Here is a 54,989-nt window from a genome sequence, read left to right on the forward strand (position 1 = left end):
TCCCGAGGTGACGATCGACCTCCATTTCTCGGACGCCAAGATCGATATCGTCGGCGAAGGGATCGACATCGCGCTCAGGATCGCCGATCTGCCCGACAGCAGCCTTCGCGCACGCCGTCTGGCAGGCGTGACGATTCACACGGTCGCAGCACCGTCCTATCTCGAACGCCGCGGGAGGCCGCGCCACCCTGCCGAACTCAGCGATCATGCCTGTTTCGGCTATACCAACGTGCCGTCGCCCAATGTCTGGCATTATCGCGGCCGCGACGGCAGCGAAATATCGGTGCGCCCCGATGGCCCGCTCTGCACCAATGCCGGTGAAGCGATGCTTCCCGCGCTTCGCGCCGGGCTTGGGATCGCGCGCCTTCCCGACTTCATCGTCGATACGGAACTGGAACAAGGACGGCTCGAGGCGGTTCTCACCGAATGGTCCTCGCCGCCCGTCGCACTTCACCTGCTCACACCGCCAGGTTCGCTTCGCCCCGCACGCGTCGAGGCGGTGATCGACTTTCTCGTCCAGCATCTGCGCAAGCCGGACTGACGCAGTGAAGCGCCTCACCCCCGATCCCGACGATTCGCGCTATCTGCGCCGACTGGTGCTGACGATCGTCGTCGTTGCCGTCGTCGTGTCGCTTTATCTCGCGCTCGACCTGCTGATCCTCGCCTTCGGGTCGATGCTGGGGGCGATCACCATCCTCGCCATCGCCGATTTCTATTGCGACAAGTTCCACATGCCCAAACGCGCGGCGGTGCCCGCGGGCATCTTAACCGCGCTCGCGCTGCTGGCATTTCTTGTATGGCTCGTCGCCTGGCAATTCGGCGAACAGATCAACGCGCTCGTCACCGCGCTTCCCGGGCTGGTGCAAAAGCTTGAAACCGCGATGTCGCAGTCACCGGTCGGGGCAAAGATCGTCGACGCGGTCAAGGCAGCCTTTGCCGGGTCGCGGATCGCGCAGGATATCGGCGGGCTGGTGACGGGATCGGTCGAGCTGCTGCTCAACTTCATCCTGCTCGTCGTCGGCGCGATCTTTCTCGCCTCCGACCCTGAGGTCTACAAGCGCGGCTTCCTGTTGCTCGTTCCCGCATCGAAGCGCGACGCCTTTGCCGACGCGCTGGAAGATACGTCGGACACGCTGCGGCTCTGGCTGCGCGCGCAGCTGATCCAGATGACCACGATGGGCATCCTGGTCGGGGTCGGTCTGTGGATTTCAGGCGTGCCTTCCGCGGCCGCGCTCGGCCTGATCGCAGCGCTCAGCGAATTCATTCCCTATGTCGGGCCCACCGCCGCGATGCTGCCCGCGCTCGGCCTTGCCGCGACGGAAAGCAACCATGCGCTGGTCGGCGCGCTGGTCACCTATGTCGTCGTGAGGCTGATCCAGAGCAATTTCATCACGCCCTATGTAACGTCGCGCGTGGTCGATATTCCGCCGGCGATGACGCTGTTCACGATCATCGCGATCGGGATGATCTTCGGCCTGTTCGGGCTGTTCTTTTCGGCTGCGCTGCTGGTGGTCTTCTTTACCCTCGTTCGCCGTATTTACCTGCGGGAAACCTTGGGCGAAGACGTTTAGGTAACACCTGATTCGCTCGCGACTCGCGGATTTCCGCTGGTTAGGGAGAAATTAACCTTTTGCCTTCAGACCTGTTTAGGTTAATGAAACCGGGCAGGGGCGTTCCAGCAACCACAGGGGCGTCCGCAACGGGACAGGGGAAACCGATGCGCGTTTTGCTGATCGAAGACGAACCGAGCACCGCCAAGGCGATCGAGCTGATGCTCACGACCGAGGGATTTAACGTCTACACGACCGATCTTGGCGAAGAGGGCCTCGATCTTGGCAAGCTGTACGACTACGACATCATCCTGCTCGACCTGAACCTTCCCGACATGCACGGCTATGACGTGCTGAAGAAGCTGCGCGTCGCCAAGGTGCAGACGCCGGTTCTGATCCTGTCGGGCATTTCGGAAATGGATTCGAAGGTGCGCAGCTTCGGCTTCGGCGCCGACGACTATGTGACCAAGCCTTTCCATCGCGACGAGCTGGTAGCGCGTATCCACGCCGTCGTCCGCCGGTCGAAGGGGCACAGCCAGTCGGTTATCAAGACGGGCAAGCTGGCGGTCAATCTCGATGCCAAGACGGTCGAGGTCGATGGCGCCCGCGTCCATCTGACCGGCAAGGAATATGCGATGCTGGAGCTGCTCTCGCTCCGCAAGGGCACGACGCTGACCAAGGAAATGTTCCTCAACCACCTCTATGGCGGGATGGACGAACCCGAACTCAAGATCATCGACGTCTTCATCTGCAAGCTGCGCAAGAAGCTGTCGATGGCGACCGACGGCGACAATTATATCGAGACCGTCTGGGGTCGCGGCTATGTGCTGCGCGATCCGGACGAGGCCGAACAGACCGAAACCAAAGTCGCCTGATCCGAGCGCGACCGAACAGAACTTTGGGGGCGAGGGCCGCACCGTCGGGGGAGACGGTGCGGCCCTTTTCGTCTGTACTTTCGACAAAGCGGGCCGGAGGCGTTACCAACGGCGACATTCCTATCGGGAGATACCGGATATGCGCGAAGCCCTCGCGTCGATCGGAAATCAGTTGCGCAGCCTGCTGAACTTTACCGGCCGCGACAATCGCGCTGCCTTCTGGCCCTATGCCGGTCTCGTCGTCTCGATTCTCTTTGTGGCTTGGAGCCTGTTCATGGGCCATGCGCTCGTGAACGGCATGGGGAGCGCACAACAGCTCGGCAGCGCGCAAGCGGCGGCAGGTGGACTTTCCGGACAGACGGCGCCGAATTTCGGTGCGATGATACAGGCGATGGAGGTTCTGGTGCTGGCAGCGGTCGCGCTGTTGGCTGCGGCCGTGACGAGGCGACTGCACGACAGCGGGCGGTCCGGGCTATGGGGTCTGGCTCCCCTCCCCTTTCTGCTGTTCGGGTTGCTTGCGATGAGCAAGATTTTCCACGGCTTTCAGAATGGCGGAGAGCCGGGAACCACGGCGCTGGTCGCGATCTTCGTCAACAATATCGTCTATCTCGCGATGCTGGGACTTCTTATATTCTTCCTCGCAAAGCCGGGCACGCGCGGCGACAACCGCTACGGCCCCACGCTGCCGAAACCCTAGCGCGACAGCGCCGCCGCTATTTGCGTTTCCAGACCGGCAGCCCGCCAACCCATGTCTGGAGCACCTTCGTTTCCCGCAGTTCGCTCGGCGAGGCGAGCGTCGGATCGCGATCGACGATCAGGAAATCGGCCTGCTCGCCCGGCGCGAGCGTACCGAACTTGTCTTCCGCGAACCCCGCATAGGCTCCGCCCTGCGTAAAGGCGCGCCACGCCTGTTCGCGCGTGATCGCCTCTTCGGGATGCCAGCCGCCAAAAGGTTCTCCATTGGCATCCTGCCGGGTAAACGCGACCGCCCATCCGACAAACGGATTGGGCTCCTCGACCGGATAATCCGAACCGAAGGCAAGCGGCACGCCCATGTCGAGCATCGATTTCCATGCATAGGCGCCCTTCAACCGCGCCTCACCCAGCCGCACTTCGGCCATGTGCATGTCCGATGTCGCGTGCGTCGGCTGCATCGAAGCGACGATGCCGTGCTTGGCGAACCGCGGCAGATCGACCGGATCGACGATCTGCGCATGTTCGATCCGCCAGCGCCGATCACCCTTGTACGTGTCGGAAAGCTCGGCGATCGCGTCGAGCACCTGCTGGTTCGCCCGGTCGCCGATGGCATGCACCGCAAGCTGGAATCCGTCCATCGCCCCGCGGCTCATCAGGTTGAGAAGCTGATCGTCGGCGAGAAGCTGATTGCCGGTCTGCTTCGGCGCATCGGCATAGGGTTGTTTCAGCCACGCCCCGCGCGAACCCAGCGCGCCGTCGGCATAGAGCTTGATCCCCACGACCTTCAGCTTGTCGTCGTAAAGCCACGGCGTCGGCCCCGGCCCCGCGATGATCTGCGCGGTATCGACGCCCAGCGCATAGCTCATGATCCGCATGCGCAGGCGATTGGTGTCGCCCGCCCTGCGAAACGTCATCCAATCCTCCAGCGACGTGCCCATGTCCGCAGTCGCGGTGATGCCGTCGCTGAGCAGCTTTTCCTGCGCGCGGACAAAGGCGAGGTCGCGGTCGCGCGGCGTCGGCTTGGGCACGACCTTCTCGATCAGCGCGGTTGCCGCATCGACGAAGATCCCGGTGGGTTTTCCGTTCGCATCACGCTCGATCCGGCCGCCCTTCGGCGTCTCGGTCTTCGCGGTGACACCCGCCGCCTTCATCGCCGCCGAATTCGCCCAGCCGGCATGGCCGTCGGCCCGCATCAGCCAGACCGGCTTGTCGGGTGCGATGGTATCGAGATCGGCTGCGGTCGGAAAGCGGCCCAGCCCCCATTTTTCCTGATTCCAGCCGCCCCCCAGAATCCAGGGCCGCCCCTCGTTCTTGGCGGTGAACGCCGCGATCTTGCGCTGCGCTTCCTCAAGCGAACTGGTATCGGACAGGTCGAGCGACAGTTCGCGAAAGCCCAGTTCCATCACATGGCCATGTGCGTCGATCATGCCGGGGATCAGCACCTTGCCGTGCATATCCTCCCGCCAGTCGGGGCGTTCGGGCCGCTTGTCCTTGCGCCCAAGCAACTTCTTCACGGTGCCATCATCATTGATGACGATGCCGGTGAAGTGGATGACCCTGCCATCCTTGTCGAGCGCGACGCCGGTAACATCGTCGACCAGCCCATCGGCCCTGGCGGGCATGGCAAGCAGCATCGCCGCTGCGGACAGCGCGGATGCGAATACGCGGAACTTCACTTGGGGCATCTCCTTGCGGTCGGGGCGAACCTCGGCGCGGCCGATAGGACGAACGCGATCATGAAAGCGCGCATAGGACGTGTTCGGGGCCAAGGCCAGATCATCCAAGACCGTTGCCGTTTTTCGGCACAGGGCTTAGGGCGCTGCGCATGGCTACCTCTCCCGCGTCCGCCCCGGCATCGCCGCCCGTCACCATCGACGACATCCGCGCAGCGCATGCGCGGATCGGCGACCAGATCGTTCGCACGCCGACGCTGCTCAGCAAAACACTTTCCGAGCTCACCGGCGCCAAGGTTTATCTGAAGTTCGAAAACCTGCAATTCACCGCTGCCTACAAGGAACGCGGCGCGCTCAACACGCTGCTACTTCTCGACGACGAAGCGCGGTCAAAGGGTGTGATCGCGGCATCGGCGGGCAATCACGCGCAGGGCCTTGCCTATCACGCCACCCGTCTCGGCGTGCCTTCGACCATCGTCATGCCGAAGAACACGCCGACGGTAAAAGTCACCCAGACCGAAGGCCACGGCGCGACCGTCATCCTCGAAGGCGAGACCTTCGACGAGGCCTATGCCCATGCCCGCAAGCTGGAGGCGGAGCGCGGCTATACCTTCGTTCATCCTTTCGACGACCCGCGCATCATCGCGGGACAGGGCACGGCAGCGCTCGAGATGCTGGCCGATGTGCCCGACATCGATACGCTGGTGATCCCGATCGGCGGCGGCGGCCTGATCTCCGGATCGGCGACCGTCGCCAAGGCGCAGGATCATCCGATCGAGGTGGTGGGCGTAGAGGCCGAGCTCTACCCCTCGATGTACAACCGGCTGAATCACGAGCAGCGCCCATGTGCCGGCGATACGCTGGCAGAGGGTATTGCGGTGAAGGAGCCGGGGTCGATCACCTCCGGCATCGTCGAGCAACTGGTCGACGAAATTCTGCTCGTGAGCGAACGCAAGCTCGAAGAATCGGTCAGCCTGCTGCTCCAGATCGAAAAGACCGTGGTCGAAGGCGCCGGCGCCGCCGGCCTTGCCGCGCTGCTCGAATATCCCGGCCGGTTCGAAGGCAAGACCGTCGGCACGATATTGTGCGGCGGCAATATCGACACGCGCCTGCTGGCCAATGTCCTGCTGCGCGACCTCGCCCGCTCGGGCCGCCTCGCGCGGCTGCGCATCCGCCTCCAGGATCGGCCGGGCGCGCTATTCAACGTCGCCAAGGTGTTCCACGAACAGGGCGTCAACATCATCGAGGTCTATCACCAGCGCGTTTTCACCTCGCTGCCGGCAAAGGGCCTTATCACCGATATCGAGTGCGAAACGCGCGACCGCGCGCATCTCGACCGGCTGATGACCGCGCTGCGCGACGCCAATTACGAGGTCAGCCAGGTCGAACTGGCCTGACGAACCGAATCAAAAACGCGGTGAATCGAATCGCGCCCGCGTTCTCGAACCGATTCCGATGCGATAGTATAGGACTTGCGCCGGATTCCGCGTCAGTGCGGAAAAGGATTCATCCACAGTTTCTTGAATGTGTTAACCTTCTTTCATGGTGAATCGCCTTTTCATCATGACTCGGGGTCTGCATAACCTGTGGTCAGCAAGCAGCAGGCATCTTCGCGAAGGGAGCGAACAGAGGTGAGCGCACCATTTCGATTTCCACGGTTTTTCGTGACCAGTCCCTCGCCCTGCCCCTATCTGCCGGGCCGTCAGGAACGGAAGGTATTCACCGAACTCAACGGTCCCCATGCGGGCGAGCTGAACGACGCGCTCGGCCGGATCGGCTTTCGCCGCAGCCAGTCGGTGGCCTATCGCCCCAGCTGCGCCGGCTGTTCGGCCTGTGTATCGGTTCGCGTCGTCGCCGACGAATTTCAGCCCAATGCGACGCAGCGCAAGCTGCTGCGCAAGCATCGCGATCTCGATATCACGGCATGCCGCCCCTGGGCGACCGACGAGCAGTTCCAGCTTCTCCGCCGCTATCTCGACGTGCGCCACCCCGGCGGCGGCATGGCGACGATGGACGAGGCGGACTATGCCGATATGGTCGAACACAGCCCCGTCACGTCCTACGTCATCGAATATCGTGAACCCGCACCCGAAGGCCGCAAGGGCAAGCTTGTCGGCGCCTGCATCACCGATCAGCAGGCGGACGGCCTGTCGATGATCTACAGCTTCTTCGAGCCCGAAGACGCGAACCGCCCCGGCCTCGGCAACTTCATCATCATGGAGCACATCCTGCGCTCTCAGCGCGCGCGCCTGCCCTATGTCTATCTGGGCTATTGGGTGAAGGGATCGGAACGCATGGCCTATAAGACGCGCTACAAGCCGATCGAGGTTCTCGGTCCCAATGGCTGGTCGCTGCTCGACGACGAAGAGAATTTCGAGCCGCAACCCGCACGGGTGCGCGAAACCGTCTGAGCGGATCAGGCGTTACGCGACGCCGCTTCCACCTGCACTTCGACGTCGAGTTCCTCGTCGCCCGATCCGCTGCGTGAACCGGCAATCGGCGCGGTATCCGCCGAATCGAGCCCGACGGCAACGCGGACATAGCGTTCATCGGACGATATGCCCGATGCCGGGTCGAACCCGATCCATCCGACATTTTCGACGAAAGCCTCGGCCCAGCCATGCGGGGCACAACGCGAAGCCCCGTCCCCGCCCGAGCGATACCCGGAAACGTAGCGCGCCGGTACGCCCGCCGACCGCGCCGCCGCGACGAAAATCTGCGCCATCTCGCGCGCAGTCGCCTTCTCGCTGCCGAACGCCTCGACCGCGCTGGTGTGATTGTCTACCTTTGGCTCTTCCAAGGTCAGCCGTTCACCGATCGCAAGGTTGAGCCGGTGCAGTTGCTCGATACGGTCGCCATCCGCCGAAAGATATTCGGCGGCGAAATCGCGGAGCGCATCGTCGGCGCGCGTGCGCTGCGTCGTGCGCAGGAAAAGCTCGGGCGGAAACGGTTCGGCCGCGCCTTCGACGATCCCGCCCGAATCGTCGGTCAGCACCTCGCCGACGACATGGATCTCGATCGCCTCGATCGGTCCGTCGGCATAGAGCATCGTCACTTCGTTGCCGAAGCCGTCTTCGTGCTTTTTCAGGCGAGCGTCGCAATCGACATCGAACCGCCAGTCGATCACCGTCTGATGGTCGGTATCGCACGGCCGCATCCGCAATAGCTGCAACAGCCGCGCCTGCGGTTCGCTGAATGCGTATCGCGTGACATGGTCGACGTGAAGCCGCATCACACGAACCTGAACTGACGGGCGATCGCCTGGTCGAGCATCGCGTTTTCCCGAATGAAAGCCTGAAGATATTCGTGCAGGCCGCTCACCACCACCTCCCGGCTGCGCGTCTTGCTGATCCGTGCAAGCCGCGCGCGCGCCATGCGGTCGGCCTCCCCCTGCAAGCCGGTACGCTTGCCGAGTTGCGAAAGCAGATCGACGCTCTCCTCCACGCATGCCGCAAGCGAACGCGGCAGCTCCGGCCGCGACATCAGCAGATCGATGACCAGGTCGGGCTTCAGCCCTTCCGAATATAGCCAGCGATAGGCGGTCACGGCGGATACCGTCTGAAGGATCGTGGTCCACTGGTCGCGATCGACGACGCCGCCAACCCGCTCGCCCTCGGGCAGGAGCAGATGGTATTTCACGTCGATCAGCCGCGCGGTATTGTCCGCACGTTCGATCGCGCCGCCAAGCCGGGTCAGCCAGACCGCCTCGTTGCGCATCATCCGGAAGATCGCACCTTCGAACCCGCGCAGCTCGGCCTTCACCGATTCGACGAGGTTGAGCGTGGAGCTGGACCCGCCCGGGCTGGCGCGGTTGCTGAACAGCAGCCATGCGCGGTTGATCGCCGTCCACGCCTCTCGCGTCAGCGCGGTTCGCACGACCCGCGCATTGTTCCGCGCCGCTTCCAGACAGCGCAGCACCGACCCCGGATGATCCTTGTCGAACATCAGGAAGTGCGCGACATTCTGCTGCGTCAGGTTGTCGCCCGTGCTGGCGAAAGCTTCCTCATTATAGGTAACCGAAAGCGCGCTCTGCCACGCGGCCTCGCCCGCCGGGCGCGCCGACAGGGCATCGAGCCTGATCGTCGCTTCGACCAGCCGCGCGGTAAAATCGGCACGCTCGACATAACGGCCCAGCCAATAGAGCGACGACGCAGTGCGGGAGAGCATCAGCACGGCGCGCTCACCCCTGGCTCTGCGACTGGCTTTCGCCCGCCGAGTTCTGCGATTGCGATTGCTGCGCGTCGGGCATCAGCACGAAACTGTCCTTGGTTCCGCCGCCCTGGCTCGAATTGACGACCAGCGATCCTTCGCGCAGCGCGACGCGGGTCAGACCGCCGGGAACAACCTGCGGCTTTCCGCTGCCGCCGGTCAGGACGAAGGGACGGAAATCGACATGGCGGGGCGCAAGCCCCTTTTCGGTGAGCGTCGGGATGGTCGACAGCGCAAGCGTCGGCTGCGCGATATAGCGGTTCGGTTCCGCCTCGACCGCCTTGCGGAACTCTGCGATCTCGTCCTTTGTCGAGGCCGGGCCGACCAGCATGCCGTATCCGCCCGAGCCATCGACCAGCTTCACGACCAGCTCACCCATATTATCGAGCACATATTTGCGCGCTTCGGGTTCGCGGCAGCGATAGGTTTCGACATTGGGCAGCTTTGCGTCGTGCCCGGTATAGAAGCGCACGATCTCGGGCATATAGCTATAGATCGCCTTGTCGTCGGCGATCCCATTGCCCGGCGCGTTGATGAGCGTGACATTGCCAGCGCGGTACGCGGCCATGATGCCGGGCACGCCCAGCATCGAATCGGGTCGGAACACGAGCGGATCGAGGAAATCGTCATCGACACGGCGATAGATCACGTCGACGCGCTCAAGCCCGGCAATCGTCCGCATCCACACGATATCATCATCGACGATCAGGTCGGCGGGTTCGACCAGTTCTACGCCCATCGAATCCGCAAGGAAGCTGTGCTCGTAATAGGCGGAATTGAAATGACCGGGGGTCAGCACGACGCAGAGCGGCTTCGACTCCCTGCCGGGTGGCGCGACAGAGCGCATCGTTTCATGCAGCATGTCGGGATAGCTATCGACCGCGGCAACGCGAAATTCACGGAACAGTTCTGGGCAAAGCCGCAGCATCGCCTCTCGATTTTCGAGCATGTACGACACGCCCGACGGCGTGCGGGCATTGTCCTCCAGCACGAAAAACTCGTCGGGACCGGTGCGGACCAAGTCGATACCGCAGATATGCGCGGAGATGCCGTGCGGAGGCCGGATACCCGCGACCTCGGTCCTGAACTGGTCGTTCTGGAAAATCAGTTCCGGCGGGAGGATGCCCGCCTTCAGTATCTCGCGCTGGCCATAGATATCGCGGATGAACGCGTTGATCGCCTGAACGCGCTGGATCAGCCCTTCGGACAGTCGCGCCCATTCGTCGGCAAGAAAAATGCGTGGCACCAGATCGAACGGAATGATGCGCTCGGATGCTTCCTGCTCGCCATAAACGGCAAAGGTGATGCCCAGTTGGCGAAAGGTGCTCTCGGCGGCCTGAAGCCGGCGTTCCAGTTCTCCGGATGGTGTTTCGCGCAGCCAGTCCGACAGCGCGGCGAATTCGGCGCGAGGGTCGTCGATGCCGCCATGGCCCCAGATTTCGTCGAACGCGCGTTTTTGTCCCATTCAGCTTTTCAAGCCCCGAACTGAAGAACGGTTCCATGCTGCATGGTTTTTGTGCGCCGCACAAGGTCACGCTAACCCGCCGATTTTCACGCTTTTGCGAAACCAGCTTGACCTCTCCGCAAATTAGTTCACTATTTGTTCGCATCGACTCGAAGGAGTGGGCCATGGCTGGCGACCTGACATTTTATACCAATCCCATGTCGCGCGGACGCATCGTCCGGTGGATGCTGGAAGAAACGGGCATCTCCTACGACACGGAGGTGCTCGACTATAGTTCGACGATGAAGGCCGGGCCCTATCTGTCGGTCAATCCGATGGGCAAGGTCCCGGCGATCCGGCATCGAGGCAAGGTCGTGACCGAATGCGCCGCGATCTGTGCCTATCTCGCCGATGCGTTCCCCGAAGCCGGGCTGGCCCCGCCGACCGAGGACCGCGCCGATTATTATCGCTGGCTGTTCTTCGCCGCCGGTCCGGTCGAACAGGCCGTCACCAACAAGGCAATGGGCTTTGCTCCATCCGCCGAGCAGGGGCGAATGGCGGGATATGGCAATTACGAACTCGCGATCGACACGCTGGAGACAGCGATCGCGGACAAGGAATATGTGGCCGGCGACCGGTTTACCGCCGCCGACGTCTATGTCGGTTCGCAGATCGGCTGGGGGCTGCAATTCGGCACCATTCCGAAGCGCGACAGTTTCCAATCCTATTGGAACCGGCTCGAAGCGCGCGACGCATGGCAGCGCGCCAACGAAATCGACAATGCGCTGATGCCGCCGGAACAAGGGTCCGCAGCATGATTCGACCGCCGGAATCGTTACCTTAACCAGAGATCGTCCCTCGCCGGGACAGCCGGAAATCAGGTCGCGCCGGCCACCGCCTCTCGCGCTATGATCGCGAAATGGTGTGGCAGCGCCTCTCGACTCGCAGGGTTCGCAATATCGCCGGGCTGGGCATCGTTTCGCTGCTCGGCGCCGGTTTCACTGCGCATGCCACGCTGGCCTCGCTCGATCAGATACGCCCTCCAGCGCCCGCCGCCGCAGCCCCCAAGGGATATGAAGCGGACGACCATTTTCCCGGCGCACTCTATTTCGAACTCGCCGAAGAAGACGGTGCCCCAGCCCCCGGCGTAACGGGCACGACAAGGCTTCCCGACCGCGCCGCGCCGACCGACTACCAAGCGCTCGATGCCGGCACGATCACGGCTGCACAACCGTTCGTGATGCGCGGGTCCGCAACCGACCGCGCTCGCGCCGCGCAGTGCCTGACCACGGCGATCTACTACGAAGCCGCGACCGAACCCGACAACGGCCAGCGGGCAGTGGCACAGGTCATCCTTAATCGGGTGCGCCACCCGGCCTTCCCCGACACGGTCTGCGGCGTCGTGTATCAGGGCTCCGACAAACGCGGATGCCAGTTCAGCTTCGCTTGCGACGGGTCGCTCGCCCGCACGCCGGAGCGCAAATACTGGCTGCGCGCCAAGATGGTCGCCGAAGCCGCGCTGGCGGGATCGGTCTTCCCGCCGGTCGGGCTGGCGACACATTATCATACCTATGCGGTCACGCCGGCGTGGAACCGCTCGCTCGTGATGACCGGTGTTTTCGGCGCGCATTTCTTCCATCGGTGGAAAGGCTGGTGGGGAACCGCCGCCGCCTTCAACCAGGTCTATGCGGGCGGCGAACCGCTACCCGGTCCGCACAAGCACATATCGAATATGACGGATATTCAACTGGCTGCCGCCGAAACCACCCCTGCCGCCAGAGCGCCGGTAGGAACGGCTTCCACGCAAGGCGTTGCGACCAAGGCCGAAGCGGGCGCCGTCGCGCCGCAATATGCCGAGAGCGGGCAAGCGACGAGTGCGCTTCCCCAGTCGCAGGTTCTCGACAAATGGAAAGACAGCGGCAAGCCGCTGCGCTGAAAAGGCAGAAGGGGCCGCAACGCGACCCCTTCGCGGTTTTCGATCATCGGTTCAGCGACGGCGATACGACGCATAGCGGCGATGCTGCCGGTCGTGACGCTGGCGCGCGACCTGCCGCGACAGCGCGTCATAGCGACGTTCGAGTATCCGGCGTTCGCCGCGCGTCAGGCGGTGGCCACTCGAACGGTACCGCGCTTCCAGCCGCACCAGACGGCGATACTGGATGCGCAGCGAACGCGCTTCGCGGCGATCGAGCGAGCCGCTGCGCACGCCGACATCGATGCGCCGTTCGATATTCGCCTGCCGCTGGTTCACCGATTGCCAGGGCGCAGCACTCGCCGTAGCGGGAAGCGCGGCAGTGGCGATGCCGAGGCCGGCGATCATCAGGGTTAGCTTGTTCATGGCGACACTCCTTCCAAACAGGACCGGTCGATCGGTCGAGTGCCAATCTGGCGAGAAGCTGTCGCCTGAATGTGTCGGAAGCCGCGAAAAAGCGTCGCCAATTGTCGCAAGCGCCGCGGCTTCGTTCAGCTTTGTGCCGCGCTCGCCCCCGCCTTCGCCCGCTGCACGGCGATCCACCGGTCGATATGCGCTTCCAGCACGTCGAGCGGCAACGATCCTTCCTCCAGAACCGCGTCGTTGAAATCGCGCAGCCGGAAATCGTCGCCCAGAGCCTTTTCCGCCTTTTGGCGCAGCGCCCTGATGCGCAGTTCGCCCATCTTGTAGGCCAGCGCCTGGCCGGGCCAGCTGATATAGCGGTTCACCTCGGCATCGATATTGGCGTCCGATAGCGCGGTGTGCTCTTTCATGAACGCAACCGCTTGCGCCTTCGACCAGCCCATCGAGTGGATGCCGGTATCGACGACCAGCCGACATGCCCGCCACATATCGTAGCTGAACCGCCCCATCTTCTTTGCCGGCGTATCGTACATGCCGATCTCGTTGCCGAGCGTTTCGGCATAGAGCGCCCAGCCCTCGGTAAAGGCGGTGAAGTGCGCGAGATAGCGGCGCATCGGCGGCAGATCCAGTTCCTGCTGGAGCGCGATCTGCTGGTGATGGCCGGGCACCGCCTCGTGCATCGTCAGCGACGGCATCTCCCAGAACGGGCGCTGGTCGAGCTTCGACGTGTTGACATAATAGGTGCCGGCGACCCCGTTCGCTGGGCTGCCCGGGCTGTAATAGGCGGTCGTGGTGCCCTCAGCGGTCTCGGCCGGGATCGGCTTGATGCCATAGGGCAGCCGCGGCAGTCGGCCGAAGAGTTCGGGCATGTGCCCGTCCACCGTCTTCGCGATCAGCGCAGACCGCGCGAGCAATTCTTCGGGCGTCTTCGCATAATATTGCGGGTCGGTACGCAGATGCTCGATAAAGGCGGCGCGGCTGTCATAGCCGGCTTCTTCCGCGACGGCGTCCATAGCCTTGTCGATCCGCGCCACTTCGTCGAGGCCGATCTGATGGATCTGCGCCGGCGTATAGTCGGTCGTGGTTTCGACCCGCGCGCGATAGGCATAATAGTCCTGACCGTCCGGCTGCGACGACACCCCGGCGGTTTTCGCGCAATGCGGCATATAGTCATCGGCGAAATAGTCCGCAGCCTTGCGGAATTCGGGGTCGAGCGTCTGCTCGATCACCGTTTTCGCGCGCGTCTTCAGCGCCTGCCAGCGCGCGGCCGGGATTGCCGCGGGACGGGCTTTGGTGAAAGGCTTGTAAAAGCGCGATTGGGTCGGGTCCTTGGTAATCAGACCGCTGATCGTTCCGGTAAAGCCCTTCATCGCGACGCAGGGTTGCGCATAGCCTGCCGCCACCGATTGCCGCGTGATCTTCATCAATTCGGCATTCTGCGCCGGGAATTTGGATAGCCGCGTCAGATAGTTGGAATAGTCCGCGGCGCTTTCGAACCGGCTGTTGGTCGCGAGCCATGCCAATCCCTGCCAGGGCGAGGAGTAGCTGGTGAACAGCACCATGCGCTGCCCGAAACGGTTGCCCTCGATATCGTCCGACAGGATGCGGCGCAGCACCGCCTTGTCGATCCTTTCCTCTTCGGACAGCCCTGTATCGGGAATGGCCTTCAGGCGCTGGAGGAAGCGCTTTTCATCCGCGACCTCGGCATCGCGCGCTGCCAGCGACACGTCGCCTAGCTGGTCGTCATACCGATGGTCGCCAACCGAGCTGGCGAATGTCGGATGATGCTTCAGATACCATTGCCAATGGTCCTTCAGCAGCGCCTGGATATCGTCGGACGGCCCTGCAAATGCGGGTGCCGACACCATCAGCACCGCCCCCATCGTCAACAGCTTCAGCGCTTTACGCATTGGTCCTCCAGCCCGGTTATCGGCGCACCCTCGCGCGTCGCACCCGTGCTGGCAAGCCTCAGCCGCCGCCGGGGCCGTTTGCCTGCATCGGCGCGCGCGACGGCATCTGCTGCTGGTCACCGCGCGGGCGCTGGGTCCAGTCGATGCGATAGAGATCGAAGCGCCGGTCGGTCAGATTGCGTACCGTACCTTCCGCCCGCGCCCAGGTAAGGTCGGCAAGGTTGACGTCGGCGATCGTCAGCGTCTCGATATTCTCGCTCGCCTCTGCCGCAACCCCGTCGCGCGCGAACGGAAAATCGCACGGCGTCAGAATGCACGACTGGGCATATTGAACGTCCATATTCTCGACGCCGGGCAGATTGCCGACATTGCCCGACATGACGACGAAGCACTGGTTTTCGATCGCCCTTGCCTGCGCGCAGTAGCGGACCCGCATATAGCCCTGGCGGTTGTCGGTGCAGAACGGCACGAAGATGATCCGCGCGCCTTCGTCGACCAGCCTGCGGGCGAGTTCGGGAAATTCGCTGTCGTAGCAGATGAGGACGCCGACCGGTCCGACATCGGTCTGGATCACGTCGACGCCGTCGCCGCCCTTGATCTTCCACCAATAGCTTTCATTGGGAGTCGGGTGAATCTTCTCCTGCGCATGGACCGATCCGTCACGCAGGCAGACATAGGCGACGTTCTGGATGTCGCCGTCCTCGGTGCGCGTCGGGTGCGACCCGCCGACGATGTTGATATTGTAGCGAAGCGCCATGCGGCTGAGTTCGTCGACCAGCGGCTTGCGGTGGTCGGTCAGCCGGTCGATCGCCTCCGCCGGCGACAATTCGCGCTTCTCAAACGACAGTAGCGAAAGCGTGAACAGTTCGGGGAAAACGACGAAGTCGGATTCGTAGCCGGCGGCCACATCGACGAAATATTCGACGTTGCGGACGAATTCGTCGAAATCCTTGACCGCACGCGCCTGAAGCTGACACGTCGCCAGCCGCACACCCTCGACGTCGCGCGGGACACGGTGCTTGGGCGGCTCGGCAGGATCGACATAGGGATTGCGCCAGACCATGTGCGCGGCAAAGGCCATCGAGGCCTTGTCTTCGGGCAGGTAGTTTTCGAGGATGCCGATCGGTTCGAACCCGTTGGCGAGCTGGAAACCGATCACCGGATCGCGCAGCTTGCCCTCGCGCACCTGCTCCAGATAGTCCTCCGGCCCATCGACCTTGTTCCGCGCACGGCGATAATTGGGCATCCGCCCGCCAAATACGATTCCCTTCAGCTCCAGCCGCTCGCACAGCGCGCGGCGCGCTTCGTACAGCCGCTTGCCGATGCGCAGCCCGCGCTGCTTGGTCGCGACCGCGAGTTCGAAACCGTACAGCCAGTCGCCCGTCGGATCGTGGCGGCTGCCAAAGCCGTTGCCGCTGATCCCTTCCCAGTCGTGCGGCGCGAGCGCGACATGCTCGTCGATCCGCGACGATGCGCAATAGCCGACGACCTCGCCCTCATAGAGTGCGACGAACTGGCCTTCGGGAAAGTTGTTGATCTGACCCCGGATCATGCCCGGCGTATAATTTTCAACGCCGGTATAGACGCGTCCGATGAGCTTCAGGATGCCGGGAATGTCGCCGGGTTTTGCTTCGCGTACTTCCAGTTTGGCGGGCGATCGTCTCGACATGCGGCTCCTCTCGTTGCGGTGGCGATGCGATACAAGCGTTCCTGCCGTAAATTCGATCCGAGCGGAAGCTATGCGGCGAGCAGACGTTCCGCCTGCGCGCGCGCTTCATCGGTGATTTCGGCGCCCGACAGCATCCGTGCGATCTCCTCGCGCCGCGCCGCCTCGTCGAGCGGCGTCACGCCGGTACGCGTGACGGTGCCGTCATGACTCTTGGCGATCAGCAGATGCTGGTTGCCGCGCGCCGCGACCTGCGGGCTGTGGGTTACGACCAGCACCTGCGCATCGCCCGCCAGCCGCGCTAGCCGTTCGCCGATCGCACTCGCCACGGCACCGCCGACGCCGCGATCGATCTCGTCGAAGATCAGCGTGCGCGCGCCGCCCTCTTCGGCGAGCGCGACCTTGAGCGCGAGGATGAAGCGCGAAAGTTCACCGCCGCTCGCGATCTTTATCAGCGGGCCGAACGGCGCACCCGGATTGGTCGAAATCTCGAAAGCGACCTTGTCGATCCCGGTGGCGGACCACTGATCCTCGGCCAGCGCTTCGACCTGCGTGCGGAAGCGCGCCGCATCGAGCTTGAGCGGTTTCAGCTCGGCGGCCACCGCGGCGTCGAGCCGTTCGGCCGCGCGCAGTCGCGCCTGGTGCAGCGCATGGGCTGCCTCGCGATACGCATCGACCGCAGCGGCAGCGTCGCGTTCCAGCGCAGCGATACCCTCGCCACCGCCTTCGATCCGCGCCAGTCGCGCCGACAACGATGCCGCCAGTTCGGAAAGGTCGTCGGGCTGAACCTGATGCTTGCGCGCCAGCCCGCGCAGATCGAAAAGCCGCGTTTCTGCCGCATCGAGCGATGCGGGGTCGAAAGCCAGCGCATCGGCCGCCTCGTCGACCTTTTCCTGTGCCGTCGCCCCCTCGATGATCGCGCGGTCTATCGCCGCCAGCGCCTCGCCCAGCGCTTCATGATCGCCCGACACGCGGTCGAGGATGCGCGCCGCCTGTCGCAGCCGCGCCAATCCGCCATCCGATCCCTCGAGCAGATCGGCGATCGCCTGAAGGTCGTCGGCGATCTTTTCACCGCGCTGCATCGTTGCGCGCGCCTCGGCAAGCTCGGCTTCTTCACCCGGTTGCGGGGCGAGCGCGTCGAGTTCGCCGACCGCATGCTCCAGCCATTCGCGATCGCGCTCGGCCGCATCCTGTTCGGCGCGGGCTTCGGCCAGCCGCGCTTCGGCGGCACGCCATTCGCGATAGGCATCGGCAACGCCCGTCGTGTCGATCTTGCCATAGCTATCGAGCAGCGCACGGTGCCCGCGCGAGTTGAGCAGCCCGCGTTCGTCATGCTGGCCGTGGATTTCGACCAGATCCTGCGCAAGTTCACGCAGCAGTCCGGCAGACACCGGCTGGTCGTTGACGAAGGCGCGGCTTCCGCCATCGCCGTTGACGATCCGGCGCACCATCAGGGGCTCGCCGGGTTCGACGGTGACGCCGCTATCGCCGAGTTGCGCGACGAGCGCGCCGTCCTGCACCGGCGGCGCGAAGGTCGCGGTCACGACCGCACGCCCCGCGCCCTGTCGCACCAGCCCGGTATCGCCGCGTGCGCCAAGCGTCAGACCCAGCGCATCGAGCAGGATCGACTTTCCCGCGCCCGTCTCGCCGGTCAGCACGCCGAGCCCGCCCCGAAAATCGAGGTCGAGCGCTTCGATCAGCACGACATCGCGGATGGAAAGTGCCGTCAGCATCGCGGTGGCCGCCCCCCGCGCCGGCGTCAGGCGCCCGGTGCAGCCGGCTTAGCGGATGCCGCCGAAGTCTCGCTGCCCGATGCCACCGCCGGAGCCTTTTCACGCATCAGCTTGTAGGCGCGCTGATACCAAGGGCTGCCGGGATAGTTGGCGCCCAGCACCGCCGCCGCCTTGCGCGCCTCTTCGGGCACGCCGAGCGCCAGATAGCTCTCGGTCAGCCGCATCAACGCCTCCGGCACCTGAGAGGTGGTCTGATATTCGTCGACGACCTTGCGGAAACGCAGCGTCGCCGCCAGCCAGTCGCCCTGCTGTTCATAGAAACGACCGACCGCCATTTCCTTGCCGGCGAGGTGATCGCGGACGAGATCGACCTTCAGCCGCGCATCGGCGGCATACCGCGTATTGGGGTAACGCCGCTGCAACTCGCCAAGCGCGGCCAGCGCCTGCTCGCTCGTCTTCTGATCGCGCGAGACGTCGTTGATCTGCTCGTAATAGGACAGCGCAACGAGGTAATAGGCATAGGGCGCATCGGGGCTGCCCGGATGCGCTGCGATGAAACGCTGCGCCGACGAGATCGACTTCGTATAATCGCGGTCCATGTAATAGCTGAACGCGCTCATCAGCTGCGCACGGCGTGCCCAGATCGAAAAGGGATGCTGGCGCTCCACCTCGTCGAACAGGGCAGCGGCAAGCTTGTACTGACCCTGGTCGAGCCGTTCCTTGGCGGCCGAGTACAGCGTACCGACATCGCGCGCGACATAGGGCAGGTCGGTCGGGCCGCCACTCTTGGCGCAGCCGGAAACGGTAACGGCGCCGGCGAGAATCATGCCGAGCGCGATCGAGCGGGACAGGGTCTTACGCATGCAGGGGCTATTAGCCGAGGGTGACGGCGGCAAACAATGTTTTTCGTGCCGGTTGCGCCGATCGCACGACAAACCGGGTGCTTTCTGCTACGCGGACGGCCCGGAATCGAAAGGATGTATCAGTGTCTGCAACGCTGTTGGCGACGCACCGCGTCGAAAAGCCGTGGGGCCGCCATCATCTGTGGGGAAGCTTTCCCGATCCGCAGGCGGACGGCGAACCCGTCGGCGAAATCTGGTTCCAGGCGCCGGGCGACACGACGCCCGACCTGCTCATAAAATATCTGTTCACAAGCGAGAAGCTCTCGGTTCAGGTCCATCCCGATGACGAACAGGCCCATGCCCGCGGATTGCCGCGCGGCAAGGACGAATGCTGGCTGATACTCGACGCCGAACCGCATTCGACGATCGCGCTCGGCACGAAGCAACCTCTCGACAAGGACACATTGCGCGCCGCCGCACTCGATGGAAGTATCGAGGAGCTGCTCGACTGGAAGCCGGTCAAGGCGGGCGATTTCCTCTATTCGGGGTCGGGCACGATCCACGCGATCGGCGGCGGGATCACGCTGATCGAGGTCCAGCAGAATTCGGAGACCACCTATCGGCTGTACGACTATGGCCGACCGCGCGAGCTGCATCTCGACGACGGTGTCCAGGTCGCCGATCCGCGCCCCTATACGCCCGTCCCCTCGCCCGGGAAAATCTCCGAAGGGCGCGAACTGCTGGTCGAAGGTCCGAAATTCGTGCTCGAGCGGCTCGAAGGCGGCGAACGCGCCATCGCGCTGCCGGAAGACCTGACGGCGTGGCTGATCCCGGTCACCGGAAAAGGGGTGGTCGATGGCGTCGCGTTTCGCGCGGGCGAATGCCTGACGCTGACCGGGACCGTACACCTCCATGCCGATGCGGGCAGCGATCTGCTGCTCGCCTATCAAGGATCATCGCGCCTTTAGGCGAGCGACGCGATCTTAGAAAATACCGCCGCCGAGGGACAGGCGGAAAGCGCCGACCGCGATCACCAGCACGTTGAGGTTGCGACCGGCGGTTCCGCTCGACAGCGACCCGATACCGGCGCCCACTACCGCGACCGGAATAACCAGCCAGTTGAGCCAGCCGAGCAACGGCACGAACGCGACCAGCGCACCGACAAGCGTTACGAGGCCGATCAGGACGGATACCAGATTGAACATACCGTCAATATAGCCGCACAAAGCGTATTATCAACCTAATACGCTCCGCGTGATCGCATGATGGTTAATGTGAAATTTGCTTCTTAACCCTCTTTTACCATGGTCCTTTTATGCCGGTTCGCGGACAATGGCCCGCAAATGGGAGCATCGATCATGGTTGCGAAACGTCGCCTGGCGCTGGCCGCCTTCGTTCTGCCGCTGGCGCTTGCCGCGTGCAGCGGTTCGGATTCGAACAAGGATCTCGACAACCTCGACAATCAGCTTGTCGACAGCGCCAACGGCGCCGATCCCGCGGTTACGGGCGCGCTGAACGATCAGATCATGGTCGATCCCTCGCTTGCCGGGCAGCGCAACGGCGATGCCGCCCGCCCGCCGAGCCGCCCCTATTCGGGCGGTGTGCCGCAGGGCAGCGGCACGACCAAGCTCGATACCGCGAAGCTGATGCACACGCCGAAGCCGGTTGCTGCCGAAAAATGCAGCCAGTGCGAAGCCGCGAGCAAGTCGCTGACCGTGGGCGAACTCGCCCGGCGGCAAAAGCAGGGCAACCTTGGCGGCTGTGCCAAGAGCCTCAACTATTCTGCCGGCTGGGCCAACCGGTTGCCCAAGGACGTGCCACTGCTGCCCAATGCCCGTGTGACGGAAGCGGCGGGATCGACAGCGGGCAAATGCCGGCTTCGCGTGGTCAGCTTCTGGTCCGACCTGCCGATGCAGACCGTGCTGGACTGGTATTATACCAAGGTTGCGAACAGCGGCTTCACCGCCGAGCATCAGGTCGATGGCAAGGAACATATCCTGGGCGGTACGCGCGTCAGCGACGATGGCGCCTATGTGCTGTTCATGACCCCGCGCAAGGGCGGCGGCACCAGTGTCGACCTGGTGACCAACAACGGCACCTGACGCGGGCGAAGGTTCCCTTGCGCGCCGTCCTGCGCTAAGCGCGCGCGGATGTTCAATCTGCTTCTCGTCATGCTTGGCGGCGCGATCGGCGCCGGCGGCCGCCATCTGGTCGGCAAGGCAACGCTGCTGTGGTTCGGCCCCGGCTATCCCTGGGGCACGCTGTCGGCCAATATCATCGGCGGTTTCGTCATGGGGCTGCTCGCCGGAACGCTGGCACGTACATCGCTTGGCGGTGAAAATATCCGGCTGTTCATCGGCGTCGGGATGCTCGGCGGGTTCACCACCTTTTCCTCCTTTTCGCTCGATGCGATCAACATGCTCGAACGCGGCGACTGGATAACTGGCATCGGATATGTCCTCGTCTCGGTAATCGGATCGCTGCTGGCGCTGACGCTGGGGCTCGGCTTCGTGCGGGCGGTGGCATGACGAAGGTCGCGTCAGACGAGGTTCGCCAGTTCACCGTCGCGGCGGAGGATGACGGCATCCGGCTCGACCGCTGGTTCAAGCGGCACGTGCCCGACGCCTCGTTCAACATCGTTTCGCGCTGGGCGCGCACCGGCCAGCTTCGCCTCGACGGCGCGCGCGCCAAGCCGGGGGACCATATCAGCACCGGCCAGGTGATCCGCGTACCTCCGGCCGAGCCGCCCAAGGCGCCGAAAAAGAAACGCGAACGCGCGCCGCTGACGCCCGCGCAGGAAGAGTTCGCGCGCGAGCTCGTCATTCACCGCGACGATCAGGCGCTGGTGCTCAACAAGCCGCCCGGCCTCGCGACGCAGGGCGGCACCAAGACGACCGAGCATGTCGACGGGCTGCTCGACGCGCTGACGTTCGGGCTCGAAGGGCGTCCCAAGCTCGTCCACCGCCTCGACAAGGACACGTCGGGCGTCCTGCTCGTCGCGCGCACGGCGCGCGCGGCGGCTTATTTTTCGAAGCATTTCTCGGGCCGCAGCGCCAAGAAAATCTATTGGGCGCTGGTCGTCGGCATGCCCGAGATCGACGACGGCATCATCGACCTGCCGCTTTCCAAGCAACCCGGCACGGGCGGCGAAAAGATGCATGTCGACGAAGAAGATGGGCAGCCCGCGCGCACCCGCTACCGCGTCATCGAACGTGCGGGCAACAAGGCGGCGTGGGTCGAGCTGCAGCCCTTTACCGGCCGCACGCACCAGCTCCGCGTTCACCTTGCCGCCATCGGCCACCCGATCGTCGGCGACGGCAAATATGGCGGGCAGGAAGCGTTCCTGACGGGTGGTGTCAGCCGCAAGATGCACCTTCACGCACGGCGCCTGCGAATCGGTCATCCCGATGGCGGCAAGATCGACGTGACCGCGGCACTGCCCGCGCATTTCGCCGAAAGCATGGGTATGCTCGGCTTCGACGAGGCGGTCGGCGACGCCCTGCCGATCGACGACAGCCCTCCCCCGGCCACACGCGCCGAAAAGAAGCAGAAGGCCAAGGCGCACGCCAAGGCGGTACGCAAGGAACGCCGCGGCGAACGGCGCGGCCGCAGGGGCGGCTGATGAAAGCTGCGTGCACGATCGCGACCGCGTTTGCGACAAGGGCATCATGACCGCCAACCGCCTTGCGATATTCGACTGCGACGGAACGCTCGTCGACAGTCAGGCGAATATCTGTATCGCCATGGAAGAAGCCTTTGCCGCACACCGGCTCGATCCGCCCGAACGCGAGGCGATCCGCCGAATTGTCGGGCTAAGCCTCGTTGAAGCGGCAGCGCAGTTGCTTTCCGAGGCCGAGAAAGACTTTCATCGCGTCCTGGCCGAGACGTATCGCGAGCAGTTCATCAGGATGCGCGCCACCGGTACGATGCTCGCCGAGCCGCTGTACGACGGTATCGCCGACACGCTCGTCGCGCTCGACGAGGCGGGATGGCTGCTCGGCGTCGCAACGGGCAAGTCCGATCGCGGGCTGTCGATCATTCTTGGACATCACGGGCTCGATCATCACTTCGTCACCTTGCAGACCGCCGACCGGCACCCGTCAAAGCCGCATCCGGCGATGCTCGAAGCCGCGATCGCCGAAGCGGGCGCCTCGCCCGAAACGACGGTCATGATCGGCGACACGACGTTCGACATGATGATGGCGGGGAGCGCGGATGCCTATCCGCTCGGCGTCGCATGGGGCTATCACAGCGCGGAAGAGCTGTCGGAGGCAGGGGCGCGCCATGTCGCGGCACATGCCAGCGGCATCGCACCGCATCTGGAAAGGCTATGACCGAAGAACATAAACAGGCGCGCAACCGCTATTTCGCGATGACGGCAACGCGGATCGCAGGATCGGTCGGCGCGGTATTCGGTGTCGTGCTGCTCGCGCGGGCGCAGGATACGGTCACCCGCGTGCTGGGCGTCGCGATCGTGCTCGCAGCGCTCTACATGATCGCGACCGTGCCGCGCGCGCTGGCGCGCAAATGGCGCACGCCGCCCGCCGAATGAAACGCTTCTGGAAAGAGGTCGCCGTCAGGCCGGAAGCGGGCGGGCATGGAATCGCGCTCGACGGCCGCCCGGTGCGGACGCCCGGCAGAACTCCGCTCGCCGTACCCTCGCCCGCGCTTGCGGACGCGATCGCCGAGGAATGGCGCGCCGTGGACGAAAGCATCGATCCGCGCGCGATGCCGCTGACCGGACTGGCAAACGCCGCTATCGACCGGGTTGCGCCAGATCCGGCGGGCTTTGCAGCGGGTCTGGCGCAATATGGCGAGAGCGACCTGCTCTATTACCGCGCAGACGGACCGACCGAGCTGGTCGCGCGCCAGGCCGCCGCATGGGACCCGGTGCTCGACTGGGCGCGTCAGCGCTACGATATTCATTTCGAACTGGCGACGGGCGTCATCCATGTTGCCCAGCCCGAGGCCACCACGCGGCGGCTGGCCGAAGCGGTCGCCTCCTGCGACGCCTTCTCGCTCGCGCCGCTATCGCCGATCGTGTCGATCACCGGATCGCTGATATTGCCGCTGGCGCTAACCGAAGGCGCCGCCACGCCCGATCAGGTCTGGACGGCGGCGCATATCGACGAGGACTGGCAGGCCGAACAATGGGGCGAGGACGCGCTCGCCAAGGCCGCCACCAACGCTCGCCGCGCCGAGTTCGACGCAGCGGCCCGCTTTCTGCAACTGGTTACTTAATCAGGCCGCGGATAAAGCCGATCAGCCCGGTCTGACGCGACCGCTTGAGCCGCTCGGCGGCAAGTATCGTTTTCACCGAGCGGAAGCACTCTTCGACATCGTCGTTGACCAGCACATAGTCATAGGCGTCCCAATGGCTGACCTCGCGCTCGGCACGCGCCATGCGACCCTCGATGATTTCCGGGCTGTCCGTCGCGCGGCGTTCGAGCCGTTGACGGAGTTCGGCCATCGACGGCGGAAGGATGAACACACGCACGACATCGCCGCCGGCAAGCTGGTAAAGCTGCTGCGCGCCCTGCCAGTCGATATCGAACAGGATGTCCTCACCCTCGCTCAGCGTGTGGAAGACATCAGCCTTGGGCGTGCCGTAGCGGTGGTCGAAGACATGCGCCCATTCGAGAAATTCGTGGTTCGACGCCATTTCGCGAAAACGATCGACATCGACGAAATGATAATCCCGGCCATCGACTTCGCCCGGCCGCGGAGCGCGGGTCGTGTACGACACCGACATGGACAGTTTGGGCTCGTCGGCAAGCAGCTTTCTGGCGATCGTCGATTTGCCCGCGCCCGATGGCGAGGAAAGGACGAACAGCACGCCGCGGCGCCTGAAACCGTGCGGATCGGACTCGATGGGATTGGCCATGCCCGCTAGTGGCGCGGGCGGCACCGTTCCGTCAAGCGTCGGAAGTCAGTCTTCTGCGCCCGTAATGCGATCGCCGAGCTCGCCCAGCCCTTTCAGGACCAGCCAGCCGGTCGCATAGGTAATCGCGATCGGCACGGCGACCTTCAGCACATTGGCGGTTACCGCACCGATGATCGCACCGTCGGCTGCGCTGTCGTCGCCGCTCATGCTGTCGATCGCGCCGCCGACCAAGGCACCAAGAGTCGTTGCACCCACCATGTTTCTCCTTCGCTTGCCGCGACACAGCGCGCGAAGGAGAATGTGGTTCCGCCATCACAATGTTTGCGACCGGAAAGACAGACAGTTACCGGCCGACCATCGTCTCCGGCTTTACCACGCGGTCGAAGGTTTCCTCGTCGACCAATCCGAGCTGCAGCCCCGATTCCTTGAGCGTCAGCCCCTTTTCATGCGCGTTCTTCGCGATCTTGGCGGCATTGTCGTACCCGATTTCGGGCGCGAGTGCCGTCACCAGCATCAGCGACCGGTCGACCAGTTCCTTGATGCGGTCCTCATTGGCCTTCATGTCGTCGACGCAGCGCTCGGCAAAGCTTTCCATGCCCGTCGCCATCAGGTCGATCGAGCGCATGATGTTGGCGCCAATCAGCGGCTTGAACACGTTGAGCTCCATCTGGCCCTGCATGCCGCCGACGGTGACCGCCTGATTGTTGCCGATCACCTGCGCCGAGACCATCGTCAGCATCTCGCACTGCGTCGGGTTGACCTTGCCGGGCATGATCGAGCTACCGGGCTCGTTCGCCGGCAGTTCGAGCTCGCCGAGACCCGAACGTGGCCCCGAACCGAGCAGGCGAATGTCGTTCGCGATCTTGGTGAGCGCGACCGCAAGCGTGTTGAGCGCGCCCGACAGGAACACGAGCCCGTCCTTGGCGGCCAGCAGTTCGAACTTGTTGGGGCCGGTCACGAAGTCGAGCCCGGTAATCCCGGCAATCTCGGCAGCCACGTCCTCGGCATAATTATCCGGCGTGTTGAGGCCGGTGCCGACCGCCGTTCCGCCCAGCGCGATCTTCAGGATATTGCCCTTGATGGCGCCTTCGAAGCGCATCCGGCAGCTATGGAGCTGCGCGGCATAGCCCGAAAATTCCTGGCCCAGCGTCAGCGGCGTCGCATCCTGCAAATGGGTGCGGCCGATCTTGACGATACCGTCCCAGTCCTTCGCCTTTTTCTCCAGCGCGCCGGTCAGCCGCTCGAGCGCGGGATAGAGCTTGTTCGTCGCCGCACGCGCCGCCGCGACGTGGAGCGCGGTCGGAAAGCTGTCGTTGGACGACTGGCTCATATTAACGTGATCGTTGGGATGGACCGGAGACTTGCCACCCTTCTTGCCGGTCAGCATCTCGTTGGCGCGGCCCGCAATCACTTCGTTGACGTTCATGTTCGTCTGCGTGCCCGAACCCGTCTGCCAGATGACGAGCGGGAACTGGTCGTCGAGCTTGCCGTCGATGACTTCCTGCGCGGCCTTGTCGATGGCATCGGCAATTTCACCGTCGAGCCCATGCTTGCGATTCACCCGCGCCGCCGCCTGTTTGACGATCGCCTGAGCGTGGACGATGTCGATCGGCATCCGTTCCTGCGAACCGAACGGGAAATTCTGGATCGAACGCTGTGTCTGCGCGCCCCAATAGGCGTCGGCGGGAACTTCGATCGGTCCGATCGAATCGGTTTCGGTACGGGTATCGGTCACGGTGCCTCCATTCGCGCGCCCCGGGCGGGGCAATGCTGTCTTGCGGCACCAGATAGCAAAGACGCCGCCCGCAACAAGGGCGATGCTATTTCTTGAAGCCCCAGCGCCAGTGCCAGCCGCCATCGGTCTTCCGCGCGGCAATGACCATGAAACCGATCGTCAGCGGCACGCCGACGGCCAGTTTGGCGGCGATACCCGGCAGCAGCCGCACACAGGCGAACAGCAGCGCGACATAGATGATGGTGGCGAGCCAGCCTTGCCATGTCACCGGCACCGCGCCCATCCCGAAGCGCTTCGGCGCAAACCAGTACCCGTCGCGCACGCGGTACGATTTCTCGATCCTGTCCTTGATCGTCATGACAGCAACACCCCCAGTCCGGCGACGAGCGTCATCACAGAAACGGCGATCAGCCAGGGAAGATGCTTACGCGGGGCAATCAGGGCCATGAACATCATGCTTCTCCTTCCGGCGCTTTCGCCTCGTCCTTGGGCGGGCGTCCACGCTTGCGTTTAACCGGCGGCTCCAGCTTTACCCCGCGGCGCGAAAGCGCCTCGCGCAGCAGGCATTCGACCTGCGCGTTGACGCTGCGCAGGTCGCCCGCCGCCGACCGCTCGATCGCCGCGTAAAGCGCGGGATCGAGACGAAGGGGAAACGCCTTTTTCGGGGGTGCCGCCAAAATTGCTTCCTATTGGTAGAGCGATCCCGAATTGACCACCGGCTGCGTATCGCGTTCGGAACACAGCACGACCATCAGGTTCGAAACCATCGCCGCACGGCGTTCGTCATCGAGTTCGACGACATTCTTCTCCGAAAGCTGCGCGAGCGCCATTTCGACCATGCCGACCGCGCCCTCGACAAGCTTCGACCGCGCCGCGACGACTGCCGAGGCCTGCTGCCGACGCAGCATCGCCTGGGCAATCTCCTGCGCATAGGCAAGGTGCGTCAATCGGCATTCGTCGATATGGATTCCCGCCACCGCCACACGGTCCTGCAATTCGGCGCGCAGCTCGTCGCTGATCTGCATGGGATCGCTGCGAAGCGTTTTTTCCTCCGGGTCGAAATCGTCATAGGGGTAGCGCGACCCGATCACGCGCACCGCGCTTTCGATCTGGATGTTCACGAACTGCTTGTAATCATCGACATCGAACAGCGCTTGCGCCGTATCCGACACGCGCCATACCACGTTCGACGCGATCTCGATCGGATTGCCGCGCAGGTCGTTCACCTTCAGCCGCTCCGACGTGATATTGTGGACGCGTACCGAAATCTTTGTCTTCACCATCCATGGCCAGGTCCAGCGCAGCCCGGTGGTGCGGTCGGTACCGCGATAATCGCCGAACAGCAGGATCGCCGCCGCCTGATTGGGCTGCAACAGATAGAATCCGATCGCGATGAAGACGAAGCCGATACTGCCCACGGCAAGGCACGCAACGCCCAGAAACGGGGCGCTGGCAACCTGCGTCGCACCGAAAATTCCAAGAGCAAGGAACACCAGCAAGAGCGCCAGCATGCCGTAACCGTTCATCGTCGCCGCCGACCGTTCGCTGGTCGCGCGAAGAGCATGCGGGTGCGCAATCGAATCAACCATCACCACCTCCTTAAATATGATATCACTTTTATATCATAGTCGGAGGGTGCGCAATCGAAATCGGAAATCCGAAAACGAAATGCGCCGCCGGAGGCCTGACAAGCACTCCGGCGGCGCAGTGGTCGGTTATTCGGAAAGATCAGCCGAGCACAACAGTCACGGCACGGCGATTCTGCGCCCATGCCTCCGGGTTCGATCCCAGCGCGATCGGACGTTCCTTGCCATAGCTGATCGTGTTGACGCGCGATGCGGCGACACCGCGGGCGATCAGATAGTTGGCGGCCGCATTCGCGCGGCGTTCGCCCAGTGCGAGGTTATATTCGCGCGTGCCACGCTCGTCGCAATGCCCTTCGACCGTGATGCGGACATTGGGATATTTCTGCAGCCACTGCGCCTGGCTGTCGAGGATCGAGCGCGCCTGCGGGTCGATGTCGTATTTGTCGGTGTCGAAGTGAACGGTGTCGCTGACGACCGACTGTTTGAAATCTTCGGCCGATCCGGGCTGAACGCCGGTATTCTGACCGTAATTGTCGGCCGGCGCGGTCGTCGTCGGCGCGGTCTCGGCGGGGGCCGGCGGCAGGACTTCAGGCCGTTTCTTCGCGCACCCGGCGGTGGCGGCAAGGGCAGCGGCAACAATCAACTTGCTCGTCAATCTGGCCATGGTCTTCTCCTGTCTTGTCGTCGTTACGGCTCCGCCACCAGCGGCGGAGGTTGGGGGAAAAACGCGTGATACGGTGCTAACAATGCTTCACGGGCGCAAAGGTCCCCAATTGGGGTCAGACCCGCCGAGCGGCGTCGGAATACGGCGTTCGTTCACACCGGTAAGATCGACCGACCAGATTTCGGCAGGCCCCGACCCGCGCGTGTTGCGGAAGAATACGAGCACGCGACCATTTGGCGCCCAGCTCGGCCCTTCGTCGCCCCAGCTTTCGGTAAGGATTTTCTCGCCGCCGCCGCTCGGACTCATGATGCCGATGCGGAAATCGCCGGTGATCTTGGTAAAGGCGATCAGGTCGCCGCGCGGACTCCAGACCGGCGTCGCGTACCGACCGTTGCCGAAGCTGATGCGATGCTGGTTCGACCCGTCAGCGTTCATCACATAGATCTGCTGCGAACCCGAACGGTCGCTTTCGAACACGATCTGCGAACCGTCGGGCGAATAGCTGCCGCCGGTGTCGATGCCGGGAGAGGTGGTCAGCCGCTGCGGAGACCCGCCGCTCGCCGGGATGCGGTAGATGTCGGTGTTGCCCCCTTGCGCCATCGAAAAGATCACATATCGCCCGTCGGGTGAGAAATGCGGCGCGAAAGCAAGGCTGGCGCCCGACACGAGGCGTTGCGAACGGCCCGAGGAAAGGTCGTAGGTATAGATTGTCGGCCGATCGTTCTCGTAGCTCATATAAACGATCTTCTGCTGGTTCGGCGCAAAGCGCGGCGTCAGCACGATCGTCTGGCCGTTGGTCAGGAAGCGGTGGTTGGCACCGTCCTGATCCATGATCGCCAGCCGCTTGATGCGGTGATCCTTCGGCCCCGTTTCGGAGACATAGACGATGCGGCTGTCGAAATACGGCCCCTCGCCCGTCAGGCGCGAATAGACGGTGTCGGCGCATTTATGCGCGGCGCGGCGCCAGTCGCGCGGTCCGACGACGAAGCCCTGGCGCGTCAGTTCTGTCCGCGCGAAGACGTCATAAAGATAACAGCCGACGGTCAGCGTCCCGTCGCCATTGGCGCGCACGAACCCCTGAACCAGCGCCTGCGCGCCGGTCCCGCCCCAATAGCCGAAATCGGGCGAAGTAACCTGGGGAAACGACACCGGCTGGAGCATGCTCGACGACAGCGGGCGGAACAGCCCCGAATTCTTCAGGTCGTTGCGAACGACTTCGGCCAACTGGCGACCGAGTTCGGTGGTCGAGCCGGCCGCGGTCTGCGCAGGTGCAGCCGCCGGCATGTCGGGAATGGCGATCGGCATCGGCGCCGAAATACCGCCGGTCACATCGACCTCGACCTGCGCCGAGGCGGGCGCCGCCGACAGCAATGCGGCAACGGGCGCCAGCGCCATTGCGATCCTGGTGAGTAGCTTCGGCATCTCGTCCTCCGGCTTCGCCCTTATCCGGGCAACTTGTAGTTCAGGATGATATCTTCCCAGCCGCCTTCATAATATTCATCGGGCAGGCGGTAGGGAGCGCAAGCGATAAATGCGCTCATCGCCAGTTCGGCCACGCGCCTGGCATAGCGCTGGTTCTCGCCATTGACACCTGACTGTCCACGCAATTGCGGCCGCGCCGCAAGCGATCCGTCGCGGTTCATCTGGATTCTAAGCTTCGTCGTGATCGCGTTGGCGCCGGGTCCGGGAATGGGTACGCGGTTCGCACAGGGCTGGACCTGACGGCGGATGGCATCGGACAGGTTGGCGACAACCGCATCGCCGATTGTTTCGGCGCGCGGTGTCTCGGCCTTGCCCTTCCCGCTGTCGGTGATGCCCTTCAGGAAATCATCGCCGAGCCGCGATCCGCGCGGCTTCTTGCTCTCCGACCTGGCGTCGGAGCCCTGCGATTTGGCGGGAGCCTTCGTTTCGCTGCGCTTTCCGGTTTCGTGCTTGGCCGGCGCCTTGGTCTTTTCGGGCTTTTTCGGTGCGGCTTTCTCGGGTGCGGGCTTGTTCGTCTCGGCCGGTTTCGAAGCGGTTTCGGGCTGCGGCTTGGGCGGCGTCGGCGTCAGGTCGGCGCTGGCGTCGAGCGAGGGCGGTGGAGCATCGGTAGGCGCACCGATGTCGGGCGCGAGCGAGGGCGCCGGTGCTTCCAGCACATTCGGCGAGGTCGAATGCAGCGACACTTCATCGACCAGCGACACGTCGATCGGTTTGGATTGCAGGCTGATCGGATTGGGCGTGGCAAGGAAGCCGACCGACAACAGGCCGAACAGCACGACATGCCCGGCAGCGGCGACGCCAAGTCCGATCTTTTCAGCGCGCGTCATGCCCGGCGTTCCGTCACTTGCGTCCCTGGCTGCTCGACACCATCGCCACGCGGTTCAACCCGGCGCGGTTGAGTTCGCCCATCACCCCCATGACACGCCCGTAATCGAGCGAGCGGTCGGCGCGCAGATAGACCTGCGGCGGCTCGCCCCCCTCGGCGGCGGCGGCGCGCTTTTCGAGCATTTGCGGCAGTGCGCCCTCATCGACCTGCTCGTCATCGACATAGATGCTGCCATTGGCGTCGAGCGAAATCTGGAGCGGCTTCTGGCTCTGGTCGAGCGGCTTGGCACGGCTGTCGGGCAGGTTGACCGGCACGCCAGAGGTCAGGAGCGGCGCGGTCACCATGAAGATAATGAGCAGCACCAGCATGACATCGACGAGCGGCGTCACGTTGATTTCTGCCATCGGCGCGCGCCTGCCCTTGCCACGGCCCGAAGGGAGGTTCATCGCCACAGGCTCAGGCCCCGCCTTCCAGCTGACGGCTGAGCGTGGTGTGGAAACCGTCGGCAAAGCGGTTCAGGCGCGCCTCGGTGCGATTGATGGCGTGGCTGAAGCGGTTATAGGCGATGACCGCGGGGATCGCCGCGAACAGGCCGATGGCGGTCGCGAACAGCGCTTCGGCAATGCCCGGCGCAACGACCGCGAGCGAGGAGTTCTGTTCGCCGGCAATCGCGGTAAAGCTGCGCATGATGCCCCATACCGTCCCGAACAGGCCGACGAACGGCGCGACCGATCCTACCGTTGCCAGAATATTCAGCCGGTCCGACAGCCGGTCGATTTCCGACGCGACGGCAGCGCCCATGCTGGTTGCCAGCCGCTCTCGCGTGCCTTCGCGGTCGACGGTGCGGTTCTTGGTCGAGCGCCGCCATTCGGCCACGCCTGCGGAGAACACGCGCGCGACCGCGATGTCGCTGTCTCCGCGCATCCGGTGGAACGCATCCATATCGTCGGCACGTTCATATTCACGTTCGAAACGGCGGGTCGCCTTGCGCATGTTCGCCAGGCGATAGGAAAAGCTGATGATGATCGCCCAAGTCCAGATACTGGCGAGCAGCAGCCCGAGCATCACGAACTTCACCACCCAGTCGGCCTGAAGAAACAGCGCCACGGGTGACATGGTGGCTGCGTCCATATTGACGGCGAGATCCATCGAAATTCAGTTCCCTTTCCATATCAACGGTTCATACGCCCTCACCCATTCCGCCGGCTGGCGGCGCGGCCGCCCGGTCGGTGCGACGAAGGCCGCCTCGACATCGGCTTCGACGAGTATCGCATGCGAGCGCATGACTGTCTGATGAATATCAACTGCCGCCGCGCGAACCCTGCACAGCCGTGAAACAACCACCAAAGCGTCGTCGAGTTTCGCCGGCGCAACGAATTTCATGTCCATTCGCCGGACGGCATAAGCTCCCTCGCCCGCCTCGAACGCGGCGCGCTGATCGACCCCGGCAAGGCGCAGCATGTCCGAGCGCGCCCGTTCCATGTAGCGAAGATAGTTGGCGTGATAGACGATGCCCGACAGGTCGGTATCCTCGAAATAGATGCGCACCGGAAAGCGATGCTCCACTCCGTCGAAACGGCCCTCGGCTGGCTGGTCGGCGTCTGACATCCGACAAGGCGTTAGCGAAGGTCGCCCGGCGAAGAAAGACGGTTCACCGTGCGAAGCGAACCGTTTGACCACGCAACGGGCCTACGCTCGGCCCACGATTGGTGAAAACCGGTTTTTTTCTGGACCCGCGTCGCGCACGCGATAGTCTGAACGCCACATGACTGATTCCGCCCTGCGCATCGCCAACGTGTCGAAATCCTTCGACAAACCCGTCATCCGCAATCTCGATGTCGATATCGCATCGGGCCAGCTCTATGCCCTGCTCGGCCCCAACGGCGCTGGCAAGACAACGACGCTGCGCATGGTCGTCGGGCTGACGCCGATGGATAGCGGACATATCTCCATTTACGGCATCGACACGCGCCGCGATCCGCTGGGCGCGAAGGCGATCACCGCCTGGCTGCCCGACGAGCCGATGCTGTACGACAAGCTGACGCCGTCGGAATATCTCGCCTTCGTCGCCGGGCTGTGGAAAATTCCGCCGGCAGAGGCCGCGCAAGAGGCCGAGCGCCTGTTGCGCTGGCTGGAGCTGTGGGAAGTTAGGGACACGCGCTGCGAGGGCTTTTCGCGCGGTATGAAGCAGAAGGTCGCGCTCGCCGGCGCGCTGATTCACAAGCCGCGCCTGCTGATCCTCGACGAACCGCTGACCGGTCTTGATGCCGCGATGGCACGGTCGGTCAAGGATGCGCTGCGTGCGCAGGTCGATGCCGGCGCGACGGTGATCGTCACCACGCATATTCTGGAGGTCGCCGAGCGGCTTGCCGATCGCATCGGCATCATCGCCGACGGCAAGCTGCATGCCGAGGGCACGCTCGCCGAGCTGCGCGCAATGGCGGGTTCGGACGACATGACGCTGGAAGACGCATTCATCCGCCTGACCAGTCCGATGCCGGCATGATGGGCTGGGCAATGCGCCGCTTTCCCCCCGGATCTTTCGGGTGGTTGCTGTTCCACGAAATTCGCATGGGCATTCGCCAGCGCGCACGGAATTCGCGGACGCGCGTGATCGGCTATATCCTGCTCGCCGCCTTTGTCGTGTTCGGCGTGATGATCGGATACGGCCTTCGCAACACCCCCATTCCGGTGTCGTCGGCGATGGTCGTCGGCGCGCTGACGGCCGTCATCCTGTCGCTGAGTTTCATGACGACGCAGGCGATGCTCGGCGCGCAGCGCACGCTCTACGAAAGCGGCGACCTCGACCTGTTGCTATCCGCCCCGGTTCCGACGCGCTCGGTGCTGCTTGCCAAGCTGTGCGGCATCGCCGGTACGATCGTCCTGTCCTTCGCGGCGCTGACGCTGCCCTTCGCGATCCCGATCGCACTGTTCAACCATCCCGGCATGTTCGGCGTAGTCGCGGTACTCGTTTCATGCGCTCTGCTCGCGGCATGCGTCGGGCTGGGGCTGACGCTGGTCCTTGCGCGGATCGCAGGGCCGCGCGCCGCACGAACAGTGGGCCAGATCACCGCCGGCCTGCTGGGCGGTGCGGTGTTTCTCGTTTCGCAAATTCTGAACACCAGCGACCACCGCGAATCGCGCGTCGCGGTGATCTTCCACCGCCTCGCGAACAGCGGCGTCACGCAAAGCTGGTGGGGCGGCCTTCCGGGGCGCGCGGCGTTCGGCGACCCGGTCGCGATCCTCGTGATGCTGGGCAGCGCCGTCGCGATATTCGTCGTCACCGGCATCCTGTTCCAGCGCTGGTTCGTCAGCGGCGTGCAGGATGCGGGGCAGCATCTGTCGCGCAGCAAGGCATCGAAGCGCGGCATAGAGCGACATTTTCGCCCGTCGCTGTTCGGCACGGTCTTCCGCAAGGAGATGCAGTTGCTCGTTCGCGATCCGCAAATCGCGTTCCAGGTCGTGCTACGGCTCGTCTATCTTGGGCCGTTGCTGTTCATCGGCCTGCGGTCGAGCCAGCATATTCCCATCGGGCCGTCCCTCGCCTTCATCAGCGTCGCGATCGCCGGTCAGCTCGTCGGCAGCTTCACCTGGCTCGCCGTGCAGGCAGAAGATACGCCCGACCTCATTACGGTGGCGCCGGTCGAAAAATCGGCAATCGACCGGACCAAGCTGCTGTCCGCCATGGCGCTTGCGGCCCCGATCGCGGTGATCCTGCCAATCGCCATCGTGACCCAATCCGTGCTCGGCGCGCTCGTGACGATCCTGTTCACCGCGCTGGGTGGCGGCGCGGCCGGGTTCATCGAACTGAAGCTCGGCAAACCCACCGAGCGCAAACGCCTCAACCGACGTCAGCATGGGTCGATCGTCACGCGGCTCGTGACGCTGCTGGTAACCGGCATTCTGGGCCTGATTACCGGCGGGATCGTCTATTTTCTGCCCTAGCTAGTCGAACAGCCCGTCCTGCGTATCGCGCGGTGGCGCGATACCGAGATGCTTCCATGCCGGGCCGTTGAGGCAGCGACCGCGCGCGGTGCGCGCGACGAGGCCGACCTGGATCAGATACGGCTCGATCACTTCCTCGATCGTGTCGCGCGGCTCGGACAGACCGGCCGCAAGCGTCTCCACCCCGACGGGGCCGCCGCGATAGATGTCGGCGATCATCGTCAGATAGCGCCGGTCCATCGCGTCGAGGCCGAGCGCATCGACCTCCAGCCGGTTGAGCGCGGCATCGGCGACCTTCGCGCCGACCGTCTCTTCGCCGGCGACATTGGCGAAGTCGCGCACGCGGCGCAGCAGCCGCCCGGCGATGCGCGGCGTCCCGCGCGAACGCTTGGCGATCTCCGCCGCGCCGTCGGGTGCGACGTGAAGGTCAAGCAGCTTGGCAGCGCGCGTCACCACTTTCTGCAATTCGTCGACCGAATAGAAGTTGAGCCGCACCGGAATGCCGAAACGGTCACGCAGCGGCGTCGTCAGCAGGCCCTGCCGCGTCGTCGCGCCGACCAGCGTGAACCGGGGCAGGTCGATGCGCACCGAGCGCGCCGACGGCCCCTCGCCGATCATCAGGTCGAGCGCGCGGTCCTCCATCGCCGGATAGAGCACTTCCTCGACCGCGGGCGCGAGCCGGTGGATCTCGTCGACGAAGAGGACGTCGCCTTCCTCTAGATTGGTGAGGAGCGCGGCGAGGTCGCCCGACTTGGCGATGACCGGGCCCGAGGTCGCCCGGAATCCGACACCGAGTTCGCGCGCGATGATCTGCGCGAGCGTCGTCTTGCCCAATCCCGGCGGGCCGAAGAACAGGACGTGGTCGAGCGCCTCGCCCCGCCCCTTCGCGGCATCGATGAACACGCGGAGATTTTCACGCGCGCCCTTCTGCCCGACAAATTCGTCGAGCGTCTTGGGGCGGAGCGCCGCATCGACATCCTCGGGCTTGCGCTGGCTGGTCAGGATGCGGTCGGCGTCGGTCATGAAATGTTCCGTAGCCGGGCAAGCGCCGCGCTGTCGAGAGCACTCAGCGCCGGATGCTCACCTTCTCGAACACGACCTGCGGATCGACGAGCCAGATATGCACCATATGCTTGCCCGCGCGGGCGAGGTCGAACCGCGTTTCAGCGAAGCGCGCATTGTCGGCGACCGCGCGTCCCCAGCTTGCCTCGTCCTCGCCATCGAGAAGGTTGACGATGCGCGGCGCGCCTCCGTCGATCGACACCGCATAGCGGTGCTCGCCCCGCCCGCGCACGTCGAGGCCGGGCGCGGTCCTGACGCGGACCGTCACCGGACCTGCGCTGTCGACGCTGAAATCATGGCTGATCGACGGCGTGTCGCCGCCGGGATGCTCGATCGCATTGCCCGTCACCGGCGATGCGATCACCGCCGCACCTTCCCAATCGAATTTCGGGATGGTCCGCCAGGTGAAGCCATGTCCCGAGCGCATGTCACCGCTCACCGGCAGGAACGAAGCGACAACGTCGCTGCCCGATTTCGGATTCGCCGCCGCTTTGGAATCTTCGGGCGTCCACAGATCGGGCATGATGTCCTGGCTGGGGTCGTTCCAGCTCGTATAGCCGATATGCGTCTGCGCCATCATGCCGGTCCATTTCCCGTCGGCGATCCGGTCTTCATAGACATGGCGAATCGCCTTGTCTTCGGCGAACGCCTTGCGCGCCTCTTCGGCATAGCGCTTCGCCGCGGCCGCATCGCCGTCGCGCGCCGCCCGATGGTTTCGCGCGACCGCGTAGTAAAGCCGGTGGAGATTTGCCATCGCCGCGATCCGGTGCAGGACCAGCTCGTAATAGGCGTCGTGCATATCAGCAGGCAGCGCCGCCTCTGCCTTGCGCGCACGCGCTTCCAGATCGTTCCAGTCCTTCACCACGCTCGCCCATTCGGACAGGCCATAGGTCGATGCATCGATCAGTTCGGGCTTGCGGCGCGATGCGAGCGCACCGTAGCGCGCGATCAGGGCGCCGATCTGCTGCGCATGGTCCGGTCCGAACTGCTGCGCCGCCCAGCGATCGGGATAGCGCTCCATCGCGCCCGGCGTCATCGCATCGGGATTCCATGCCATGTCGAGGAAGAAGCTGATCGGATATTCCATCGGCTTCAGGTCGCCGACATTGACGATCCACAGCCGGTCGGCGCCGTAGGCATGCGCCATTTCCATCTGCTGCCACACGCGCGTGATCGCGTTGGTATCGATCCATTTGTAATTGCGCGGGCCGCCGACATAATCGAAGTGATAATAGACACCGTAGCCGCCGGGCCGCGTCTTGCCCGGTTCGGGCAGACGGCGGATATTGCCCCAATTATCGTCGGAAAACAGCAGCGTGACGTCGTCGGGGACGCGCATCCCCTGGTCGTAATAATCCTGCACTTCCTTGTAGAGCGCCCAAACCTGCGGCGTGTCGGCGGCAGGCTTTCCGGTCGTATCGGCGATGATTGCGCGCTGGTCGCCAACGATGCGTTCGAGCAGCTTGGTCGCGGTGCCCTGCGTCATCGGCTTGTCGCCGTCGCCGCGCATCCCGACGGTGACGAGCGTTTCGTTGCCGTCGCGCCGTTCCATTCCCTTGCGCCAGAATTCGTTCAGACGCCTGGCGTTTGTCGTATAATCCCACGGACCCGATCCATAGCGCGCCCATTCGATCTGCGAGCGGCCCATCGGTTCGTGATGCGAGGTGCCGAGCACCACGCCATATTCGTTGGCGAGCGGCGCCGACAGCGGATCGTCGTCCCATAGCGACTTGCCCCACATCGCCGGCCACAGAAAATTGCCCTTCAGGCGCAGGATCAGCGGGTAGAGCTTTTGATAGAATTTGTGGTTGAAGCCGCCGAAATGCGACCGCACCCAGGTGCCGAGCGCCGGTTCTTCATCGTTCAAAAAGATGCCGCGATATTTCACCGTCGGATGATCGGCAACGCGGCCGGGCGTCAGCCACAGCGCGTCGTGGTGCCTGGGCGGAACATCGGCCCACCAGTTCCACGGGCTGACGCCGATCTTGGCCGAAATATCGTACACGCCGTAGATCGTACCGCGCCGGTCCGATCCGGCGATCACCAGCGCGCGGTCGATGCCGGGCGCGGGGCTGTCGACGACCTGTTCGACATAGCCCTCCCACTGGCCCTTCAGCCCCGACAGGTCGAGCTTGCCCGAACGCGCCAGCCGGTCGAGCCACGCGCTCCTGCCGATCGTGCCGACCATCACCGCGCTCGCCGCCTTGTTGGGCAGATAGGTCGCGGAAACCGGCTGTGCCCCACCGACCGAGGCGATGTCGCCGCGCAGGTCGGATACGGCGTGCAGGACGCCGCGATCCTCACCGGCCGACACCATCACGGTAACGGGCGCATCCCCGCCAACCAGTTGGAGCGCACCCGTGCTCTCGTCCTCACACGCGCTGACCGGTGTATCGCAGGCCCGCGCCACCACCGGCGCCAGCAACAGCAACGCAGCGGCAACCGGCCGCCAAAGCCACGATCTACCCATCGAACCCGCTCTCCAAAACCTCGCTTATCCAACCATGGTAGCGATACCAGTGGGCTCGGGGCAAGCTCAGAAGGGGTTGAGTGTATATCCTTCCTGCTGGAGCAAAGCGTCGGCGGTCATCGCGGACAGCGCCATCTTCACGCCGGGCAAGAGATCGGCCTTGGTGATTTCCATCGCGGTCGCGCTCTGCCCGCAAATGAAGATTCGCACGCCGTGCGCGATCAATTGCGCGACCGCATCGGCGCTCGCATTCGTCTTTCCATCGTGATGCGCGGCGTAGAATTTTGCGTTGGTCAGATCCATTCCCGCCGGGCCGTGCAGCACGACGGCGATATGGATATTTTCTTCCGGCACGCCGGCTTCGACCTGCAGGTTGATGAACCGCGCCGCACTTTCGAGCGTGCGGTTGAGCTTGCCGGGATCGGTGGCCTGGTGGCTGTCGAACAAGACCTTGAATACCGTGTCCTTCGGCACCGGCATGTCGGGATCGACGGTCGCGATCTTGCCGAAATCCTTGAATACCGGTCCGGGGTGGAATGCCGACATCTGCGCCGCCGCTGGCGTCGCCACTGTAACCAGAGCGGCGCACGCCAGAAGCGCCATCCTGCGAATAGGCCGTTTCACCGTCATTTTCGTTTCTCCCGTCAAATCGCCGCCCATAACCGATGCCGTCACTTCGCCGCCTTGCGGAGCGCGAGCCGGACGAGCGCATCGAGCGAGGCTCCGGCGCCGATTTCGTCTTCGGCCGCGCGGACCGCCGCTTGCGCTTCGGCCGGTTTGAAGCCGAGGTTGAGCATCGCCGACACGGCATCGGCCGACGCACCGGCAACAGGCACAGCGCCGCCCGCCGCGTCGCCGAAGCTTGCCGCGCCGACCTTGTCCTTCAGCTCGTTGACGATGCGCTGGGCAAGTTTGGGTCCGACCCCGTTGGCGCGCGCGACCATCGCCTTGTCGCCCCCGGCGACCGCGCGGTGGAGTTCATCGGGCGCGAGCACCGACAGGATCGCGAGCGCAACGCGTGCGCCGACGCCCTGCACGCTGGTGAGCAGGCGAAACCAGTCGCGCTCTTCGGCGGTGGCAAAACCCATCAGGCGCATCGAATCCTCGGACACCAGCATTTCGGTGTGCACGGTGACGAACTCGCCCACCGCACCGAGCGCATCGAGCGTGCGCGCCGAGGCGCCGACCAGATACCCGACACCGGAGACGTCGATGACGGCATGGTCGATGCCGGTCGATTCGAGCCGCCCCTTCAGATGCGCGATCACGGACGCACCCTCGCGAAAGTTAGCGAAGTTAGCGGCACGTCCCCCCTTATTTCCCCTTCCCCGATGGAGAGCGGATGGCGAGGCGTGCGCAAGCGAATGGAAGCGGAACGGATCATCACACCCGGCACATAAGCGGAACGGGGGAGCGTAGGAAAGGCAAAAGCGGAGCCAAGCTCGCTCGGCTCGCCAGGCTCAGCCGCCGCTTGCCAGATGCACGACTGCGTGAAATTATCGGCATGCCGACGCGAAAGGAACGACATGATGACCGTTCAGGCAACGAAGCACGTACCCCGCTGGCCGGTCTGGCGCATCGCATCATGGTCAGCGGTCGCCATGATATTGCTGCTGCCGCTGGTCGCGATGCAGTTCACCCGCGAGGTCGATTGGACACCGCTGGACTTCGTGGCGGCTGCGGTCCTGCTCGGTGGCGGCGTGCTGGCGCTGGAACGCGTGATGAGAATCGTGCGAAGGCCGCGAATGCGCGCAATCGCGGCACTGGCGATCCTCGGCACGGTGGCACTGCTCTGGGCGCAGGGCGCGGTCGGTATCGTCTAGCCCTTCCGACCTAATCAGGAGATCCGAGCGCGCAGTCCGGCGTTCGCCAGATGATGCGCGTGGCAGATCGCCACCGCCAGCGCGTCGGCCGCGTCGGCGCCGACGATCTTCGCGCCCGGCAACAGGTGCTGGATCATGGCATGGACCTGACGCTTGTCAGCGCCGCCGACGCCCACCACCGACTTCTTGACCAGCCGCGCGGCATATTCGCCGACGTCGATCCCGCCACGCGCCGCCGCCGCCAGCACGACCCCGCGGGCCTGACCGAGTTTGAGCGTCGATTGCGGGTTCGAATTGACGAACACTTCCTCGACCGCCGCAGCATCGGGCGCGTGGTCGACGACCAGTGCCGCGACCATCGCGTCGAGATGCGCAAGCCGGCGCGGCAGCGGCGCCTTGGTATCGGTCTTCAGATGCCCGTTGCCGAGATGCGACAGCCGGTTGCCCTCGGCGCGGATCAGCCCCCAGCCGGTCGTGCCGAGCCCGGGGTCGAGACCGAGGATGATCAGCCGAGCTTCTCCATGACCTCGTCGGAGACGTCGTAATTGCCCCAGACGGTCTGGACGTCGTCGTCGTCGTCGAGCGCGTCGATCAGCTTGAACAGCGTCTGGGCGTCGCCTTCATCGACCTCGACCATGACGTGCGGGCGCCAGGCGAGCTTGACGCTCTCGGCCTCTCCGAGCGACTTTTCGAGCTGCGCCGCGACCTCGTGGAGCTGGTCCTGCTCGGTCCAGATCTCGTGTCCGTCCTCGCTCGACGCGATGTCGTCGGCACCGGCCTCGAGCGCGGCCTCGAGCACCTTTTCCTCGCCGCCGACGCTCGCCGGGTAGGTGATGAGGCCGAGCCGGTCGAAGCCGTGGCTGACCGAACCGGCGGTGCCCATGTTGCCGCCATTCTTGGTGATCGCGGTGCGGACATTGGTCGCGGTGCGGTTGCGGTTGTCGGTCAGCGCTTCGACGATCAGCGACACGCCGCCGGGGCCGAAGCCTTCGTAGCGGATTTCCTCATAGGCGTCGGTATCGCCGCCTGTCGCCTTGTCGATCGCGCGCTGGATATTGTCCTTGGGCATCGACTGCGCCTTGGCCGCGTTGACGGCGGCGCGCAGGCGCGGGTTCATGTCCGGATCGGGCATGCCCATCTTTGCCGCGACGGTGATTTCGCGGCTGAGCTTGGAAAACATCGCCGAGCGCTTCTTATCCTGCGCGCCCTTGCGGTGCATGATGTTCTTGAATTTGGAATGGCCTGCCATGACGCCTTCGTGAATCAACCAACTGTGAAGCGGTGCTCTAGACCCATCATATCGCTCTGCTCAAGCGCTGCATGCAGCTATGCGACTATCGCGCTATTCACAGGCGCACCAGACAGGCAAGCCGGGAAGCAGTGTTGCGACGCGGTCAACGGGTATGACAGCCAGCGACGAAAGCGACCAAAAAATGACAAGCGGCCAGCGCCAGCGGGTTCGCCAGTTCAACAATAGTCCGGAGAGGAAGAATCGCAGAATAAAAACGACGAGAGGCCCGCCCACGAAAGCGACAAGCTCATACCAAGGGTGTGGGCCGTATACAGGGTGTCCCTGTGCTGCGAGATAAAGCGGCCAACCGGCCAAACTTCCCCATAGTGGATTTATTAGCCCGGTGAACGGATAAAACCCAAGGATCGTCGGGCCCAGCACTAGCCATGCTCTGACCAAGTTCCGACGCGAATCAAGCCAATTTTCGGAACCCGCAGCGGCTTCCGTACATTCGGGCACGCGCCGCAAGCCTCAGCCGCTGACCGTGACTGCGGTGCCCGATACCGAGACCATCAGCATCGAACCGCGCTCGCCGATAACCTCGTAATCGATGTCGATGCCGACGACGGCGTTGCCACCGAGATCGGTCGCGCGGCGCGAGATTTCATCGAACGCTTCCTGTCGGGCACTGCCCAGCGCCTTTTCGTAGCTGCCCGAGCGTCCGCCGACGATATCGCGGATACCGGCGAACAGGTCGCGGAAGATGTTGGCGCCGATGATCACCTCGCCGGTAACGACGCCGTGATAGCGGTCGATCGTTCTGCCCTCGATGGTCGGGGTGGTCGTCAGGATCATCGGTGCCTCCTAAAAGCTGGTTCAGGCGAGGCCGAGCGCTGCCTTGTAGGTCTCGAGCAGCGCCTCCGCCTCGTCGCGGTCGTGCTTTTCCATCTTACGCAAACGAACGATCGAACGCATCGTCTTGGTGTCGAAACCGGTCGACTTCGCCTCGTTATAGACATCCTTGATGTCGTCGGCGATGCCCTTCTTCTCTTCCTCGAGGCGCTCGATACGCTCGATGAACAGCCGCAGCTGTTCGGCAGAAATACTGTCGCTCATCAGATTCTCCAAAACTGTGTGGCGCGCGTCGTAAGCGAGCGCGGCGACACGCTCAAGAGCGTATTGGGCTCAGCGATTGGGTTCGGTCATCGCCGGCGGGTCGCTCGCCGGAAAGCTCTCGTCGAGCGCTTCGTCGAGATCGGCGTCGCTGGGATTGCGCGTCATGCTTTCCTTCATCCGCTCGAGCTGTTCGGGGGTCGCATCGCCCTGATGCTTCGCCTTCCAGTCGGCATAGGGCATGCCGTAGATGATGCGCCGCGCCGCGTCCTTGTCGAGCGGCTGGCCGGCCTTTTCGCTCGCTTCCTGTATCCAGTCGGACAGGCAGTTGCGGCAGAATCCGGCCAGGCCCATCAGGTCGATATTCTCGGCATCGGTGCGGTGGCGCAGATGGCCGACCAGGCGGCGGAAAGCGTCGGCCGCGATTTTGTCGTCCAGCGTTCGAAGATCGGGCATTTCGTCCCTCCACGGTTGATTGATGAGCGATATGGGGTAGAGGCGGGCGCGGACAAGCCAAGGACTTCCTCCCCATGACCAAGGTCACCGCCCCCCGCACCCGCAAGGTCCGCGTGCTCGCTACGCTCGGCCCCGCCAGCAGCAGCCCGGAAATGATCGAAAAGCTGTTCGCCGCCGGTGCCGATGCGTTCCGCATCAACATGAGCCATGGCGACCAAGAATCGAAGATTCCGCTGATCGAGGCGATCCGCGGGCTGGAAAAGAAACTCGGTCGCCCGAGCACGATCCTTGCCGATCTGCAGGGGCCGAAGCTTCGCGTGGGCAAGTTCGACGGCGGCAAGGCGCAGCTCGAAAAGGGGGCGCGCTTCGTCCTCGACCGCGATCCGACACCGGGCGACGCGACGCGCGTCGAGCTGCCGCACCGCGAGATTTTCGAGGCGATCGAGAACGATGCGCGCCTGCTCCTCGACGATGGCAAGCTGGTGCTGCGCGTCGTCGAGCATGACGAAGACCAGATCGTTACCGAGGTCGAGGTCGGCGGCACGCTGTCCAATTCGAAGGGCCTGAACGTTCCCGACGTGGTGCTGCCGATGGCGGCGCTGACCGAAAAGGATCGGTCGGACCTTGCCTTTGCGCTCGACCAGGGTGTCGACTGGGTCGCGCTGAGCTTCGTGCAGCGTCCCGAAGACCTTGCCGAGGCGCGCAAGCTGATCGAGGGGCGCGCATCGCTGCTCGCAAAGATCGAAAAGCCGAGCGCGGTCGCGCGGCTGTCCGAAATCGTCGAGATGTGCGACGGCGTGATGGTCGCGCGCGGCGATCTGGGCGTGGAACTGCCGCCGCAATCGGTGCCGCCGCTGCAAAAGCGCATCGTCGAGACCGCGCGCCGGCTGGGTCGGCCGGTGATCGTCGCGACGCAGATGCTCGAATCGATGATCCAGGCCCCCACCCCGACGCGCGCCGAAGTGTCCGACGTGGCGACGGCGGTCTATGACGGCGCCGACGCCATCATGCTGTCCGCCGAAAGCGCGGCCGGCGATTGGCCGGTCGAATCGGTGAAGATGATGGATTCGATCGCCGAAGCGGTCGAGCGCGATCCCGCGCATGGCGAGCGCGTCCACTTCACCGTGCTGCATCCCGATCCGACCACCGCCGACGCGCTTGCCGAAGCGGCGAAGTCGATCACGACCACGGTGACGGCAACGGCGATCATCTGCTTCACGATGTCAGGCTCGACCGCCCGCCGCATCGCGCGCGAGCGTCCGTCGGTGCCGATCATGGTGCTGACGCCGAAAAAGGAAACCGCCCGGCGGCTGGGGCTGTTGTGGGGCGTCCATGCGGTGCATACCAAGGATGTCGGCTCGTTCGAGGAAATGGTCGCGAAATCCAAGCGCATGGCGCTGCGCCACAAGATCGCGGGCGCGGGCGACCGGCTGATCCTGTGTGCAGGCGTTCCCTTCGGCACGCCGGGCAGCACCAATGTGCTTCACGTCGTCCGCCTGATCGGCGACGAGCTGAAGAATTACGGCGAAGAGCGATAGCGGCGGATGGGGCGGCCATCCCGTCCCACCACTCTATCCGATCCGTAACAGGCTGAGCACCGCGAAGCTGAGCGCGCCCAGCGCGACCAGCGACAGGATGACGGTCAGCGTCACCCGCCCCCCGGCCTTTGCCACCGATCGCACATCGACTCCCAGGCCGAGCGCCGCCATCGACACGACGGTCAGCACGGTGGCGACCGCGGCGACCGGCGCAAGCACCGCGTGCGGGAAGAGGCCCAGCGAACGCGCCGCGACCATGGCGAGGAAACCGAGGATGAACCACGGCACCAGCTTGCCCAGGCTGGGCCGCCCGCCCGCCGCCTCTCCGGCAACGACATCGTCGTCGCCCTCAGGCTGCGGCGCGATATGCGGGGCCACGAGCGACAGGACGAAGCACACCGGCCCGAGCATGAGGACGCGCACCAGCTTGACGAGCGTGCCCATCTGGATCGCCGCGGCGCCAAACGGGGATGCAGCGGCAATGACCTGCGGAACGGCGTAAACGGTCAGCCCGGCAAGCGCACCGAACGCGGTCGCACTCATCCCCAGCGCAATGCCGAGCACCGGCAGTCCGAGGACCACAACGACACCAAGGACCGCGGTAAAGGCGATCGAGGCGGCAACATCGTCGCCATCGGCGCCGATCACGGGCGCCACGGCCGCGATCGCCGAATTGCCGCAGATCGAATTGCCGCACGCGACGAGCAGCGCCATGCGAACCGAAAGCCCGAACAGCCTTCCCAGCGCGAAGCTGACCAGGATGGCGGCGGCAACGATTCCGGCAATCGCGCCGAGCAATGCCGATCCGGCGGCGACGATCGTCGAGGCGCTGATCGACGCGCCGAGCAATACGACTGCGACCTCGAGCAGATATTTGGCGCTGAAGGCGATGCCGGGATGCCAGGCCGCACCGGGCGTCCAGACGCTGCGCACCACCGTTCCGACGAGGATCGCAAGCACCAGCGCTTCCAGCCAGGCGACACCGAACATCGCTCGTTCCCCCGCAGCCAGCGCATAGGCCGAGAGCGTGACGGCGAGACACAGGGCAATGCCGGGCAGCAGCCGGAACATGGCGGCGGGCGCGCGGTATGACGGGCGGGCGAGACGGATAACGGTCATGGGCTTCCTTTCGGTCGCCCCCTAACCGCGCAGCATATAATCGATCCAACGGATGATTTTTATCGTTTCAATCGCGTTTCTAGATTGGTTGTGCTAACCGGTCGCGGATGACGCTCGAACAGCTTCGTATTTTCGTCGCGGTCGCCGAGCGCGAGCACATGACCGGTGCCGCTCGCGCGCTGAACATCACCCAATCGGCTGCGTCATCGGCGATTGCCGCGCTTGAGGAACGGCACGCGGTCAAACTGTTTCACCGCGTCGGCCGAGGGATCACGCTGACCGAAACGGGGCGCGCCTTCCTGAGCGAAGCGCGCGGGGTGTTGGGACGGGCAGCGGCCGCCCAGGCAATGCTGGACGAAATGGGCGGACTGAAACGCGGCACGCTTCGGGTGGTGGCGAGCCAGACGATCGCCGCATATTGGCTGCCGCCCATCCTCGCTGCATTCCGCGCACGCTATCCCGCGCTCACCGTCGATCTGGCGATCGGCAATACCGAACAGGCGGCGGCACGCGTGCGCGACGGCGAAGCGGACCTGGGCATCGTCGAAGGCGAAGTGAACGACGCAGCGCTTGCCCAGTGGCAGATCGGCGAAGATCGGCTGCTCCTGATACAGGCCACGCCATTCGACAAACAAACGCCCGACGCGACGTGGCTGAAGCGTCAGCGATGGGTATTGCGCGAACCGGGATCGGGCACGCGGTCGACCTTCGAAAACCATCTCGGTGAAGTCGGCGTCGCTGCTGCCTCGCTTGATGTGGCGCTGGTACTTCCGTCGAACGAAAGCGTCCGCACCGCTGTCGAGTCAGGCGCCGGGATCGCGGCGCTTTCGTCGCTGGTGGTCGCGCCTTCGCTTGCGTCGCAGATGCTCCATGCGATGCCGCTGAGCGACAGGGCGCGCCCGTTTTTCGGCCTGCGCCACAAGGAACGATATCGCAGCAAGGCGGCCGACGCACTGCTCGACCTGATCGAGGAACGTCAGCGGAAGGCGTAGAAACGCTAGGCCCGGGCGGCCTGTAACAAGCCGGTCGATTCGAGCTCGCGCCGAAACGCATCGGCGTCGGTGAAGTGAACGGCATGGATGCCGGCGTCCGCCGCAGCCTTCACATTCGCCGGATTGTCATCGACGAACAGCGCCTCTTGCGGAGTCAGGCCGAAGCGGTCGAGCGCGAGGGCGTAGATTGCGGGGTCGGGCTTCACCAGCTTCTCATCGCCCGAGACGACGATGTCGCGGAAACGATCGAACAGTTCGGTCCATTCCTCACGGAACGCCGGGAAAAATTCGCCCGAGAAATTGGTCAGCGCGAACAGCGGAACGCCTGCCGAATCGAGCTTTCGCACGATGTCGTGCATGCCCGGCACCGGCCCGCTGACGCTGTCGTTGAAACGCGGACCCCAGGCGGCGATCAGATCGGCATGTTCGGGATATTCGGCGGCGAGTTCGGCCGAGGTCTCGGCGAACGGGCGGCCGGCATCGTGCTGGAAATGCCATTCCAGCGTCACGACATCGCGTAGAAACGCATCGAGCGCCCGATCGTCGTCGATCAGGCGCTCGTACAAAAACCGCGGATCCCAGCGGAAAAGAACGTTGCCGATATCGAAGATAACGGCGGACGGACTATCCGCCATGCGAATCAGCCCTGGCGTGCCTTGAACTTCCGCACGGTCTTGTTGATGACATAGGTGCGCCCACGGCGACGGATCACGCGGTTATCGCGGTGACGGCCCTTGAGCGACTTCAGTGAATTGACGATCTTCATGATCGGCTCGCTTCTCGAAATAATTGTGGATGTCGGTAAAGAGGCGCCCGCCTATAGCCCGAGCGCGCGCAAGTCAAGGACGGCCGCCAAGGCGGTAGCGGCAGACCTCCAGACGCGCTACCACGGCATCCGGCCGGGACAGACCGTTTACTCGGCGCGACAGGAGGCAGGTATCTATGCGTAAGACCGGAATGATCGCATTGGGCGCGGTGGCGCTGTTGATGGGGGGATGCGCGACGCCGGGCATGGGGCCGGTCGATGTGACCCGCTATCACCTCGACGCGCCGCTGACGCGCGCCAGCTTCACCGTCGAACCGTTGAAGACGGGCGACACGATCAGCCCCGAATATGAAAGCTATGCCGCCGCGGTACGCCGCGAGATGCAGGCGATCGGCTTTACCCCCGCGCCCGGCAGCGAATCGTCCGAATATATCGCCGCGATGTCGTTCACGCGTGCGCCGATGGGCGTGATCCGCAAGCGCTCGCCATTTTCGATCGGCATCGGCGGAGGCTCTGTGGGCGGCAACGTAGGTGTCGGCGGCGGCGCCAATATCGGCATCGGCGGCGGTACGCGGCAGGTGATCGGCACCGAGCTTGCCGTGCAGATCCGCCGACGCAGCGACGACACGACGGTCTGGGAAGGCCGTGCGGTCACCCAGTCGATCAGCGGCGCGGAGGACGCGCAGCCGAAAATGGTGGCCGACAAGCTGGCCTCTGCGCTGTTCAAGGGGTTCCCCGGAGAGTCCGGCATTACTACTACTGTGAAATGAGCATACAGATCACATCCGCCTTCGACGGCGGCAATATCCGCCTCGTCTCGGTCGATGGCGACCGCGTCGACCTCGAAATCGTCAAGGACAAGGATTCGGACTTCTTTCAGTGGTTCTATTTTCGCGTCGCCGGCGCGAAGGGCCGCACGCTGACGTTCCGCATCCTGAATGCCGGCAAGTCGGCCTATCCGTTCGGCTGGCCGGGATATAAGACGCGCGTCAGCACCGACCGCGAAAGCTGGCCGGTGACCGAGACCGATTATAGCGACGGCGTCCTTCGCTTCAGCCACGACTTTTCCACCGACATGGCGTGGTTCGCCTATTTCGCGCCCTATACCGTCGAGCGGCACAACCAGCTGGTCGCCGATATGGCGCTGAAGGACGGGGTCAGCCATGCCGAGCTCGGCAAGACGCTCGACGGGCGGTCGCTCGACTATCTGACGGTCGGCAACGGCCCGAAGCAGGTCTGGCTCTATGCCCGCCAGCACCCCGGCGAATCGATGGCCGAATGGTGGATGGAAGGCGCGCTCGAAAAGCTGACCGATCCGGACGACGATACGGCGAAGGCGCTGCGGCAGAAGGCAACGCTGCACATCATCCCCAACATGAACCCCGATGGTTCATATCGCGGCCACCTTCGCACCAATGCGGTGGGAACGAACCTGAACCGCGAATGGGACACCCCGACGATGGAGAAGAGCCCGGAAGTCTTCCTCGTCAAGGCGAAGATGGATGAAACCGGCGTCGATGTCGCGATGGACATTCACGGCGACGAGGCGATCCCGGCAAACTTCCTCGCCGGGTTCGAGGGCATTCCGTCGTGGACCGACACGCTTGGCGACAAGTTCACCGACTATGCCCGGCGGCTGGAGGCGGCGACGCCCGAGTTCCAGACCAAGGAAGGGTATGACAAGGCAGCGCCCGGCAAGGCCAATCTTTCGATGTCGACCAACCAGATGGCCGAGCGATACGGCGCGCTGTCGATGACGCTGGAAATGCCGTTCAAGGATCACGATCCCAATGCCGACGCGAAATTCGCCTGGTCGCCCGAGCGCTGCAAGCGGCTCGCGCATGCCGGTCTCGACGTGCTCGCCGACATGATCGACGATATCTGAATGGAAGTTCGCGAGGGCGGGCTCGACGAGCCGCAGATCGGCGCGCTTCTCAGGCTGCATGCGCAGGCAATGCAGGCGAACTCGCCTCGCGACAGCTGCCACTTTCTCGATCTGACCGGGTTGCAGCAGCCGAACGTGACCTTCTGGAGCATCTGGGAGGACGGCGCCGCGCTCGGCTGCGGCGCGCTGAAGGAACTCGACGGCGAGCACGGCGAGATCAAGTCGATGCGTACCGACCCCGGCCATCTGCGCCGCGGCGTCGGTGCCGCGATGCTGTCGCACATCCTGTCGGTCGCGCGCGAACGCGGCTATGCCCGGGTCAGCCTGGAAACCGGTAGCGGTGAGGCATTCGAGCCCGCATACAAACTCTACCGCATGTTCGGCTTCACCGATTGCGGCGCATTCGGCGACTATCCCGAAGGCGACCCCTTCACCCGTTTCATGACACGGACGCTGTAGCGCCGATCAACCGAAAAACGGACGTGCGGATATGGCAGGTCGGCGGCGTCCAAGGGGCAGGATGAAGCCGTACTTCGCCTGCCCCGACAAAGGGCGGGCGACCGAAAGGAACCTGTCGTGATTATCCCGACGCTCGCCGCCGCGGCGCTCGCCGGCTCGCCGGCCGCGATGCCGGCGATTGCTCCCGATCGTCTCGCCCCGCCGCTATCCTATCGCACGATGGCCGCCCCGACCGGCACGCCGTGGCAAAGCGCGGCGGAAGGAAATCAGGCGACCGTCGCTGCGCCGCCAGCCCCTCCCCCACCCGCGAATACGGGCGACAGCGGCGGCGAGATCGTCGTCGAGGCCAATCCGCTTCACACGCCGGGCGATCCGCTCGAGCGGGTGAACGCGAAGTCGTTCGCCGCGACGCAGGCCGCCGACAAGGCCCTCGTCCGCCCGGTTGCCATGGCGTACAAGCACGACCTGCCCAAACCGGTACGCAGCGGCCTCAGAAACTTTCTCAACAATCTTCGCGAGCCCGAGATATTCCTCAACTTCCTGCTCCAGCTGAAGCCGGGAAAGGCTGCGGAAACGCTGGGCCGTTTCGCGATCAATTCCACCGTCGGGCTGGCCGGTCTGATCGACGTGGCGAAGCGCAAGCCCTTCCACCTGCCGCAGCGCGCCAACGGCTTCGCCGACACGCTGGGCTATTACGGCGTAAAGCCGGGGCCGTTCCTGTTCCTCCCGCTGATCGGGCCGACCACACTGCGCGATCTGGTCGGAAACGGTATCGACCGGATGTTGTTGCCCGTGGCGATCGGCAAACCATTCACAGATACGCGCTATGCTACTTCGACCAACGTGCTCCGTTCGGTCGATCACCGCGCGCAATTCGACGAACGGTTCCGCAAGATGCAGGCGAGCGACGACCCCTATGCGTCCGCCCGCAGCTTTTATCTGCACAGCCGACAGGCGGAAATCGATGCGTTGCACGGCCGCGGCCGGAACGACGCATTCGCCGCCTATCACCCGCCCGTACTCGACACGACATTGTCGCCGGGTGCAGGCACCGCGTCCCTGACCGCCTCGCTGGGCGCTGCGCCGACATGGCCGGCCTCTGCGGATGACGCAGCGCTTCCGGCAGGCTGAGCGACAGCGGAACAACCGGCCTGCTCCACGGTTCGGGTAGCGACCGGAACCCGGCGCCATAGCGGCGTCGATGGTTCAAATGTCGAAGCAAAGCGGCTAAGCGCTGCGCAACCGCGACCATAGGAGCCCTAGTCCATGCCCACGCTCGTCCTCATCCGCCACGGCCAGTCCGAATGGAATCTGGAAAACCGCTTCACCGGCTGGTGGGATGTCGACCTTACCAGCAAGGGCGTGGCGGAAGCCGGTGAGGCAGGCAAGCTGCTCGCCGAGAAGGGCTTCGACTTCGACATGACCTTCACCAGCTTTCAGAAGCGCGCGATCAAGACGCTTAACATCGCGCTCGAGGTGATGGACCGGCTGTGGCTGCCGACCGAGAAGGACTGGCGACTGAACGAACGCCATTATGGCGGGCTGACGGGACTCGACAAGGCGGAGACCGCGGCCAAGCACGGCGACGAGCAGGTCCATATCTGGCGCCGGAGTTTCGACACGCCGCCGCCTGAAATGGAACCGGGCAGCAAGTTCGACCTGAAGAAGGACCGCCGCTACGCCGATATCGACATCCCCTCGACCGAAAGCCTGAAGGACACGATCGCGCGCGTGCTGCCTTATTGGGAAAACCGCATCGTGCCGGAACTGCGCGCCGGCCAGCGCGTGCTGATCTCCGCGCACGGCAATTCGCTGCGCGCGCTGGTCAAGCACCTGTCGAACATCCCCGACGACGAGATCACCGGCCTCGAAATCCCGACCGGCCAGCCGATGGTGTACGAGCTGGACGACGACATGCAGGCGAAGGAACGTTATTACCTGCACGAGCGGTGAGGCCTTCCGTACCTCGTTCGTCACCCAGACGAACGTCAGGCGTTACAGAAACTTCGATTGCCCTCGCCCCGTCCGGCCATTAGGACATGCCGCTTCCTGACGCGCAAACAGGCGAAACGATGGCGGAATCACCTCTGGTCGGCATCATCATGGGCAGCACCTCCGACTGGGAGACGATGCGCCATGCCGCCGACGCGCTCGACGCGCTGGGCGTGCCGCACGAGGTCAAGGTCGTCTCTGCCCACCGGACGCCGAAGCGCCTGTACGACTATGCCGAAAGCGCGGTCGAGCGCGGGCTGAAGGTCGTCATCGCCGGTGCGGGCGGCGCGGCGCATCTGCCGGGCATGGCGGCGTCGATGACGCGGCTGCCGGTGCTGGGCGTGCCCGTGCAGTCGAAGGCGCTCGACGGCATGGATAGCCTGTTGTCGATCGTCCAGATGCCCGGCGGCGTTCCCGTCGGCACGCTCGCCATCGGCAAGGCGGGCGCAACCAATGCCGGGCTGATGGCGGCGGCGATCCTCGCGACCGCCGACGACGCGCTGGCCGAACGGCTCGACGCGTGGCGCGCGAAGCAGACCGACAGCGTGGCGCACGAACCCGAATGACGATGCTGCCGCCCGGATCGACGATCGGCATCATCGGCGCCGGTCAGCTTGGCCGGATGCTGGGCGTCGCGGCGGCGCAGCTCGGCTATCGCATCCATGTCTTCGCGCCGCGCCCCGGCCCGGCCTGCGACGTCAACAACGCCTTCACCGAGGCGGCCTATGATGACGACGCGGCGCTCGCAGAATTCGCGAAGGCGGTCGATGTCGTGACCTACGAGTTCGAGAATATCGAGGCCGACCCGATCGCGCGGCTGGGCGAGCTGGTGCCGGTGCGCCCTTCGGCAAAGGCGCTCGCGATCGCGCAGAACCGGTCTGAGGAAAAGAGCTTCGTCGAGAAGCTGGGCGGGCGCGCGGCGCCGTGGCGCGAGGTGAGAAGCCGCGAGGAACTGGACGCAGCGATCGCCGAGATCGGCTGCCCGGCGATCCTCAAGACCACGCGCTTCGGCTATGACGGCAAGGGTCAGGCGCGGCTGGCGAGCGCGGACGATGCCGATGCGGCGTGGGATGCGATCGGGGGCAATCCCGCGATCCTCGAAGGCTTCGTGACTTTCGACCACGAATTCTCGATCGTGCTGGCGCGCGGCATGGACGGATCGATCACCAGCTATCCGCCGCCGCTCAACGGGCATGAGGACGGCATCCTGGCGAAGTCGACCGTTCCTGCGCCGGCCGAAGTGGCGTCGCAATGGACCGAGGCGGCGGCGCTCGCCGGCCGCGTCGCCGACGCGCTCGACTATGTCGGGGTGCTGACGCTGGAATTCTTTGCCGGCAAGGATGGCCCGATCTTCAACGAGATGGCCCCGCGCGTGCACAATAGCGGCCACTGGACGATCGAGGGTGCGGTCACGAGCCAGTTCGAAAACCATATCCGCGCGATCTGCGGTTTGCCGCTGGGATCGACCGCGGTGACCGGCACGCGGGTCGAGATGGAAAATCTGATCGGCGATCAGGCGGAACGCTGGCCCGAGATCATCGCCGACCCCGAGGCGCACCTGCACCTCTACGGCAAGACCGAGATTCGCCCCGGTAGGAAGATGGGCCACGTCACGCGGGTATGGCGGTAGCAGACCCGTCGCGGGGATGACGGGCCGGACCATGCACTCGAGCGCCTCGTCACCCTGAACTTGTTTCAGGGTCCACCGTGCACATCGCCCGCAGCCACCCGTTGCGCCGTGGATGCTGAAACGAGTTCAGCAAGACGGTGGAAGGGGCGAGACCGCGGCCCCGCCCCTTGTCTTTCCTACTGCCCCACTACCGGCAGCAGCACCGCGCTGGCGCCCGGTGCACCGTGCTGGATGCTGATCGTCGCCTTCTGATAATCCGACGGCTTGGCGTGGAAGATGTTGGGGACGTATTTCTGCGGATTGCGGTCATAGACCGGGAACAGCGTCGACTGGATCTGCACCATGATGCGGTGGCCGGGCTTGAACGTGTAGTTCACCGTCGGCAGGCGGAACTTGTATTCCTGCACCTTGTTCGCCGGGATCGGCGACGGATCGGAAAAGCTGTTGCGATAGCGCCCGCGCAGGATGTCGAGCGCGATCGGCAGCTGATACCCGCCCATTTCGGGCTGTTCGGGATAGGTCGGCGGATAGACGTCGATCAGCTTCACCACGAAATCGCCCGCTGTCCCGGTCGTCTTGGCGAAGATGTCGGCAAAGGGCGCGCCTTCGAGCTTCACCGCCTTGGTCAGCACCGGCGTCTGATAGGACAGCACGTCCTGCCGATCGGAGACGAAGCGCTGATCCTGCACCAGCCAGGTACGCCAGCGATCCTCGTTATCGGCGGGGATCGGGCGCTGGAGATACGGCACGGGTTTGGCGGGATCGGAGACGTAGCTGTCTTCGCCCGCCGCCGCCTTGCCGAATCCTAGGCCCATATCGGCCTGCAGATAGAGCGGCGTGCGCTGCTGCTTGTCGGACACCGTCCAGTTGGCGAAATCCTGCCAGTGATTTTCGGCCGGGTTGTAGATCATCGCCTGTGGCATCGGGTGCGCGGGCGCGCCGTCGCGCAGATACTGGTTGAAGAAGGGGATCAGTTCCTGCTGGCGGAAGTCGCGCGCGGTGTCGCCCTTCCATTTGAGCGGGCCGAGATGTTCGGCCGAGCGGTTGATCTGGCTGTGCCACCACGGCCCGATCACCAGATGGTTGGTGTCGCCATAGCCCTTTTTCTTGAGCGCTTCCCAGGCATGCGTCGCGCCGTAGATATCCTCCTGGTCCCAGAATCCCTGCAGCCAGATCGTCGGAATATTGGTCGGGTGCGCAGCGACCATCTTGTCCACCGCCTGCAACTGCCAGAAGGCGTCATAGGCCGGATGCGCGGTCAGCCGCTGCCAGAAGGGCAGCTTGTCGAGGCCGTGCTCGCGCGCCATGGCGCCCGCGGACCCGGCGCGCAGGAAATTGGAATAATCGTCATAGCCCCAGCGCGGCAGGCTGGGCCCCGAACCGGCCTGCGTCATCTGG

63 protein-coding genes (2 of these 63 only partly in view) are annotated in these 54,989 nt (G+C 64.4%); 28 read left to right on the top strand and 35 right to left on the bottom strand.

Going from position 1 to position 54,989, the window contains the following annotated elements; genetic code table 11:
* From J7S20_RS07005 to J7S20_RS07020, 4 genes are all read left to right on the top strand, one after another.
* A protein-coding gene (locus J7S20_RS07005; RefSeq protein WP_284053535.1) for a LysR family transcriptional regulator crosses the window boundary here: on the top strand, nt 1–541 show its 3' portion. Its footprint begins 359 nt before the window's first position; 541 of the gene's 900 nt are visible here — the last part of the coding sequence; its start codon lies beyond the left edge, outside the window; it ends in the stop codon at nt 539–541.
* Between the two features lie 4 nt (nt 542–545).
* Nucleotides 546–1,571: an AI-2E family transporter gene (locus J7S20_RS07010; protein WP_284053536.1), complete on the top strand. Its 1,026-nt coding sequence runs from the start codon at nt 546–548 to the stop codon at nt 1,569–1,571.
* 146 nt (nt 1,572–1,717) lie between these two features.
* Nucleotides 1,718–2,425 (top strand): response regulator transcription factor CtrA, encoded by a 708-nt coding sequence (gene ctrA / locus J7S20_RS07015; RefSeq protein ID WP_284053537.1) that lies wholly within the window; start codon nt 1,718–1,720, stop codon nt 2,423–2,425.
* Between the two features lie 139 nt (nt 2,426–2,564).
* Nucleotides 2,565–3,122, top strand: coding sequence for a DUF805 domain-containing protein (locus J7S20_RS07020; protein WP_284053538.1), 558 nt, complete (start codon nt 2,565–2,567; stop codon nt 3,120–3,122).
* A 16-nt stretch (nt 3,123–3,138) separates the two neighbouring features.
* Here J7S20_RS07020 and J7S20_RS07025 read toward each other — a convergent pair whose 3' ends face one another.
* Nucleotides 3,139–4,806 carry an amidohydrolase gene (locus tag J7S20_RS07025; RefSeq protein WP_430980915.1) on the bottom strand — a complete coding sequence of 556 codons (1,668 nt, stop codon included), beginning with the start codon at nt 4,804–4,806 and terminating at the stop codon, nt 3,139–3,141.
* 140 nt (nt 4,807–4,946) lie between these two features.
* Between J7S20_RS07025 and J7S20_RS07030 the strand changes: the two genes are divergently transcribed.
* Complete coding sequence (locus J7S20_RS07030) at nt 4,947–6,191, top strand: threonine ammonia-lyase (RefSeq protein WP_284053539.1); 1,245 nt, start codon at nt 4,947–4,949, stop codon at nt 6,189–6,191.
* A 234-nt stretch (nt 6,192–6,425) separates the two neighbouring features.
* Entirely contained in the window at nt 6,426–7,205 is a 780-nt protein-coding gene (locus J7S20_RS07035) for an arginyltransferase (RefSeq protein ID WP_284053540.1), read from the top strand.
* A 5-nt stretch (nt 7,206–7,210) separates the two neighbouring features.
* Here J7S20_RS07035 and J7S20_RS07040 read toward each other — a convergent pair whose 3' ends face one another.
* From J7S20_RS07040 to J7S20_RS07050, 3 genes are read right to left on the bottom strand one after another with little or no spacing between them, the layout of a single operon-like run.
* Complete coding sequence (locus J7S20_RS07040) at nt 7,211–8,026, bottom strand: transglutaminase family protein (RefSeq protein WP_284053541.1); 816 nt, start codon at nt 8,024–8,026, stop codon at nt 7,211–7,213.
* Nucleotides 8,026–8,961, bottom strand: a complete 936-nt coding sequence (locus J7S20_RS07045) for an alpha-E domain-containing protein (protein WP_284054029.1) — start codon at nt 8,959–8,961, stop codon at nt 8,026–8,028. The genes J7S20_RS07040 and J7S20_RS07045 overlap by 1 nt, the downstream gene beginning before the upstream one ends.
* 13 nt (nt 8,962–8,974) lie before the next feature.
* Nucleotides 8,975–10,468: a circularly permuted type 2 ATP-grasp protein gene (locus tag J7S20_RS07050; protein WP_284053542.1), complete on the bottom strand. Its 1,494-nt coding sequence runs from the start codon at nt 10,466–10,468 to the stop codon at nt 8,975–8,977.
* A gap of 164 nt (nt 10,469–10,632) precedes the next feature.
* On the opposite strand from J7S20_RS07050, the gene J7S20_RS07055 reads away from it, so the two are divergent.
* Nucleotides 10,633–11,265: a glutathione S-transferase family protein gene (locus J7S20_RS07055; RefSeq protein ID WP_284053543.1), complete on the top strand. Its 633-nt coding sequence runs from the start codon at nt 10,633–10,635 to the stop codon at nt 11,263–11,265.
* A 101-nt stretch (nt 11,266–11,366) separates the two neighbouring features.
* Nucleotides 11,367–12,383, top strand: coding sequence for a cell wall hydrolase (locus J7S20_RS07060; RefSeq protein WP_284053544.1), 1,017 nt, complete (start codon nt 11,367–11,369; stop codon nt 12,381–12,383).
* A 51-nt stretch (nt 12,384–12,434) separates the two neighbouring features.
* Here J7S20_RS07060 and J7S20_RS07065 read toward each other — a convergent pair whose 3' ends face one another.
* From J7S20_RS07065 to J7S20_RS07085, 5 genes are all read right to left on the bottom strand, one after another.
* Nucleotides 12,435–12,785: a hypothetical protein gene (locus J7S20_RS07065; protein ID WP_284053545.1), complete on the bottom strand. Its 351-nt coding sequence runs from the start codon at nt 12,783–12,785 to the stop codon at nt 12,435–12,437.
* Nucleotides 12,786–12,910: 125 nt separating this feature from the next.
* Nucleotides 12,911–14,692, bottom strand: coding sequence for a DUF885 domain-containing protein (locus tag J7S20_RS07070; RefSeq protein WP_284053546.1), 1,782 nt, complete (start codon nt 14,690–14,692; stop codon nt 12,911–12,913).
* Nucleotides 14,693–14,750: 58 nt separating this feature from the next.
* A complete protein-coding gene (locus J7S20_RS07075; protein ID WP_284053547.1) occupies nt 14,751–16,361 on the bottom strand; it encodes a GNAT family N-acetyltransferase in 1,611 nt (536 codons plus the stop codon).
* Between the two features lie 68 nt (nt 16,362–16,429).
* The gene (gene recN, locus J7S20_RS07080; RefSeq protein WP_284053548.1) at nt 16,430–18,091 is read right to left on the bottom strand and encodes a DNA repair protein RecN; all 1,662 of its coding nucleotides are present in this window, start codon (nt 18,089–18,091) and stop codon (nt 16,430–16,432) included.
* Nucleotides 18,092–18,117: 26 nt separating this feature from the next.
* Nucleotides 18,118–18,954, bottom strand: a complete 837-nt coding sequence (locus J7S20_RS07085) for an outer membrane protein assembly factor BamD (protein ID WP_284053549.1) — start codon at nt 18,952–18,954, stop codon at nt 18,118–18,120.
* 122 nt (nt 18,955–19,076) lie between these two features.
* Here J7S20_RS07085 and J7S20_RS07090 point away from each other — a divergent pair, with 122 nt between their 5' ends.
* Nucleotides 19,077–19,901, top strand: coding sequence for a class I mannose-6-phosphate isomerase (locus J7S20_RS07090; protein ID WP_284053550.1), 825 nt, complete (start codon nt 19,077–19,079; stop codon nt 19,899–19,901).
* 15 nt (nt 19,902–19,916) lie between these two features.
* Here J7S20_RS07090 and J7S20_RS07095 read toward each other — a convergent pair whose 3' ends face one another.
* A complete protein-coding gene (locus J7S20_RS07095) occupies nt 19,917–20,138 on the bottom strand; it encodes a hypothetical protein (RefSeq protein WP_284053551.1) in 222 nt (73 codons plus the stop codon).
* A 153-nt stretch (nt 20,139–20,291) separates the two neighbouring features.
* Between J7S20_RS07095 and J7S20_RS07100 the strand changes: the two genes are divergently transcribed.
* From J7S20_RS07100 to J7S20_RS07125, 6 genes are read left to right on the top strand one after another with little or no spacing between them, the layout of a single operon-like run.
* Nucleotides 20,292–21,035 (top strand): hypothetical protein, encoded by a 744-nt coding sequence (locus tag J7S20_RS07100; protein WP_284053552.1) that lies wholly within the window; start codon nt 20,292–20,294, stop codon nt 21,033–21,035.
* 48 nt (nt 21,036–21,083) lie between these two features.
* Nucleotides 21,084–21,461 (top strand): fluoride efflux transporter CrcB, encoded by a 378-nt coding sequence (gene crcB, locus J7S20_RS07105; protein WP_284053553.1) that lies wholly within the window; start codon nt 21,084–21,086, stop codon nt 21,459–21,461.
* Nucleotides 21,458–22,555, top strand: a complete 1,098-nt coding sequence (locus J7S20_RS07110; protein ID WP_284053554.1) for an RluA family pseudouridine synthase — start codon at nt 21,458–21,460, stop codon at nt 22,553–22,555. The genes crcB and J7S20_RS07110 overlap by 4 nt, the downstream gene beginning before the upstream one ends.
* A 46-nt stretch (nt 22,556–22,601) precedes the next feature.
* Entirely contained in the window at nt 22,602–23,267 is a 666-nt protein-coding gene (locus J7S20_RS07115) for an HAD-IA family hydrolase (RefSeq protein ID WP_284053555.1), read from the top strand.
* Nucleotides 23,264–23,485: a hypothetical protein gene (locus tag J7S20_RS07120; protein WP_284053556.1), complete on the top strand. Its 222-nt coding sequence runs from the start codon at nt 23,264–23,266 to the stop codon at nt 23,483–23,485. The genes J7S20_RS07115 and J7S20_RS07120 overlap by 4 nt, the downstream gene beginning before the upstream one ends.
* Nucleotides 23,482–24,174, top strand: a complete 693-nt coding sequence (locus J7S20_RS07125) for an ATP12 family chaperone protein (protein ID WP_284053557.1) — start codon at nt 23,482–23,484, stop codon at nt 24,172–24,174. The genes J7S20_RS07120 and J7S20_RS07125 overlap by 4 nt, the downstream gene beginning before the upstream one ends.
* Here the strand turns inward: J7S20_RS07125 and gmk are convergent.
* The 12 genes from gmk to ybgC form a co-directional block, all read right to left on the bottom strand.
* Nucleotides 24,167–24,817 carry a guanylate kinase gene (gene gmk / locus J7S20_RS07130; RefSeq protein ID WP_284053558.1) on the bottom strand — a complete coding sequence of 217 codons (651 nt, stop codon included), beginning with the start codon at nt 24,815–24,817 and terminating at the stop codon, nt 24,167–24,169. The two genes, J7S20_RS07125 and gmk, sit on opposite strands and share 8 nt — an antisense overlap.
* A 45-nt stretch (nt 24,818–24,862) precedes the next feature.
* On the bottom strand, nt 24,863–25,075 hold the full coding sequence (locus tag J7S20_RS07135) for a hypothetical protein (protein WP_347709223.1): 213 nt from the start codon (nt 25,073–25,075) through the stop codon (nt 24,863–24,865).
* An 85-nt stretch (nt 25,076–25,160) separates the two neighbouring features.
* Nucleotides 25,161–26,552 carry a class II fumarate hydratase gene (fumC, locus tag J7S20_RS07140; protein WP_284053559.1) on the bottom strand — a complete coding sequence of 464 codons (1,392 nt, stop codon included), beginning with the start codon at nt 26,550–26,552 and terminating at the stop codon, nt 25,161–25,163.
* 85 nt (nt 26,553–26,637) lie between these two features.
* Entirely contained in the window at nt 26,638–26,910 is a 273-nt protein-coding gene (locus J7S20_RS07145; protein ID WP_284053560.1) for a hypothetical protein, read from the bottom strand.
* 94 nt (nt 26,911–27,004) lie between these two features.
* Nucleotides 27,005–27,229 carry a type II toxin-antitoxin system antitoxin gene (locus tag J7S20_RS07150; RefSeq protein ID WP_284053561.1) on the bottom strand — a complete coding sequence of 75 codons (225 nt, stop codon included), beginning with the start codon at nt 27,227–27,229 and terminating at the stop codon, nt 27,005–27,007.
* 9 nt (nt 27,230–27,238) lie between these two features.
* Entirely contained in the window at nt 27,239–28,141 is a 903-nt protein-coding gene (locus tag J7S20_RS07155) for an SPFH domain-containing protein (RefSeq protein ID WP_284053562.1), read from the bottom strand.
* Between the two features lie 139 nt (nt 28,142–28,280).
* Entirely contained in the window at nt 28,281–28,802 is a 522-nt protein-coding gene (pal, locus tag J7S20_RS07160; RefSeq protein WP_284053563.1) for a peptidoglycan-associated lipoprotein Pal, read from the bottom strand.
* 87 nt (nt 28,803–28,889) lie between these two features.
* Nucleotides 28,890–30,197: a Tol-Pal system beta propeller repeat protein TolB gene (gene tolB / locus J7S20_RS07165; RefSeq protein ID WP_284054031.1), complete on the bottom strand. Its 1,308-nt coding sequence runs from the start codon at nt 30,195–30,197 to the stop codon at nt 28,890–28,892.
* 47 nt (nt 30,198–30,244) lie between these two features.
* Complete coding sequence (locus J7S20_RS07170; protein WP_284053564.1) at nt 30,245–31,111, bottom strand: cell envelope integrity TolA family protein; 867 nt, start codon at nt 31,109–31,111, stop codon at nt 30,245–30,247.
* Nucleotides 31,112–31,124: 13 nt separating this feature from the next.
* Nucleotides 31,125–31,562 (bottom strand): protein TolR, encoded by a 438-nt coding sequence (gene tolR / locus J7S20_RS07175; RefSeq protein WP_284053565.1) that lies wholly within the window; start codon nt 31,560–31,562, stop codon nt 31,125–31,127.
* Nucleotides 31,563–31,566: 4 nt separating this feature from the next.
* Nucleotides 31,567–32,259, bottom strand: coding sequence for a protein TolQ (gene tolQ, locus J7S20_RS07180; RefSeq protein ID WP_284053566.1), 693 nt, complete (start codon nt 32,257–32,259; stop codon nt 31,567–31,569).
* 6 nt (nt 32,260–32,265) lie between these two features.
* Complete coding sequence (gene ybgC, locus J7S20_RS07185) at nt 32,266–32,718, bottom strand: tol-pal system-associated acyl-CoA thioesterase (protein WP_284053567.1); 453 nt, start codon at nt 32,716–32,718, stop codon at nt 32,266–32,268.
* A gap of 157 nt (nt 32,719–32,875) precedes the next feature.
* On the opposite strand from ybgC, the gene J7S20_RS07190 reads away from it, so the two are divergent.
* On the top strand, nt 32,876–33,616 hold the full coding sequence (locus J7S20_RS07190) for an ABC transporter ATP-binding protein (RefSeq protein ID WP_284053568.1): 741 nt from the start codon (nt 32,876–32,878) through the stop codon (nt 33,614–33,616).
* Complete coding sequence (locus J7S20_RS07195) at nt 33,613–35,055, top strand: putative ABC exporter domain-containing protein (RefSeq protein ID WP_284053569.1); 1,443 nt, start codon at nt 33,613–33,615, stop codon at nt 35,053–35,055. Before J7S20_RS07190 ends, J7S20_RS07195 begins: the two co-directional genes overlap by 4 nt.
* Here the strand turns inward: J7S20_RS07195 and ruvB are convergent, their stop codons facing one another.
* The 4 genes from ruvB to ruvA all read right to left on the bottom strand — a co-directional run bounded on the left by ruvB (nt 35,056) and on the right by ruvA (nt 39,855).
* On the bottom strand, nt 35,056–36,078 hold the full coding sequence (gene ruvB, locus J7S20_RS07200; RefSeq protein WP_284053570.1) for a Holliday junction branch migration DNA helicase RuvB: 1,023 nt from the start codon (nt 36,076–36,078) through the stop codon (nt 35,056–35,058).
* 43 nt (nt 36,079–36,121) lie between these two features.
* On the bottom strand, nt 36,122–38,587 hold the full coding sequence (locus tag J7S20_RS07205) for a glycosyl hydrolase 115 family protein (protein WP_284053571.1): 2,466 nt from the start codon (nt 38,585–38,587) through the stop codon (nt 36,122–36,124).
* A 66-nt stretch (nt 38,588–38,653) separates the two neighbouring features.
* The gene (locus J7S20_RS07210) at nt 38,654–39,217 is read right to left on the bottom strand and encodes a DsrE family protein (protein ID WP_284053572.1); all 564 of its coding nucleotides are present in this window, start codon (nt 39,215–39,217) and stop codon (nt 38,654–38,656) included.
* A gap of 41 nt (nt 39,218–39,258) precedes the next feature.
* Complete coding sequence (gene ruvA / locus J7S20_RS07215) at nt 39,259–39,855, bottom strand: Holliday junction branch migration protein RuvA (protein ID WP_284053573.1); 597 nt, start codon at nt 39,853–39,855, stop codon at nt 39,259–39,261.
* A gap of 258 nt (nt 39,856–40,113) precedes the next feature.
* Between ruvA and J7S20_RS07220 the strand changes: the two genes are divergently transcribed.
* On the top strand, nt 40,114–40,410 hold the full coding sequence (locus J7S20_RS07220) for a hypothetical protein (protein WP_284053574.1): 297 nt from the start codon (nt 40,114–40,116) through the stop codon (nt 40,408–40,410).
* 14 nt (nt 40,411–40,424) lie between these two features.
* Here J7S20_RS07220 and ruvC read toward each other — a convergent pair whose 3' ends face one another.
* From ruvC to J7S20_RS07245, 5 genes are all read right to left on the bottom strand, one after another.
* The gene (ruvC, locus tag J7S20_RS07225; RefSeq protein ID WP_284054032.1) at nt 40,425–40,919 is read right to left on the bottom strand and encodes a crossover junction endodeoxyribonuclease RuvC; all 495 of its coding nucleotides are present in this window, start codon (nt 40,917–40,919) and stop codon (nt 40,425–40,427) included.
* On the bottom strand, nt 40,916–41,659 hold the full coding sequence (locus J7S20_RS07230) for a YebC/PmpR family DNA-binding transcriptional regulator (protein ID WP_284053575.1): 744 nt from the start codon (nt 41,657–41,659) through the stop codon (nt 40,916–40,918). The genes ruvC and J7S20_RS07230 overlap by 4 nt, the downstream gene beginning before the upstream one ends.
* A gap of 513 nt (nt 41,660–42,172) precedes the next feature.
* Nucleotides 42,173–42,496 (bottom strand): heavy metal-binding domain-containing protein, encoded by a 324-nt coding sequence (locus J7S20_RS07235; RefSeq protein ID WP_284053576.1) that lies wholly within the window; start codon nt 42,494–42,496, stop codon nt 42,173–42,175.
* Nucleotides 42,497–42,517: 21 nt separating this feature from the next.
* Complete coding sequence (locus tag J7S20_RS07240; protein ID WP_284053577.1) at nt 42,518–42,757, bottom strand: DUF2312 domain-containing protein; 240 nt, start codon at nt 42,755–42,757, stop codon at nt 42,518–42,520.
* Nucleotides 42,758–42,826: 69 nt separating this feature from the next.
* Nucleotides 42,827–43,210, bottom strand: coding sequence for a DUF1244 domain-containing protein (locus tag J7S20_RS07245; protein ID WP_284053578.1), 384 nt, complete (start codon nt 43,208–43,210; stop codon nt 42,827–42,829).
* Nucleotides 43,211–43,284: 74 nt separating this feature from the next.
* Here J7S20_RS07245 and pyk point away from each other — a divergent pair, with 74 nt between their 5' ends.
* Entirely contained in the window at nt 43,285–44,748 is a 1,464-nt protein-coding gene (gene pyk, locus J7S20_RS07250; RefSeq protein ID WP_284053579.1) for a pyruvate kinase, read from the top strand.
* 33 nt (nt 44,749–44,781) lie between these two features.
* Here pyk and J7S20_RS07255 read toward each other — a convergent pair whose 3' ends face one another.
* The gene (locus tag J7S20_RS07255) at nt 44,782–45,867 is read right to left on the bottom strand and encodes a YeiH family protein (RefSeq protein WP_284053580.1); all 1,086 of its coding nucleotides are present in this window, start codon (nt 45,865–45,867) and stop codon (nt 44,782–44,784) included.
* Nucleotides 45,868–45,974: 107 nt separating this feature from the next.
* Here J7S20_RS07255 and J7S20_RS07260 point away from each other — a divergent pair, with 107 nt between their 5' ends.
* Entirely contained in the window at nt 45,975–46,859 is an 885-nt protein-coding gene (locus J7S20_RS07260) for a LysR family transcriptional regulator (RefSeq protein ID WP_284053581.1), read from the top strand.
* A gap of 5 nt (nt 46,860–46,864) precedes the next feature.
* Here the strand turns inward: J7S20_RS07260 and J7S20_RS07265 are convergent, their stop codons facing one another.
* The gene (locus J7S20_RS07265) at nt 46,865–47,494 is read right to left on the bottom strand and encodes an HAD family hydrolase (protein ID WP_284053582.1); all 630 of its coding nucleotides are present in this window, start codon (nt 47,492–47,494) and stop codon (nt 46,865–46,867) included.
* Nucleotides 47,495–47,499: 5 nt separating this feature from the next.
* Nucleotides 47,500–47,625: a type B 50S ribosomal protein L36 gene (ykgO, locus tag J7S20_RS07270; RefSeq protein WP_184001303.1), complete on the bottom strand. Its 126-nt coding sequence runs from the start codon at nt 47,623–47,625 to the stop codon at nt 47,500–47,502.
* On the opposite strand from ykgO, the gene J7S20_RS07275 reads away from it, so the two are divergent.
* From J7S20_RS07275 to J7S20_RS07310, 8 genes are all read left to right on the top strand, one after another.
* A complete protein-coding gene (locus tag J7S20_RS07275) occupies nt 47,624–47,809 on the top strand; it encodes a hypothetical protein (RefSeq protein ID WP_284053583.1) in 186 nt (61 codons plus the stop codon). The genes ykgO and J7S20_RS07275 overlap by 2 nt on opposite strands.
* A complete protein-coding gene (locus J7S20_RS07280; protein ID WP_284053584.1) occupies nt 47,802–48,395 on the top strand; it encodes a DUF4136 domain-containing protein in 594 nt (197 codons plus the stop codon). Before J7S20_RS07275 ends, J7S20_RS07280 begins: the two co-directional genes overlap by 8 nt.
* Nucleotides 48,392–49,510, top strand: coding sequence for a M14 family metallopeptidase (locus tag J7S20_RS07285; RefSeq protein WP_284053585.1), 1,119 nt, complete (start codon nt 48,392–48,394; stop codon nt 49,508–49,510). Before J7S20_RS07280 ends, J7S20_RS07285 begins: the two co-directional genes overlap by 4 nt.
* Nucleotides 49,511–49,969: a GNAT family N-acetyltransferase gene (locus J7S20_RS07290; RefSeq protein ID WP_284053586.1), complete on the top strand. Its 459-nt coding sequence runs from the start codon at nt 49,511–49,513 to the stop codon at nt 49,967–49,969.
* A 117-nt stretch (nt 49,970–50,086) separates the two neighbouring features.
* Entirely contained in the window at nt 50,087–51,100 is a 1,014-nt protein-coding gene (locus J7S20_RS07295; protein WP_284053587.1) for an MlaA family lipoprotein, read from the top strand.
* A 135-nt stretch (nt 51,101–51,235) separates the two neighbouring features.
* A complete protein-coding gene (gene gpmA, locus J7S20_RS07300; protein ID WP_284053588.1) occupies nt 51,236–51,922 on the top strand; it encodes a 2,3-diphosphoglycerate-dependent phosphoglycerate mutase in 687 nt (228 codons plus the stop codon).
* Nucleotides 51,923–52,041: 119 nt separating this feature from the next.
* Nucleotides 52,042–52,527, top strand: a complete 486-nt coding sequence (gene purE / locus J7S20_RS07305) for a 5-(carboxyamino)imidazole ribonucleotide mutase (RefSeq protein WP_284053589.1) — start codon at nt 52,042–52,044, stop codon at nt 52,525–52,527.
* Nucleotides 52,524–53,591 carry a 5-(carboxyamino)imidazole ribonucleotide synthase gene (locus J7S20_RS07310; protein WP_284053590.1) on the top strand — a complete coding sequence of 356 codons (1,068 nt, stop codon included), beginning with the start codon at nt 52,524–52,526 and terminating at the stop codon, nt 53,589–53,591. Before purE ends, J7S20_RS07310 begins: the two co-directional genes overlap by 4 nt.
* A gap of 176 nt (nt 53,592–53,767) precedes the next feature.
* Here the strand turns inward: J7S20_RS07310 and J7S20_RS07315 are convergent, their stop codons facing one another.
* Nucleotides 53,768–54,989 carry the 3' portion of a CocE/NonD family hydrolase gene (locus J7S20_RS07315; RefSeq protein WP_284053591.1) on the bottom strand. Its footprint extends 698 nt past the window's final position, so only the last 1,222 of its 1,920 coding nucleotides appear in the window; its start codon lies beyond the right edge, outside the window; its stop codon occupies nt 53,768–53,770.

The organism is Stakelama marina (assembly GCF_018122655.1).
GTDB lineage: Bacteria > Pseudomonadota > Alphaproteobacteria > Sphingomonadales > Sphingomonadaceae > Sphingomonas > Sphingomonas marina.

Excerpts from the sequence above, each read along its gene's own strand:
- J7S20_RS07065 (WP_284053545.1), bottom strand. The coding sequence starts at position 12,785 with ATGAACAAGCTAACCCTGATGATCGCCGGCCTCGGCATCGCCACTGCC.
- J7S20_RS07115 (WP_284053555.1), top strand. The coding sequence starts at position 22,602 with ATGACCGCCAACCGCCTTGCGATATTCGACTGCGACGGAACGCTCGTC.
- J7S20_RS07085 (WP_284053549.1), bottom strand. The coding sequence starts at position 18,954 with ATGCGTAAGACCCTGTCCCGCTCGATCGCGCTCGGCATGATTCTCGCC.
- J7S20_RS07310 (WP_284053590.1), top strand. The coding sequence starts at position 52,524 with ATGACGATGCTGCCGCCCGGATCGACGATCGGCATCATCGGCGCCGGT.
- J7S20_RS07095 (WP_284053551.1), bottom strand. The coding sequence starts at position 20,138 with ATGTTCAATCTGGTATCCGTCCTGATCGGCCTCGTAACGCTTGTCGGT.
- J7S20_RS07265 (WP_284053582.1), bottom strand. The coding sequence starts at position 47,494 with ATGGCGGATAGTCCGTCCGCCGTTATCTTCGATATCGGCAACGTTCTT.
- crcB (WP_284053553.1), top strand. The coding sequence starts at position 21,084 with ATGTTCAATCTGCTTCTCGTCATGCTTGGCGGCGCGATCGGCGCCGGC.
- recN (WP_284053548.1), bottom strand. The coding sequence starts at position 18,091 with ATGCTGACGGCACTTTCCATCCGCGATGTCGTGCTGATCGAAGCGCTC.
- ruvB (WP_284053570.1), bottom strand. The coding sequence starts at position 36,078 with ATGACCGACGCCGACCGCATCCTGACCAGCCAGCGCAAGCCCGAGGAT.
- J7S20_RS07275 (WP_284053583.1), top strand. The coding sequence starts at position 47,624 with ATGATCGGCTCGCTTCTCGAAATAATTGTGGATGTCGGTAAAGAGGCG.
- J7S20_RS07260 (WP_284053581.1), top strand. The coding sequence starts at position 45,975 with ATGACGCTCGAACAGCTTCGTATTTTCGTCGCGGTCGCCGAGCGCGAG.
- J7S20_RS07205 (WP_284053571.1), bottom strand. The coding sequence starts at position 38,587 with ATGGGTAGATCGTGGCTTTGGCGGCCGGTTGCCGCTGCGTTGCTGTTG.
- J7S20_RS07120 (WP_284053556.1), top strand. The coding sequence starts at position 23,264 with ATGACCGAAGAACATAAACAGGCGCGCAACCGCTATTTCGCGATGACG.
- purE (WP_284053589.1), top strand. The coding sequence starts at position 52,042 with ATGGCGGAATCACCTCTGGTCGGCATCATCATGGGCAGCACCTCCGAC.
- J7S20_RS07025 (WP_430980915.1), bottom strand. The coding sequence starts at position 4,806 with ATGCCCCAAGTGAAGTTCCGCGTATTCGCATCCGCGCTGTCCGCAGCG.
- J7S20_RS07210 (WP_284053572.1), bottom strand. The coding sequence starts at position 39,217 with ATGACGGTGAAACGGCCTATTCGCAGGATGGCGCTTCTGGCGTGCGCC.
- J7S20_RS07030 (WP_284053539.1), top strand. The coding sequence starts at position 4,947 with ATGGCTACCTCTCCCGCGTCCGCCCCGGCATCGCCGCCCGTCACCATC.
- J7S20_RS07055 (WP_284053543.1), top strand. The coding sequence starts at position 10,633 with ATGGCTGGCGACCTGACATTTTATACCAATCCCATGTCGCGCGGACGC.
- J7S20_RS07285 (WP_284053585.1), top strand. The coding sequence starts at position 48,392 with ATGAGCATACAGATCACATCCGCCTTCGACGGCGGCAATATCCGCCTC.
- ykgO (WP_184001303.1), bottom strand. The coding sequence starts at position 47,625 with ATGAAGATCGTCAATTCACTGAAGTCGCTCAAGGGCCGTCACCGCGAT.
- J7S20_RS07070 (WP_284053546.1), bottom strand. The coding sequence starts at position 14,692 with ATGCGTAAAGCGCTGAAGCTGTTGACGATGGGGGCGGTGCTGATGGTG.
- J7S20_RS07280 (WP_284053584.1), top strand. The coding sequence starts at position 47,802 with ATGCGTAAGACCGGAATGATCGCATTGGGCGCGGTGGCGCTGTTGATG.
- J7S20_RS07045 (WP_284054029.1), bottom strand. The coding sequence starts at position 8,961 with ATGCTCTCCCGCACTGCGTCGTCGCTCTATTGGCTGGGCCGTTATGTC.
- J7S20_RS07100 (WP_284053552.1), top strand. The coding sequence starts at position 20,292 with ATGGTTGCGAAACGTCGCCTGGCGCTGGCCGCCTTCGTTCTGCCGCTG.
- J7S20_RS07155 (WP_284053562.1), bottom strand. The coding sequence starts at position 28,141 with ATGGTTGATTCGATTGCGCACCCGCATGCTCTTCGCGCGACCAGCGAA.
- J7S20_RS07170 (WP_284053564.1), bottom strand. The coding sequence starts at position 31,111 with ATGACGCGCGCTGAAAAGATCGGACTTGGCGTCGCCGCTGCCGGGCAT.
- J7S20_RS07060 (WP_284053544.1), top strand. The coding sequence starts at position 11,367 with ATGGTGTGGCAGCGCCTCTCGACTCGCAGGGTTCGCAATATCGCCGGG.
- J7S20_RS07050 (WP_284053542.1), bottom strand. The coding sequence starts at position 10,468 with ATGGGACAAAAACGCGCGTTCGACGAAATCTGGGGCCATGGCGGCATC.
- J7S20_RS07290 (WP_284053586.1), top strand. The coding sequence starts at position 49,511 with ATGGAAGTTCGCGAGGGCGGGCTCGACGAGCCGCAGATCGGCGCGCTT.
- J7S20_RS07190 (WP_284053568.1), top strand. The coding sequence starts at position 32,876 with ATGACTGATTCCGCCCTGCGCATCGCCAACGTGTCGAAATCCTTCGAC.
- J7S20_RS07220 (WP_284053574.1), top strand. The coding sequence starts at position 40,114 with ATGATGACCGTTCAGGCAACGAAGCACGTACCCCGCTGGCCGGTCTGG.
- J7S20_RS07135 (WP_347709223.1), bottom strand. The coding sequence starts at position 25,075 with ATGGTGGGTGCAACGACTCTTGGTGCCTTGGTCGGCGGCGCGATCGAC.
- tolQ (WP_284053566.1), bottom strand. The coding sequence starts at position 32,259 with ATGGATCTCGCCGTCAATATGGACGCAGCCACCATGTCACCCGTGGCG.
- J7S20_RS07240 (WP_284053577.1), bottom strand. The coding sequence starts at position 42,757 with ATGAGCGACAGTATTTCTGCCGAACAGCTGCGGCTGTTCATCGAGCGT.
- J7S20_RS07230 (WP_284053575.1), bottom strand. The coding sequence starts at position 41,659 with ATGGCAGGCCATTCCAAATTCAAGAACATCATGCACCGCAAGGGCGCG.
- J7S20_RS07195 (WP_284053569.1), top strand. The coding sequence starts at position 33,613 with ATGATGGGCTGGGCAATGCGCCGCTTTCCCCCCGGATCTTTCGGGTGG.
- J7S20_RS07020 (WP_284053538.1), top strand. The coding sequence starts at position 2,565 with ATGCGCGAAGCCCTCGCGTCGATCGGAAATCAGTTGCGCAGCCTGCTG.
- J7S20_RS07110 (WP_284053554.1), top strand. The coding sequence starts at position 21,458 with ATGACGAAGGTCGCGTCAGACGAGGTTCGCCAGTTCACCGTCGCGGCG.
- J7S20_RS07125 (WP_284053557.1), top strand. The coding sequence starts at position 23,482 with ATGAAACGCTTCTGGAAAGAGGTCGCCGTCAGGCCGGAAGCGGGCGGG.
- gpmA (WP_284053588.1), top strand. The coding sequence starts at position 51,236 with ATGCCCACGCTCGTCCTCATCCGCCACGGCCAGTCCGAATGGAATCTG.
- ctrA (WP_284053537.1), top strand. The coding sequence starts at position 1,718 with ATGCGCGTTTTGCTGATCGAAGACGAACCGAGCACCGCCAAGGCGATC.
- ybgC (WP_284053567.1), bottom strand. The coding sequence starts at position 32,718 with ATGTCAGACGCCGACCAGCCAGCCGAGGGCCGTTTCGACGGAGTGGAG.
- J7S20_RS07075 (WP_284053547.1), bottom strand. The coding sequence starts at position 16,361 with ATGTCGAGACGATCGCCCGCCAAACTGGAAGTACGCGAAGCAAAACCC.
- pal (WP_284053563.1), bottom strand. The coding sequence starts at position 28,802 with ATGGCCAGATTGACGAGCAAGTTGATTGTTGCCGCTGCCCTTGCCGCC.
- tolB (WP_284054031.1), bottom strand. The coding sequence starts at position 30,197 with ATGGCGCTGGCGCCCGTTGCCGCATTGCTGTCGGCGGCGCCCGCCTCG.
- J7S20_RS07040 (WP_284053541.1), bottom strand. The coding sequence starts at position 8,026 with ATGCGGCTTCACGTCGACCATGTCACGCGATACGCATTCAGCGAACCG.
- J7S20_RS07235 (WP_284053576.1), bottom strand. The coding sequence starts at position 42,496 with ATGATCCTGACGACCACCCCGACCATCGAGGGCAGAACGATCGACCGC.
- J7S20_RS07145 (WP_284053560.1), bottom strand. The coding sequence starts at position 26,910 with ATGACGATCAAGGACAGGATCGAGAAATCGTACCGCGTGCGCGACGGG.
- J7S20_RS07245 (WP_284053578.1), bottom strand. The coding sequence starts at position 43,210 with ATGCCCGATCTTCGAACGCTGGACGACAAAATCGCGGCCGACGCTTTC.
- pyk (WP_284053579.1), top strand. The coding sequence starts at position 43,285 with ATGACCAAGGTCACCGCCCCCCGCACCCGCAAGGTCCGCGTGCTCGCT.
- J7S20_RS07255 (WP_284053580.1), bottom strand. The coding sequence starts at position 45,867 with ATGACCGTTATCCGTCTCGCCCGCCCGTCATACCGCGCGCCCGCCGCC.
- gmk (WP_284053558.1), bottom strand. The coding sequence starts at position 24,817 with ATGGCCAATCCCATCGAGTCCGATCCGCACGGTTTCAGGCGCCGCGGC.